Here is a 56781-nt window from a genome sequence, read left to right on the forward strand (position 1 = left end):
TGAATCACTTCAGCCTGTCTCCACAAGATCTTCCTAAGAGCAAAGACGAACGCATTCATCACTTTCTCACCCTGCACGCGGAAGACAAAGCCCGCGTGCAACCAATCGTCGATTGGTTGCTCAGTCTCGGCCCGGAGGATTTATCTATCCTGGCAGGTGACCCGGAATCCACCCATCCCTTTCTCCATCACCCGGATCCATCGGTCTTTGAAACGACCGACAGCCTCATGACCGGGCTGATTGCCTATCTGGCTAACGATCTTCAACGGTTCCGGGAGAAGAAGGCCGGCTGTCGCTTCAAAGCCTCCGACCATGGACTGGCTGTCGAAAGCCTGCATGCCATTGCGATCCAACGCGGGCTCATGCCCACCCCGCCGGCTACCACAGTGTCACCCGCAGCGTAACCCACGTTCAAAGCGGCTCTAGGGTCGCCACGGCTCATGTTTCACTCATTCCCAGGAGGCTCCATCGTGATCTAAGCCAACCATCATCATCTCAGCACACCAACATGCACTCATCACCCATCAAGGAGTTATCATCATGCTCGACAAGAATACTGTTACCCTCATTGGCCGTTTGACCGGAAATCCCGATCTGCGAACGATCACCGTCAATGAAGAGCCAGCCTCCGTCCGCAATTTCAGCGTTGCGGTCAACGGCATTCGGAAGAAAGGCCGTACGGATCAACCCGTGGAATTCATTCCCATCAGTGTCTTCGGGAAACGGGCTGAGGCCTGTGCCGCCAACCTCACCAAGGGGAAAATGGTGTCCATCGAAGGCGCCCTGCATTTCTCCAAACGCAAGGTCGGTGACAAAACCGTTCCGGTGGGAGAAGTCCGGGCCCACCGCGTCGATTGGCTCACAGAGAAACTGCCGGCGCCGGCACTCTCAGCGGCCGCTTAATGCCTCAGGGGAATGAAGGCAAAAAAAGGGAACCAGCGTGTCCCGAATACGATCGACCATCGTCTAATCGTCATTCATGAACAACACGGTTCCCTTTTCCACTGTCAGAGGGATGATCCGGGCCTGACATTCATCAGTAACCCAGATCATCCTCCGACCCTCACGTCACCTTACGCAACAGCCGTCAGTTGCACTGCTGTCCGAAAGGCCGTTTCGCTCACTCCAAACTGACGCGACAATAAACGCACGCCAGCGGATTCTGAACGAAACTTCAAGACACGCTCCCGACACGACCGCATCCAAGACCTGATCTTGATATACACGGGCGGTAAGGAGCTTTCTTCGGTCCCTTCTGGTAAGAATTGGCGAAGTTCCTCATCAGAACTCTGCACCAACCACGACACAAACTCCTGTTGCTGTTGCGTCGACATCCGACCACAGCCTTGAGTTAATGTCGCGGCAACCGTCCATACCAGACCAAGACGTTCACATGACACGGCAGACGTCTCATCCGGCATGGTCGACGGCACCAATTCTCCACGCATTGTGCAATCCAAGAGCAACCGACGCAAATCACGATGCTCATAGGACGACCAGAACTGCACCATTTCTCGAGTCAGCAACGCCTCCAGATCGATCTCCGGATCGTCCAGCTCAGGCGTAGAAGACATGGATTCTGAGTCAGACAATGATTCAGCGCCTTCGCTCATTCCCACCAAAGTCTCCACCAAATCACCTGTCTCACTCTCGACCAATTCCTCTTCTGACCCTTCATGCACAGCCTCAGTCTCAACCACGCCATCCCATGACATCGGCAGAAGACTCTCGTCTTCATCCACTACATCACGGATCGGCGCAGCCAAGAGACTCTGTGTATTCTTCTCAATCATGTCCGGATCCAGCCCCAACAACGTGGTCACGCGTTCCCACCCACATAAACAATGGGCAGTCAGCAGTAACCCATCGCGTTCAAAGCTGAGTGAACTCCCCTGACAATGCGGACAGTGAATCTCAGAGTCACTGTTCGCACGGGAGAGATCTGGTGCCACGGATGAACCAACGTCAGTTTTCGCCGGCAGATGATAGCCATCACACCGCGAACACTGCACCGGTCCTGTAATCCATCGCACGCGACTCACGGCATCCTGCGCACGCTCCATCTCTGACAGGCGGACAGGAACCTGTAGCCCACAGAATGGAATGGCGCGTGCATGATCAATCCGTCGTGCTAATCGACCATCTTCCAATCCCACCACATATCCCCGAACCATTGGAGAGCTCCAAGACAGATTCGGCGAGTCGGGGAGATTGTCAAGGTCGTAGCGATTCTCTTCATAAGTCCGTTCGTTACGCAATTGGCGATTGCCAAATTCCTGTAACGCCATCTGATACGCACGCTCACGTAATCGCAGCCAGTTCGCCGGCGAAATACGAAAGCGCCCAGATTCCAGGAGATGGATAACCTGCTCTAATTGACCGTCATCCAATCGGTCGATTGGTTTCAAGGCAGTCAAACCTCGCTCCAACGGCAACCGATTGGTCCGAGACAGCCGAGCAGGAGCCAACGCAATCCGAAGATCGCGCAGGTTGGAATGATTCTGCGTGGAGTAATGCGTATGGATTGACGTAGTCATAAGACACATCCTTTCTTGGACACCTCAACTGGGTGCCAGTTATGAAATAGGTGAATAGAAATGAACTACCGAGAAGTACACCGACTGCGAGAGCAGTCAGGATGGAGACACAGGAAGATGGGCCAGAAACACAACGCTACTCCCCCTCATAATTCGCCAATGTGCGAGTCATGAGGAGCGAATAGAAGCGATGTTCATCACCAAGCCCGACAGCGCAGAGATCATGGAAGCGTAGCCAATGGCAGTATTGCTCTTCCTTGGACAACGCGGCCCATTCAGCTTCGAGTATCAGCGTATCGTTATCCTCGTCATAACGTTCAGACGCGACACGACTCGCTTCAATTCGCGCGCAGAACAGTAACGCCTCGCCACTGATTGGACCAAGCTTACAAGCCAATGAGACGACTGCATCAGCATAATCGTGCTCCAACTGTTCCGACGACACATTCGAGTCGATCGGAAGTTGTGCCTCAAGCTCATCCAATAATGTACGCACAGACACCTGTCGATCACCATCGGAACAGATCACCGACTCGGCCAGACCATATAGTTCCAGCCCTAGTCGTTCTCCATTTAGAGACACACGACGGATTTCCTCAAGACATGGCACATGTCCTCGGTGTAACCGATCACATGGATGTCTTGAATCCAACAGGGCCATGATAAACGTCGACTGTGATCGTAATTGCGCCTCAAATGTGGTGTTCATAACATTCCTTTCGATAGACGACCGGACAGCATTCCCACCAAAAGCGGGTGCGAGATCCGATCTGACCAGTTAATTCATGGTTGAGTAAGCGGATTTGCGCATCGACGTCCAATTCACGGAACTTCATCTGCGCCAATCGCTCACGATGGGTGAGATAGACAGGCCGGACTCCATCATCATCCGATTCATAGACGACGTAGAGCACCTGCAGATCGACCGGCACAGCAATCAGCGACGCAATGGGGATCTCCACTACTCGCCAACACCGTGCACCATTCATCTCCTGCAGAATCATCTGATCACTGAGATAATGGTCAGCGACAGTTCGATCAGGACAGATCGCTTGAATCAATCCATCCCGATCCGAATGCACCGTTCCATCTATCACAGCATAGACCACGGCCCGTTCGACGATAGACGTCTTCATAACGACACTCCTTGTTATAAATTAAGTGAGAAAACGAGTTGGATAGGACCGCACTAGTCCAACTCCGAAGGCTGTGCTAGAGTAGTGGCAACAACCCGAGAGTCGACATGGTGAATCGGCCTTTATTGAAGGTGCAGCGACAACTCAATCGGTTCATCGACAGTCGCAAAGGCTTCTGGACGACGAACGCAACGTTTGTCGGAACAGATAGGTATTTGATGATTGGAGATCCGGCGAAGAAACTCTCAGCGATGTTGGCCAACTTGAAACGTCAGCATCGGTTCACACCGACACAAACCAAACAAGCTGATCGAATCACAGCCGCAATTGCTTCTTTATCTCGGCAGCCAGTTCGATCGAGGACACATCGCGCTGCGTCTTAACCACGAAATGATCCGCCCGTGATTTAATCCAACACGCCATCCCCGCATCAATCAATTGATCCAGACGAGCAAAGACATCGTCATAGACCAATTGAAACGCACGCGCAGAGACGTTTCCAGCATACAATTCGACCAGCACCACTTCTCGCACTGGTTTGACTGATATTTTAACTTGCTCCATCACACACCTCCCTCTGCCATCGGAACCATACGGTTCGACAGCTTCATGAAATGAATACACCTCACCCACTCCGATTCGAATGAATCGGCCAAATGTTCTAGAGCACCGAGCAACGAGGCGCACGCAACGATTTCCACGAATCACAACGATTCGTCAGAAACCAGCACGCAAACATGTAGAGAACACAACAACGGGGAATGAAAAGAATAGAAGGGTATAACGCTGGAAGGACGTTCGCTCGATTCAGGTCATCGTGAACGCATCAGAATGGTTGGAACTCAAGAAGAGGAGAGACATCCGCAGACAGACGAAACCATTCAGCAGAGATGAATGAGAAAAGGAGAATTCGGCGAGTAAACAGCCTACCAGAAATGAATGACTAACGGCATGATAGCCGGTCCACCACACAAGCGCAAGCTCCTCATCTGCAAAAGCTTAGGTTTGATCTGACAGACGATGTAAGAGCGCACGTATATCGACAGGCAAGTTCCGGCCAAGTGCGGAAGTTCGTCGCCGAGATCGCACCGCTGTAAAGCGGCCCCTTTGTACATCCGAGTTGATCTCGTTGATAGGCCACGCAAGTATTACGAAGCCCATGAGAGTTCACCAAATACTCGAACAGCCGCATAGGCTGGATACCTGCGCCAGAACGAAACACCCTCATCCTTCATAATTTCCAGAAAGAGAAGGTCAACGTCGGCACGGGATAGCGACTTTCTAATCGGGGGAGGAAGGCTCTCGTTTGATAGGGAAACAGGAACGCTTGGCTTGCCAGCATGGGAATACAGATAGTCGTGTACTAATGGTGCGGCCACTGAGAGTTCAAACGGAGCGAGCAACCACCAAAATGCGCGGGGTATGGAGGCGAGGTCGAACCTGAACCCTTCGGGAATGATCAGGGTACCCATTGATGTCGTAATCGGAAAATTCTTGCCGAGAATCCACACGTTCCCAGGCTCGTCACGGGATATGAGGGCTGGGTCAAGATAACGCCGATTACGCGGAACAACTGGAGTTTGACTCAGTGCGAGTGCGCGTTTCGTTCGGGCGAGTGCCCCAGGGACGTACCAGACAACCAATATGACAAGTAAATCGGAAACGACATGGAACGTCAGCACACGGACAAAGGAGTGAGGCTCTCCCTTCGATATGAATTGCCGAAGCACTACCGCTTCGGGCTCCTTGATAAGCCCGGCTCCTAAGTCAGAAGCAACCCTTATGTTTGCCAGTGACGCCAGATTCTCTCGTTGGTCTCGGACGTCAAGTAGAGCGTTCGCGTTTACTGCCGCGAACATGGCGAATGCGACGATCAGAATGATACGAACGCCGCTCGCCGCTGCCGTGGTGAAGGTGGAGGCGACATACGCCAATAGAGCACCAGATACTGAAATGTAGAACGACCATAAGGTGTGAAAGCCTGTAAAGCGATCGTTCAGAAGACCTAATAGAGTCTCGATTGTCATAGCGTGGCCTAACAATGTTTAGGCCTATCCGCATAAGAGCCGGATCTGCCATTTTCTATCCGCGCAACACACCTCCAACGATCGCGAACAATATCCCACAATCGACGGTGGTGCAAATGGCCGCTTTTCAATTCGGTGATCGACCGGTTTGGGGCGCGGACTGTCATCGGCCAAGTGCGGAAGTTCAGCGCCGAGATCGTCTCGCTGTAAAACGGTCCTCAGCTCTGTCGCGTTAACGTTGCGCTGAGGGGCGTAGTCCCCTCGATGCGCTGGTTAGGCATCAGTTGGCGGTGCAAGAAGGGCTCTCACAGTATGAAGTCCTCTTCCGGCGGTGTAACAGCAGGCACCTGTAGCCCCGGTATCGTGGGCACAATTCGTGTGTGAACATCACCCTGCAGCAGCGCACTGTGATCCTGATGTGTAACTCTTGACGTGGCCTTTCTAGTGTTTGCCGTCGAAATGACGCGAGTCATCACTAGCCAGTGAGACGCGAAACCAAAGAATCCAAGCAGTTCAACCGTAATAATGCCCACGTTCGGCAGGGAAAATATTTTCCCGAATACGAGGAAGGCAATATAGATGCCGATGCCCGATAGCATTGTCCCAAGGGAGGTCCACTTCGATACTTCTAATATGCGCAACTCCGAGCTATTCAGCCGACTCTTGAAACTGTTGCCGCCGCAGTACCAAACCGCGTACGCGGCCAGACAGAAGAGCAATGCTGCCGAAGGACCATGAAGTCCAGAAAGCAGTCCCGTTGTGTAATAGCGGTCGGCTGCGTCGTGTAGTTTCGGAAACGCAGCTACGCAAAGGGCGAAGAAGCCCGCGAGGTTGTGTATCCAGTTGTCTCTGTTGTCAAACCCTCTATAGGCAATCATTACACCGCCGACGAGGATTAGGAACCCCGTAAACATCGTACGGATAAGTCCAGGATGCTCCTCAAAGAAGTAGTAATGACTCAAGGTCGGCTGTATTTCTTGGTATTTAAAGAAAGCTAGCAGAATGATTGCCAGAGGCAGGGCAATCAGGGTGTATCCAGCCATTCTCCGAAGCCGCTGGTAGCTTTTTTGGACATGGGTCAATGGATTCATTCCGCTTCTCCGCAAGTGAAACTTCTGATGAACCCAAGCGTCCTACCAATGCGATAGGACTGCGCCATTTCGTCCGATGAGGCCTATGTATCTGATGCCTAACAATGTTTAGACGGATCCGCGCAAGAGCTGGCCCCGACCATTTCTATCCGCATAAGACGCTACTATGGTTCACGAACAATACACCATAATCGACTCTTGTTCAATGAGTTGCGACGGTGCAACCATTTATCACTAGTTCATGTGCGGATCGGCGTAAGATCTCCCCTCTGATAGCCGTCGGTCGTGAACTTCGGCTTTGGGTCGATGAGCGGTGTGGCTGAAGGGGTTTCGGGCCTGTGTCCGAGATGACAGTAGAGGCATGGAGTAGGTGATTTTGAAGAGGTTGCAGGAGGCTTGAGGCGATCTTTCGGTTGGAAGTGCTTCGTACCGCAAACCCGGTTTTCGGTTCCATTGATCCCCATCACCCTAAAACCGCGACTATTTCTGCCAATGGTACGGAGACACTGAGTACTCCGGACCCTTCCTTTAGCCCATTTTGTCCTCTGCTACACTTACTCTTGTGAGCAACCCGTCACGCCTATCGATACGTATTGCTTCTAGTTCCCTACCGAGAGTCGGGGCGGATGTCCCATCCTCTGATCCATGTCGACAAGCCAGGTATAGGATATGACTCCTCACGCTGCCCGATTGGCCTCTCCCAAGGCGAGTCCTCCAGAGGCTGCTCCAGCGGTGTGGGATGCGGATCTCCTCACGAACATCCAAGCACTCTATGACCAGGGCTTGTTCGTCCAAGCTCTAGCTACCGGGACTCCCCTGGGCCCCTTGCACACCTGGCCGGGCCCTGACGCTCGGATTCTCGCTGGGCGGCTGGCTTCGCAACTCTCTGCCGAACGAGTGAGTGCGGCGATCTTCCTCCGCCTGTGGAGAGCTCACCCCTCAAGTGCAGAAGCGGCGTATTTCCTGGCGCCGACCCTGATGGCACGGCGAGGACCCCTCGCGGCACTGGAGCTGTTCGAGCACAGCACTCTCATCGAGGCCGAGTCTTCGGTGCGCTGGGACGCGACGGCGTTCATGGCCTATCTGTACGCGCAGTACCGCGACTTCGAGCGAGCTGAACGTCTCATGGATACGGCCCTGAAGCACAGCGATACGTCTTGGATGTGGACCGAACGCGCCGTCATCTACGAACTCGAAGATCGATATGAAGAGGCGTTGGATGCTGCCCGGCGCGCCTATGCCCTCACACCGCATCTCCCCGCCGCCGTTCTGTGTCTGGCTCACGTCCTGACTCTTGTCGGGCTGGATGAGGATTCGATCGAGACCTTGCGCCGTGCGCTGATGACGATCGAGAGTCCTCGGATCGCGGCGTCCTTAACCGAGCTGCACATAGAACGGGGGCACTATACGAGTGCTCTCGACACACTCAACCGGTTCGAGCAATTGGCCGTGGTGAAGGACAAAGGGACCGTCGCGTGGCTCTCCGGTCGACGCAGTGACGTCTATCAATTACTGGGGGATCGGCGGGCCGCGCTGACGTATGCGCATCTTGCCAAGGTTCCTTTCTATGAAGAGGTCGCCAACAATCTCGATCGGGCGGAGTCGGCGATGAGGCGTGTACTATTGCCGGTCGGCTTCGTCCGTCAGCACCACATGACCTGTGCGCCCGCCACACTCGCCGCCATCAGTCGCTACTGGAAGAAGCCGGCGGATCACCTCACGGTGGCTGAAGCGATCTGTTATGACGGCACTCCGCACCATAGTGAACGCCACTGGGCCGTGACCAATGGATGGGTGGCCCGGGAATTCACGGTGACCTGGGACTCGGCATGTGCCCTAATTGATGCCGGGATTCCCTTTACCCTCACCACACCGTATCCGGGCGGATCCCACTTACAGGCCGTGATCGGCTATGACGCGCCACGCGGCGTGCTCCTTATTCGCGATCCCTATGAGCGCGTCTCCCGCGAGTTTGCGCAGATGTCGTTTTTTCGGACGCACGCGGCCACGGGACCGCGGGGGATGGCCCTGGTGCCCTATGAGGAACGAGAACGTCTTGACCTGCTTCTGCTCCCTGAGGCCGACCTGCATGATCTCCAGCATCAGGTTCAACAGGCACTCAGTCGGCATGATCGCGCCGTAGCCGTCGCGAGCTGCGAAGAACTCCTTCGTCGGGCACCGGAACATCGTATCACCCTTAATGTGCAGCGGAGCCTCGCGAACTATGACGGGCAGCCGGAGGAAGAACTTGAGCTGATTGAGCGGTTGCTCAAGCTCGCTCCCACAGAGATCAACCTGCGACTCTACAAATCGGAGCTTCTCCGGCGCGTCGCCGATCGGTCGACGTATCTGGCTTACCTCGAAGCACAAACTACCGGCTCCTCGCCCCATGCACTATTCACCCTCCGCTACGCCCAAGCGCTGCTCGACGATGGCCGGACCAGAGCCGAAGCCACCAGACTTGTCGAGGCCCTTCTCCGCAAATGGAATAGTGCGGAAGGCCTCAGCACGCTGGCTGATGCGCATTGGTACTCGGGAGGATACCCGAAGGCCGTGAATCTCTACCGATTAGCCGCGACGATGGAATCCACGTATGAGGGTCATGCCACCACGTACTTCCGCGCATCTCGGACCGTCAGAGAGGAAGAAACGGCTCTGACCTTCTTGCGCGATCGTGTTAGCCGTTATGGCACCTTGTCGCCTCAGCCGGCGATCACGCTGTTCCACTGTCTGTCAGATCTCCATCGGACGCAGGAGGCGATGGGCGTGCGAGATCAGGCACTCGACGCTCACCCAGAAGACGGCGCCTTGCTGTTAATGGCGGCTCGTTCAGCCCTCGACACCGGCGATAGCGCACAGGCTGGTTCCTTTCTCCAACGTGCGCGTGCCTGCTGCCGGCAGACAGAGTGGGTGCATACGGCGGCACAGATTCAAGAGCATCAAGGAGATCTTGCCGGCGCCCGCTCGCTCTGGAAAGAGTTGGTTACGAGCGAACCCTTCGATCTCAAGGCGCAACGAGCGCTGGTTCGTCTCACAGCTGACCTCGAAGGCCGTGCTACGGCGATTAGCTACTTACGGGCAGTCGTCAGCTGGTTTCCTCACCATCAGGGCTTGAACGAACTGCTCGCCGAATGGCTCGATGAGGCTCCCCTGAGTGAGCAGGAAGCTGCCCTGTGCCAACTGCTGACCATCAGTCCGACGAATGCCTGGGGACGGCGTCAACTCGCCATGACGCTGGCCCAGCAGGGTCGGTTTGATGAGGCCAGGGCGGAAAGCCAGCAAGCCTATGAACTCGCGCCGGATGTCGTGCCCTGGTACAGCACTCGCGGGTATATCGAACTACTCGCTGGACAACTCGTCGACGCTCAAGCCCATTTTCGCGCGGCGCTTCGTCGGTCTATCGATTCGGACTATGCCCTCACGAAACTGATCGAGGCCTGCAGTACGCGGGATGAGCGCCGTGACGCCTTACGGTTCGTTGTGGAGGAATTCACGCGGCAGGTCATCGTCGGGGACTCTCTCCTGACCTTCCAGCAGGCAGCCAGAGGGACCTTCGAACCCGACGAGCTCACGGAGATGCTCGAAGACGCGCGGCGCGTGCGGCCAGACCTCTGGCAAACCTGGGTGGCCTGTATCCGGCAGCATCTTGATCGGCAGCAGTACGATTCCGCGCACGATCTCTGCCTGCAGGCGATCGCTAAATTTCCTCTTCTTCCGCGAGTGCACGTCGAGCTCGCGGAGGTGGCTAAACGGATGGGTGATCGCCTGGCTGAGCGGACCGCCTTGCACGAGGCCTTGCGGCTCAATCCTGCCTGGGGCGCTGCGACCACGAAACTGGCAGAGTCGTTTGAGGCGGACGGGGATTTCAACGCGTCGCGAGCCTGCTTGGAGCGAGCGATTCGGCACGCGCCGACCGAGGGGGTGTTACATGGCTATCTGGGCTCCACCCTCTGGCGGCTCGAGGCCCGAGAAGAGGCCATCACGCATATCCAGCAGGCGGTCAGACTCTATATTGGATACGACTGGGCTTGGGATCGTTTGGGCGACTATTGCGCCACGGTCGAGCGCCCACACGTGCCGCTCGAGCTGGCGCGCGGTCTCGCCGCGGAACGCCCGGGAGAGCCCCTCGCATGGATGGCGGTGGCCCGGGTCACTGAGGATGTGGAGGAAAAGCTGGCGGCCCTCGAGCGAGCCATTCATCTCGCACCCTTCACGCTGGCGGCCCATCTCGTCAAGGTGGAGACCCTGATCGCGGAGCAACGCTATGAGGATGCACTCATGGCCTTACGCACGACGGCCTGGGGTGCTCGTCCCCCCGTGGCTCTGCGCATCAAGGAGCCGAGTGTGCTGGCGGCACGGGGAGATAAAGAGGCGGCGCTGGCTACACTCCAGGACATCTTGTGTGAAGAACCCGACTATGCGCCGGGCTGGGAAGTATTGGCTGATTGGCAAGCGGAACGGGAAGACTATCCCGCCTACCTCGAAGCGGCTCGCGCTCTGCATCGGCTCGATCCCGACAGTCCCTATGCCTTAGGCTATCTCGCACACGCCCTTCTGAATGCCGAACCGGAGACGGATGTCCGTCCCTATCTCCGGCGCGCGCTTCAGCTCAAGTCCGACTATGTGTACGGCGCGCAGCTGCTCTTCGACCTGGAGCTCCAAGCTAAAGCCTATGAGGCTGCCGACGCTGTATTGACAACGTTGCGGACGCACGTCAATTCCGCGGAAACGCGTCTCCGCGGTCTGCGCTTGGCGCTCGCTTGCGGCCAACGCGAAGAGATTTTCCAGGTGTTCGAGAACCTGTGGTCAACCGAGGACGACATCGAGATCTATCGCGAGGCGCTGGAGCTGTTGGACTCAGCGGGTTGGAGGCATGAAACGACGGCCGCGTTGGAGCGTCTTGTGCTGGAGCCGACGGTCAATCCCGTCGTCGGGACGCTCTGGGTGGAGCGACGCGATCTGATGTTGTTGACCCTGCAGCGGTTCCGTGGCTTTGACCGGGTACTTCACAATGGTGCGGCTGGGCAATTGGCAGCGCAAGCGATGCTGCAACGGTTCGCCGACAGCGACGCCTCGTCAGCGGTCCAGCGTCTGCTGCGGCACCACGGTTCCACACTGGCCCGTGATGAGACGACCCATGGACTGATGGCCTACGCCCTGATCATGACGAACGCGTCGCGTGATGTGGTGCAGTGGTTTGGAGACTGGCGGCAACGATCAGGGTCTCCTGCATGGGCATTCCTGAATCTCGCCTGTGCCTTTCGAGACATGGGACAGTATGAGGACGCCCATAATGTGAGCCGTCATGCCTTGAGCCTCAAGGAAGATCACACCTTTCCCGAGCACCGAACGTGGTTGGCCTATGACGCTGCGCGCGACGGAGACTACGGGCAAGCCCAAGCTCTCTTAGCACTGATCGAAGGGAAGTCGGTCAGTCGCTATTACCAGTTCGTCATCGCCGCCGCCCGCTTTCATCTGGTGGCCGGGACTCAGACGGGAAACGGACACAGGCGGGAGCTCAAGAGTGCCTATCGAGAGGTGCGGCGCGCATGGCGATGGCGCTACATCTCTCTGAAGGCCTTGCTCCAGATCCGATGGCACGCCTGCAAAACCTATCAACGTGTCCGTTTCCGCTAACATTCCCGCTGTCGGTGACCTTTTTGGAAGGAGGGCCCCCACCTCTCGGCGGTTCAATCTCTGCTTTGAACCCAGCCACATGAAGACAGGAAACGCCAAGGGGAAGGTTTACCAAGATTGCATCAGAGCTGATACTAGACTAGGCCTGAAATGCTCTAACATTTCGACAAATGTTTTTCGGATCTATGAATCTCTTCTCTCAGAAAGCCGTAACGGAAAGTTGACTCCATTCCAGCCCAAATCGCGAGAGGTACTTTCGCAGACAGTCAGCATCGTTGATGGCAATCACCCCATCTGCATTGGTCACAGCCTGGACTATCTTCTCGATAATGGAGTCACCAACGTTCACAAACCATTTGTCATACGTCGCAGAAATTTCCGATACCCGAAGATCAAGGATCAACCGATCGACGAAGTCGGAGTCACAATGGGAATAGCTAACGGATACCGTTTTCACATGCACGGTTCCCATGTGTTATCGCATGGAACTTTTCAATCAAACCGCTACATCGCTTTTAAACCGCATCGAACAGAAAATCCACAATAAGATTCCTGGGCCAACGTATCGATGGTATGGCGAATCCCCTTCACAGCCTCTCGCCTAAATCTGCGTCAGATCTGACAGACGAGGTAAGAGTGTCAACATATCCACCGGCAAGTCTCGGCCACAAGCGGAAGCTCAGCGCCTAGATCACACCGCCGTAAAGCGGTCCTCAGCCCTGCTGCATTAACGGTTGAAGTGAGGGGCAGGATCCAAGCGTAGCTTGCAGACGGTCCCCTCGACTGAGTTGTTAGAGCTCACGGTAGTGCCTCAAAGGAACTGACTAACATAAGACTTGACTCGATCTGCTGGATCATATGTCCGTATTTTGAGCATAGCCCCACTAACCGACGGCGTCTCAAAAATCACTTCACTGTAGCCTGGATCAATCGCCTCGACGATAGAGACAAAGGCTCTCTTGTTCGTGGAGGTCGTTTTCGACAACCCGCGTGCAGCTGCATATGCCAACAGGTCTGCTAAGTCCAAGGGTGACGGCTTCAAGCCATGGACGGCTTCAGGGACGAATTCGGCATCGTTGTGCTCTACCGGGAAAAAGCTCCGAAGGCTGTCTGCCTGCCGTTTCTTGTCAAAATGCGGAATCTTAGTCTTGTCTCCATCGACAAATGCCTTGACGTATGAAGGCGGGAGTATGTGCATCAATGGCGCACTGGCCGCTTGATAGCAGAACAACATTCTGTTTTTGAGATCACTTACATCCCACTTATCAACCCCCGTCCCGCCGTTTGATTCGAAGAGCAATACATCCGGCGCCTTTTGTGTGTCTAAGTAGCCAACCCATCCGCGTGCCCCCGCTACATAAGACGCGGTCATCAACTCATTCAAAAAACAAAGCACATGTTCAGTTGAAAACTTCGCAAACGCAGTCTTGGCTCGCGCGTCCTTGTTAAATATACTGCGACAATGAATTCTGACGTCGTCTGGCAGGCCGTAGCGCGTCTTCACTTCTTTAAGAGTTAATTCCACAGACGCAATGTTTTTTACGGGGACGATCACGAATCCATAAGTCACAATCTCGTGCGCATGGCTCTCATCCCCATACAGGAAGACCGTTTCTTCGACCGTGCTCATCTGCGGCCCGACGCTGTGGACTTATGATTGTCAGGAGACATACCGTAGAGCTAACCGGCGATGCGCTACATTATCGTGCAGCGTCCAGCGACCGAAAGGAGCGAGTTTGAGCGCCATGTTATGTTTTCCAGAAAAAGATTCCGTCAATAGGCATGCTTATCAGCACGGATTCAATCATGTGAACCAAGCCGGTGGCTTGATTGGTTAGCATTACCACGTCCTCTTTCTTTAAAAGGACCTTGTTGCCATCTTTGTCGTATCCGGCTCGATGCACACAATGGTGACGAACTAGAACTGCTTGAAAAAGCCATTTGACGTCACCAAAATCAATATTCAATACAGACTGATAAAGAGGCTTGACCTTTGCTATGTCGTGAAAAATTAATCCCTTGAGATATTCGCTTAGGTCGCCCTTTAGTTCTTCTCTCTTCGTGAAAATCTCTTGAACTGTGAATTTACGTTTGGCGAACTCAGGGTCATTTTCGACAAGCCGCCTCATGTGGTTCTCAGAGGAAAGTGCGTAGTGGATAAAAGTTGAGGAGAGGTATGCTTCAACGGTGGCAACTACGTGTCCGAAAAGCATGACTATCAAATTTTTCTCATGCCGTGGCATTACTGACTGTTTGAGGATTTCGAGAGTCGCTTCGATATTTTCATCAAATATTTCGAGACGACTTTTCCCTTCTACACCCCAGTCGTCTTCGTAATGATCGTAGTCGCGCGCTTGATGTTCTCGATCAAACTTCTCTGATAGTACATCCCACCCCTCGGTATCCTCATCTGCTTCTGAGTCATCTAGCCTTTCGCGTATCCACTTAGCCCTTTCTTCCCAGGCTTCATCCTCCATGCGCTCCATCCATCGTTGCTTCGCTAGGCCCACAGAAACCTCCGAGAAACATACCTATGTTTAGGCCGATCCGCGTAAGAGCCGGATCTGCCGCTTTCTGTCCGTATAACACGCCCCTTTTATTCGCGAACAATACGCCTTACCCATTATCGTTTCAATGAGTTGCGGCTACGGAACCATTTTTTACGGGTTCTTATGCGGATCGGCGTAAGCCCCCTCCTTCCAGTAGCGGTCGCTCGTGGACTTCTGCTTTGGGTCGGATGGCGGGGATCACAGAACGGCCAACTGCAGAAGTTTGGTACCGAGATCGCACCGCCGTCGTGCTGGAGCGTGTTGTTCGGATTCTTCTTGTCCCCAAGGGAGCAAAGGGTCAACCCATAATGGTATGCCGAGTTGTCACAGTGCCTCCCATCGAGGCACGGCTGCCTTCCAGCCCGTCGTCACTCTCATTTATGAATAACCGACAGAACATGTTGACGCGAATGACAAGGACAAATCGGCACACCGGGAGCAGTGGCGGTTGCTACAGTGTCTCCCGCAGGTCGATTACGTGGAGATCGAGTGCCCGGAGATCGTCGGCGTTGATGGCAACATCCGTCGGTATGCAGAGGAAAAGACGATCGCGGGCGCGGCTCATGGCGACGTAGGTGAGGCGTTTCTCCTCATCTGCCGGGGCGGTCGAGGGTTGTGTGATATGCCGGACGCGGGCAGCATCCTCGAAATACACAGCGATGTTGTCCCCCTCGCTCCCTTTCGCCTGGTGAATGGTCCGCACATGACGCACCTCTTCTTGCAAACGAACCGATTCTGAGAGGTGTGCATACGGCGTGGCTTCTGCGAACGTCTTGAACTTCCCGGCCTTTGCAACGGTCAGGGTCACCGCCGGATACGCGGACGTGATGCAGGCTCCGCAGCGGACGTACGCCTCAAGCAGCGTACCGGCGAAAATGGTGGCGAAGTTGGACAGGAATTCCTGCAGCACGGTAACGGCGATTCCCTTCCGATGAACGTCGCTCAGGTCCGTGTCACACTTTAGGGGCTTTCTCACCCGCCCTTTCCGTCCGATGATCCGAGCTGCTTCTCGGTGGGCAAGCGCGTACTGGCCGCGTTTCGCAAGTTCCGTCGCGGCAATGACGTGCTCCATGAATCGGGCACGTGCGTCATCGGCATCGTAGAAGGACTCCCACGGCTCCACGGTTCCGGGCGCGAGGGCCGATCGCACGCGATGGGCATCCTTGTTCTTCCGCGTCAGCACGTGGAGGACGGCATCCGGCGGCAGGTCGGCACGAATGGCCGCGAGACTGCGGTCGACGTCGCCGATGCACACCGTCACGGGTTGCCCGTCGAGTTCGCGGAAGCAATGTTGCCGTAGACCGTCCGACCGCAGGTGGTCGAGAATCGAGATGATGCGGCGCGTGCTGCGGCGGTTGTGACACATTGTCACGTCGAGGTAATCGGGCAGCGAGAACGACAGGAACTGCTGCGGGTGGGCGTCGAGGAAACTGTAGATGGATTGTTCAGCATCACCGATGACGCCGACCACCGTCCCTGCGCCGGCGAGCCACTGTACGACATGGGTCTGGATGGGCAGCGTATCCTGGAATTCGTCGATGAACAGGTAGCGGTAGCGCGCACTCAGGCACTGACAGACGAGTGGGTGCTCTTCGAGGATGCGGTGCGCGAAGTAGAGGATGTCCTCGTGATCGACAATGCCCCGGCTCCAGTATCGGCGTTTGTAGTCGATGAGGTTCGAGCTCGTGCAGATGGCGTTGAGTATCTTTCCCATGCGATCGAGCTTTCGCGGCCCAAGCGTCCAGACGCCGTCCACCGAACGCTGCCACACCAACTGCCCCAGCTTGTCATTGAGAATAGCTCGCTGCTCATCGAAGGTCTGCTGTAGGATCTTGGCCTGCCCAATGCTTCTTAGCCATTCGTCGACGATAGTGTAGGACGGGTGGTGTTCATCGTGACCGTCGAGGGATGCGAACGCAACGAGCGGCTGGTCGTCACCATCCCGCAACAGGTGGAGGTACGGCCGGACGATGTTGCGGTAGAGGAAGCTGTGGATTGTCGAGGCATCCACCTGAGTAGCGGCCGAACCGAGTTGAGTGACAATCTCATGCACAGCGACGTTCGTGTACGAGATGCACGCAATGCGGGACGCGGGAGAGAGCCGCTTGGATCTGGCAACGACCTGCTTGATGTGGTTCACAAGCCAGTACGTCTTACCGGCTCCCGGCCCAGCCATGACACGGAAATGACGTTCGATGTCGGTGAGGAATGTGCCGGAATCGATTTCCAGCTTCTCAGGCATGGGGAGTCTCCGGCGTATCGAACACACAGGTCCAGTGAATGGCGTCTTTGATGTAATCCGGACACGCGAACGGCTTGCGGTCTGCTTCCGGCTTCGAGGCGTTCTCGCGGAGTTGCCGTTCCAGCACAAGGGCATGTTCCCCCTTGGCATCCTCGGCACAGAGCAGGTAGCAGGTCGCGAACCGATGCGTCGCTATGTCTGGACAAGCCGCCAGCGCATCAAGGGTATCGGATCCGTCCCCGGCGAGCAGGGATTGGAGGGGGGCCGGCACCGTTGCCGGAGTCTCCGCCAGGGCGCGAAGAGCCGCCTCATGCTCGCAAGACGGTGTGACGAGGAGGGGGAGTTGTGCGTTCGCCAAGGCCAAGTCGTACTCCAGCGTCTTGCTGCCGACGCAGATCTTGATATTCTCAGGCGATCGGTTTCGCATGGTCTGTAAATTCGTGACGACGCCGGACACGTGGAAGTAGTCGTAGCCGGCGCAGTCTCGGTCCAGAGCGTACGGCCAGCATTTCTGACGCCGCGCGTCCTTGTTCTTGACCTTGCGAGCCGGATCGGCGTCCACCATGCACGCAACGCGGCGACGCAGCGCATAGCGACGGAGAGGTTCGTCTTCCCCCGCGCCGAAGAGCGGCAGAAAGTGCTTGAAGGTCACGCCTCCTACAGCAATAACCGCGACATGGTGGGTTTCTATGGGACGGCTGATACATTGGGAAAGACAGGGAACGAGCAGTTGTTCCGCGATCCCTTCCACGAAGATGATGCCCTTCGCGAACAGCATGTTGGATTTTGTCGCATCCAGGTACCGTTCAACGTAGTTGCGGGACGCTTTGCCTCCGGGACTCTCGCCGAAGACGCGGGCGGGATAGGCGACGTGGACGCCCCCATCGGCTTCGGAGAGGCTGAGGCAGATGATGGATTCAAGCCCCGCGGCAGCCGTGATGTGCGTCGAATGGGTCGTAAGGAATACCTGCCGACTGGTCTTCTCAGGGGAGAGCCGCTTCTGGATGTACTTGAGTAGCTTGTACTGGAGCGACGGATGGAGGTGCGCTTCCGGCTCCTCGATGACGAGCATGGGGAAGAGGACCGCATTCTGGCCCCGCCGGGGCACCGACGTTTCGAACTGCAAACTGGCCAAGAGCAGGGAGATGTACACTAGGTTATTGTATCCGAGCCCGTTGTGGGTAGCGGGGACCGTGAACGCTGCACGTTTGATGTGGAGACGAAGAGCGGCAATGAAGTCGTCTTCGTCGATGGCGTCGCGCATGATGGGGGTTCCGCCGTCAGCCGCTCCCGTGTCCTTGACGAGTTGGAACAATGCGTTCAGATTCATGCGCCCCGTGAGGTTGGTACGGGCTTCCTGCGTCAGGGTGCGGAAATGGCGACGACGTTCGAGAGTCTCGGCTTCGTCGGCATCATGGTCGAGCACCTGTCGCAGCATCGTGCGCAGCAAGGGATTCGTGCCTGCGAACAGTTCGGATTCGACGTCACGGATCGCATCGACGGTGTGGCAGTCGAATTTCGCCAGGGCGTCGGGCTCGGCGACGAGCCGGTTCTCCGGAAGCCCAGCGAAGATGCGGGCGACGTACTTGGGGATGAACTGCTCCAGGACGCGGAAGAATTGGTCGCGGTCGGGTGCCACCCCGCACGCCGCGATAAACGCCGGAACCTCTTCGTCTGGGAGGAAGAACTCGTAGGTGAGCTGCGCTTCCCAGGGGGCGTCCAACTTGGTGAGCCAGGTTGCTACGAGAGCTTTGTCGTCGATGGTATCGGCCGGTGACGATCGTAGGGTTGCGGCGACGGAGATCGCGGGGGCTTTCGTGAAGTCGGCGATGCCCTGGTGGAAATCGGGGAGATCGGGACGCAGTCGGCCGGAGCGGTCAAACACGAGCCGAAGAGCACATAGAAGGGCTGTCTTGCCCGCATTGTTCTCCCCAAGGATCACGTTGATCCCCGGTTGGAATTCGATCGTCGTTTTGCAGAAGCAGCGGAGATTGGTGATGGCGAGTTTGGCGATATACATATGTATCCTGCATTGAACGAGGGACTATAACTAGTTGCGGCACTACGTCAGGAGCGATTTATCTGGCTTCTCGCCTGGGTAGTCCCGCGCAAGTAAACATAACCCGTCAGGAAGTCCGAATTTACGGCTTTGCCGCAATAGGCGGAACAGACAGACCTACAGTGGTAATGCTTGTCAATTCGTTGTTCTCCGGCCTTGTTTGTGCCGAAATATGTTTATACCGAGCTGTATAAGAACCGGATTTGCCAATTTTACCCATATAACACGCCACTACTTTGCGTGAAGAATACGCCGTGCTCGTTGTCGTTTCAACGAGTTGCGCCGGTGAGACCATGGATTACGGGCTCTTATGCGGATCGGCGTAAGCCCCCCTCTGATAGCGGTCAGTCGTGTACGTCTGATTAGGGTCGAGACTTGCCGGTCACCGAGCATGTGTTCTGACACTACCTGTCCGATCAAATCCAAATTTTTACACCTCATCACGCCCCTCACTCGCCCCCCCATCTGTCTCTCCAAGACCCGCCCGAGCCATACTACCCCCACAGCCTCCGAGCCAAACCCAGCGCCGCGCCGACTAGGCCTCGCTTCGCTCCGCCTCCTATGACAGGCATCGTCCCGTCTGCAAGGCAGGCCCATCAATCAGGCGCTCGATGCGAGCGCAGGCTCAATGTTCAGTGATAACTGATAGACAGGCCATAAGGAGGCTGCTATGCCGGAGACATTCCAGCGTGGGGTGTCCGTTCCCGCATCCTTGCACGACCTGATTCACTCACTCCGTAACGCCATTCGCGATGAACTCCACTGCCGACAAAGTACCAACCAAGGACGCCCCCTGAGCGTCCCTCTCCTCGACGGCCGGGTCCAAGGCCGATACGGCCGGCACCAACGCGTGACTTTCCGAACCACCACGTTTCCCCTCAGTGGCGCCTTGGATGACACCCAAGGCGAACTGATTATCGACGGGCAACCCCATCCCTGCGTGATCCTCGGCCTGTCGGTCGATCAACTCACCTTATCCTTGATCGCTGATCTTCAACCGGAGATTCCTCAAGCCCGACTCACTATCGATCGCATTCGTCTGTTGCTGGCTCTCGATAAGCGACTGGCAGCCATTCAAGCCCACCCACAGGACTATCTCACCGAACTCGCCTTGAAGTGTTTTACCCCGTCCTCGCGCCCCACCCCCCTGGCCGATCGACTCGATATTGCCCCAGACCCATCCCTCAACCCGGAACAATTCACCGCCCTGGTCCGCGCGCTCACACATGACTTTCTCTATCTCTGGGGACCTCCCGGGACAGGGAAAACCCAGGTGATCGGCGCTGTCACACGCCTGGCCATGGAGCGTGGCGACCGCGTCTTGATTTGTTCCAACACCAATACCGCCGTAGACGAAGCTCTTGAGGCCGTGCTCCGAAGCACGCCCACAACGTCACCAGGTCAAATTGTCCGCTATGGACTGGCCGCCGACGATGCCCCTGCGCCATTACATGCCGTCACGATGGAACACCTCGCGGCTCAGGAGACCGCCGCATTGGCGCACACCTTGGCTCAGCTCCAACAACAGGCTGCCCCGATTCAAGAAGAAACAGCACGACTCGAATCCCTCCGACAGCTCCATGACGACCTTACCGCATCCGAAGAACATGCTCAGACTCTTCACGCCCAACTCGCGGCACTCCAGCATGACATCACCACCCTCCGCCAGACACAGGACGACAGTCACGCCGCGGTTACACGATATACCGACGAACTCCACCAATATTGGACTGCCTCCCGGTGGCGACGGCTCTTTCTCCGACGTCAAAGCACCATTCAAGCCGATCTCTTTGATGCCCAACTCATCGAATCCGACTGTGCCGAAGATCTCCTCCAATTGACGGCCCAATTGGACACCCTCCAACAACGCATCACCGACACCCTCGAAGCCAAACGATTCCTTGCCCAACGCTTGACGTCCCAACTCGGTACCCGTTCCATCGCCGATCTGCCTCAGTTACTGGCCTCCCACCAAGCTCAGGCCATCCGCCTCCATCAGGACATCACCGAACTCCAACATCAAATCGCCACCGTCGAGCGAAGAATCCTCCAACACTGTACGGTGCTTGCCACCACGATCACGCGCACCTACACCGCCCCAGTCCTTGAACACGAACGGTTTGATCTCGTCATCATCGACGAGGGCTCAACGGCCACGCCCCCAGCCCTCTTTGCCTCGCTCTGCCTCGCCCGCCGGCAAGTGTTGATCGTCGGCGATTTCTTTCAACTGTCCCCGATCGCAGAATCTCAGACCCTCACTGCCAAACAATGGCTGGCCACCGACATCTACGGCTTGACAGGCATCAAGAACGACAACGACCCACGAGTCGCCGCGTTAACCACGCAATATCGGATGCACCCCGACATCGCCACCCTGGCTGCCAAGCTGTATCAACGGGCCGGGCTGTCTTATCGCACTGATCGTCACATTCGTACCGCCCGGCAAACGATCGTCGAGCAATCCCCGGCGCCGGGAAAAGCCTTAGTCTTCGTCGATACCAGTGATGCGCAACCCTGGGTCGATAAGGACCATAAAGGATCGCCTTCCAACCACTACCATGCCACCGTGGCCGTAGCCCTGGCGCAGCAAGCCCTCCGTCTTCCATCCAGTACACAGCCGACGGTCAGCATCATTGCCCCGTACCGCAACCAGGTCCGACAGCTTCAGGATCTCATCAGTCAAGCCGACCTCAGCGATCGTGTACACGTCGGCACGATTCACAGTGTACAAGGGCAACAGAGTGACATCGTGATCTTTGATACCACCGTCACAGGGAATCTGACGAAAACCATGCTCGGCCGGTGTGAATCGGACCGTTCTCCCTCCAAACTCATCAACGTCGCGTTCACCCGTGCCAAAAGCAAACTCATCATCATTGGCCATCGGCCCTCCATCACCACACTGAGCAACCACCCCGATAGTTTGCTGTGGGAAGCCTTACAGACCACCGACCTCCAAGGGGGCGTCATGTTGTCACACGGTATTCTGCACCCTGTTCCCGTCGCCTCAGGATGGTCTACCCCACCGGAGCCACGGCCAACGCCCATCACGCCAGGACCTGTCCGCTCACGCGGAAACCGCCTCTACCTCATCCGGCGTAATCCGGGATCCGCGTAAGGACATCAAGGTCACACCTCACTCACCAGTCGGCGAACGTAATAGATGAACATGACCAAGGAATTCCTCGCACTGCTCACTCAAGATCCCCAGGCAGCCCAACGCCAGATCATGGAGGATCCCTCGTCCTCCTACTGGATAAAACAGGCCATCGTCGATCTCTGTCGTCGAGACCCCCTGGATGTCCTCTATGAAATGGACCTCCTCTTGAACCTTTTCGAAGCCATTAACGATCGACTCCTTGGGTTTACCCCCCACCCTCAGTCCCGTATCAGGCAGATCGTCACCGCCCCCGACAGCCAGCCTGACTCCGAGGAGCTCTTCGACCAATATCCCGGCGAAATCGAAATCGGTGGCATCCTCGATCGTCTGTTCCTGCCCGAATTCCTCACCACCCTCCAAGGCGCGTCGGTCTGTCTCGGTTGGAACTCTGACCTCTTTGCGCCCGATTCAGAGCAGCAACTCCTGCAAGCACTGGATCGCTCTCATCACTTGCACTTCTACAACAGTCTTGCACTGGAGGGGGAGTTTGATCTGCTCGAAACCTGGCTGGTCCAACATCAATTGCCATTCCGTCGTACGTCCAAAGGGTCCACCCTCTACCAAGCTGAACGCGTCGAATTCCGAAGAGGTCTCACCACACCTCAGTGCATGACGATCGATGGAAGCGGACAAGACCTGATTGCGCGCGACGAACTCCGAGCCGTCTATCGCTATCTCAAAGAAGGGCGACCGGACGATGCCACTGTACGGCTTGAACAAGTCATGGGCGTGTCCCTTCAACCGTTACCGCCATTCCAGATCGCCAACACCGTCCCTTGCGAACCCGGCACGATGATGCATCTCACCTCATAGCCTCTGACCGAATCCAGGCGGCGGCTGCATGCCGCCGCAGCTCGCTGTGTGAGCGCCTCGTCGATCACGACACCATAGGAGCTCCTTCATGCGTCGATCACAACCTCCCTCACGGTGGACCACCATCTCCACACAACCCATCGGACCGTCCGACAAGCACGAACGCTGGGAGATGGATCGCGGCGCCATCCCGGGCGAACCCCTGTGTTCGCTCGACATTCCCTGTAACGCCTATCAATATGCCTCCGCGACCATCACAGCGCTGGACGACACCGGATCAGACGACACCCGGTATCTTGCGACCGTCCACACTCCACGACCGGGCCTATCCCCTGATCTCCATACCTGTGAGTTTGAGACACTGGTAGCCGCTCAAGCCTGGGCTGAAGCCCACGCCGCCGTACCGGTACATCCGCTCCCCATCACCATTCAATGCGAAGAAGCGATTCGCCGACACTATCGGCCCCAGCTCGGCGAAGTTCTGATCTCAATTCGAGAACCTGGCACCCCACCTCTCGTGCCGGCCTACACCTTTCACGCCATCTTTCATCTCGCAGCGTGGGATATTCCCTATCGTATTCGTGATGCACACAGAGATTTACACCCGCTCAGACACGAGGAGGCAAAGGCCCTTCTGGACTTTATCCTGCAACAGCGCAATGCCATGACCAAACTCACTATCCACTGCCATGTGGGTGTCAGTAGGAGTCCGGCAGTGGCCATCGCTTTGGCTGAATGGCTCGACACCACCCCTCACATCTATGGCCTCATCAGCGCCTACCCACTCTTCAACCGTCAGCTCTACCGCACCCTCTGTCAGGTCGCCATGAATCACGGGCTCATACCGAGCTGAGCCTCATCACCCTAGAACGTAATAGCTAACCATCGGAACCGGCCACGAGAGGAATCTATGCATATGTCACTGACCTTTGCCGAGCGTCAGGCCGCTGAAGCCGCCTACCAAGGACGCCCGCTCGATCCACTCTGGCCCGGCTACGCCCAGCAGATCTATCACGGTATTTGGCAAGCCAAACACGGCATGGAATCTATCCCATCCTTCCCCAATTTCACCGACACATCCACACCACCCAGCACCCATTTTTCACAAGCCAGCGCCTTCGCCCATAAACCACTCCAGGTCTGGTTGATCACGTGCGCCGACCACGCCCGCATCCTACTCATCGTCCCTCATCATGCCGACACCAACTTTGCCCTCCACTTGGCGAAAACTGTTGCTCACGGCCAACCGTTTGTCATGCAACCCATTCAGCATGGGCATTTCCATATCCAATGGCCCGCCGGTACCACATTCCCAACGCTCTATAGCCACGACATCCGAGTGATGGACCAGAACGGTATGGTTCAAATCCCCAGTCGCTTGCCCCATCGTCCACCCAACACGACTGACACCGCGAAATTACCCAATCCGTAATACGCATTGGAGGCACTGTATGGAGCTCGGCAATCTCATCTTTGGACATAGCCGTGGCCAGTTCCCAGTTCCACGTGATGCGGGATGGGAGGAATGTTTTCGAGAACTCTTAGAAGCCATCGATGGTCCTGACTGTGACGGATATGGCACGGAATTCATCTGTGATGTCTTTGAAATCCATCGCTACCACTGGGGGGATTGTCCGTGTGGCTTTCAACAAGCTGAAGACACGTGGCTCGACACGCATCATCATACCGACAGCTGTTACCAACATCGGTTTACGGACGAGGTGACACACCACTCAGCCATCGCACTCCACCCCACGCCGGCAGGGCATCCCATCAGTTCTCCTGAACCCGCCGTCTCAGAGGCAACGACCGCTCATTGTACCTGCGGCTACGATGAGGCCTACGCCCAATGGGCGCACACCCATCACCATCTATCCACCTGTCCGATCGTCCGCCCGAATTTTCAGTATGCGCCAAGCCAGTTTTCCCTGATGTGGTACAAATATCCGTTTCGCGACGCGTACATGTCCCACCCCCTGGCCTTGGATGAATTTCGTTCCCTCATCCACACCTGTATCCAGTGGATTCAGCAACACCAGTCGGTAGGCCTCACCACGGCATCGAACGGATGACCGACCCACGAAGGAGCACGACATCATGGCCAGAATCCTCATTGTTGACGACATGGAATCCATCCGGAAAATCCTCAGCACTGCCCTCGCGTCCGAAGGTCACGACATCACCACGGCCGCCAATGGCGCCGACGCCCTGGTGAAGATCCTTGATGCCCCGTACGATATTGTGCTCACTGACATGGAGATGCCCGTCATCGATGGTCCACAACTGATCGCCGAACTCCAGCAGATCCGGCCGGCCACTGCCATCGTCGGCATGACCGGCGGACTCGCTCCGGATGTACTCGAGCTGGAACAACGCCGTCTGGGTATTGCCGCGTTACTCGCCAAGCCCCCAGATCTCGGCCACCTCCGCGCCACAATCCAAAATGTTGCCCCCAACCCCGCTCTGTCACGCTCGGCGGCGTAACAGGACCTCACGGGCATCAACCAGCTCATAGACTGGAGACTTCCCCCATGAGCGAACGAGGATTTAGCCTAATCATCCGTCCCAACCCCTTAGCTGCTTTCCAAAAGAATGGCCAATTCCTCGTGTCACAAGGCCACGGATGGGCTCGGCAAGACCTCCGCGGCACGATGGATCTTGGACCACGTGCCGCTCGGGAATGGTTGCAGGAGAACATCCTCGAATTTCAGCCCACCAAGAAGCACGCCTGATCCGCATCCCATTCCTTGCATTCAACGACGGCAGGAGCTGAATCGTGAACAAGAAGCAATGGGAGCACCTTGCCACCATACTCTCCGATGTGGCCAATCTGGCCTTGGTAGGACTAGCCCTCAATCAAGTCCTCTCCAACGCCCCATTTCACCCGTGGATCTTCGCCGAAGGCCTCCTCGGTTGTTGCGCACTCCATGCAGGCGCGTTATACTCGTTGAAAAGGTGACCCCATGCCGGCACTCGCCATTTCTCAACTCGATAGCTTCATCGCACTGAACAGTTTCTTTGCCGTCGGTGCCATTCTCTTCGTCGGCGCCTTGCTCTACGACCGGTTTACCCGCCGTCATCGTCAGACCCGACCACACTAATCGTTCACCCAAGGCACCATAGGCCTGTTTCACAGGCAGGGTTCGTTCTCCATCGATCGTAGTAGATTGAAGGAGGACATCCTATGCCCACGCTCAGATTGGCCATTACTGGCCATCGCCCACAGAAACTCGGCGGATTCAATCCCAACAATCCCATTCTTCAACGCATCGCCGACCATTTAACCCGTACGCTCACAGCCCTCAAATCCCGCGGATTAGACGTCCTCGGCCTGACCGGAATGGCTCTTGGTGTCGATCAAGCCTTCGCCGAGGCCTGTCTCACCACTCAGACTCCCTTTGTGGCCTATATTCCGTTTCCCGGCCAGGCCAGCCGATGGCCGAAACAGAGCCAAACCCGCTATGAGGAACTCCTCCGCCTCGCGATGGACCGCCTGATCGTCTGTCACACAGCCAAAACCGACGCGGAAGTTCGAGAAGCCCTGATGGCCCGGAACAGTCGGCTGGTCACTGATGCTCATGCTGCGATCGCAGTATGGGATGGTTCGGCCGGCGGGACGGCCGACGTCGCTCGCTGGATCGACCACCTTGCCCATCACCACGCCGGCCAATTGATCGCCCCCTGAAACGACAAGGCCACGCCGGGTATGCCGGGCCAGAATGCCGATGGTACGTCCATTAGGGGCGGGAAAGCATTTCCTATGAGAGACCGCACTCCAAACCTCACATCACATACCTTCGACGCTCTCCAGATGAATGAGGCTACGCTCATTGCCGAGATCGCCACACATCACCAACGCACCAACCAACTCCGCCAACATATCCACGCCCTATCTCAGGATCAGCTCGCTACTCTCATCCCCCACGGACCCTATTGCTACTCCGTACTCGGTCCACTGCCCCCACCGCAGATCGGGCATCACATCCAGCCCTGTCCATTCTTAATGGGGACACGCCCCGAAACGACCTGTTTCTTCAACCCGGATCCACTCTACGCCATCGACACGTCATACAATCCCGACGCCTGTAAAAGATGTGGAATCAACGACGTCGATGAAATGATCGACACCTCTCAGGATGAGGCCTGATTGGCTCCCTCTAAGCGACCCTGCACGCAGGGTAGCCACTTCCCTCAGCGATCAGCACGTAATAAGACGGAGGAGGGACTATGACTCGACTGCGGCGTGCGCAAATCCGACCAGGAGCGATAGGGATCGATACCACGGTCAAGAGCGCGCAGGGCATCTGGCGGGCCTTTGCCCCGCGCTGGGATATGGTGCTGGGATACAAAAACGGCACGCTGAATTGGCAAGACTACTGCGCACACTACGCGCAGATTCTCGCCCGCGTGCCCATGCAGGTGTGGGATGAGTTAGCCCGGGCTGAGGAACAGACAGTGCTGTGTTATTGCAGGGCCGATTGGAACTGCCACACCCACGAATTGATCCAATTCGCGGTGCAGCAGTTCCCAGACCGATTTATAGATGGGCGGAGCGACTCTAGTCGCCCGCAGGTGATGTCATGCGCCAACCTGTCAACCAAGGAATCCCCATGACACTGGTGCACGAGATCACCGGCGACCTCTGGACGTTCCACACGCAAGGTGAATGGATCGCTATCACCACAAACGGGGTCATCAAAGCTAACGGGGAAGCCGTCATGGGTGCCGGCCTTGCCAAAGCCGCTGCCCAACGGTACCCGGATCTTCCACGCGTTCTTGGCCAAGCGCTCCGTCACTCCGGCAACCACCCATATGCCTTTCTCTCCACACGCATCATTACCTTTCCCACCAAACGCCACTGGCAACATCCAGCCGATCTCGAACTCATCATCGCCAGCATGAAGTCGGTCGCCCACCTGATCGAGCAACACAACATGTCACGGGTGTACCTCCCACGGGTCGGTTGTGGCCTGGGGCAACTGTCCTGGCGGGATGTCCGCACGGCGATCGCTCCGTACGTCACATCACGCTGTGTCTTTGTGACCTCACTCTTGGAGACACCATGAACGTCTTCTCGCTCGGTAGTTGGCCGACCCTCCGTGATTCCCTTAACATTCCAGCCATCCCTGCTGTTTTGCTCCAGGACACATGGAAGCGCTCGCCTTTGAAGCCCCAGTAGGCGCACTCCTCCGGTAACCCAATCCCTTCTTCTTCGAAAAGAGCGGCATCGACCCACTTCGTGGGTAGTGAACTTTGTCTATGACATCTTCCATCACGAAGGGAGAACCTATGACCGCATCCGACATTGCCACTTCGCTGATCCCCGCCCTACGCGGACAAGGATTCAACGCCGTCCGTCACCCTGAACCCACACCAAACGGCTACGGACATAAGATCACGCTATTCGAGCAGGCTGGTCCCGCCCTCGGCACTCTCGTCATCTATGCCGGCAAGAACGGCCCTCGCTATACGACTAACGAACTTCGGAACCTCACCCCCCAGATCCAAGCTCGTCTCGCTCAAGCCTGGACGGACAGTGGATTACTTCTCACAAATGCCACGACGCCTCACCATTCCAGCTCAGTTCCTACGCCCGTATCTCCACCCAATACGGTCGAGCTCTGGGTCGATGGCGCCTGCCTGCAACACCCAGACGGTCTCAAATTCGGCTGGGCCTGCGTGATCCGAGAAAATGAGAATGAAGTGTATCGCCACAGCAGTAGTCAGATCCCCGCCCATGCAGCCGACCACAGAAACGTTGCTGCGGAACTACAAGCGGTCCTCCATGGACTCGAAGAATGCCGGCGCCGTGGCTATCACACCATCACCGTCTACTATGACTACACCGGAATCGAAGCATGGGCCACAGGACAATGGCGGGCCAATACACCAGCTACTCAAGCCTATGCCGCATATACCCACACCTATTCGTCAACCATCAAGTGGCACAAAGTGACGGCACATTCCGGCGTCCTCATGAATGACCTCGTAGACTCGTTAGCAACTGCTGCCGCTCGTTCTGCACCACTCGTCTGGAAAACATTTCCAACTCAATGAGCCCTCAGGAGAGAACGATGGCCACCACCTCTGTCTCTCCTGTTTACGTGGCATTGGGCTCCTCCTCACCAGAAAGAATATCCATGTCACTGTCTAGCGCTCCGCTCAATGTCGACACAGCACTCCCATTTCATGCGCCCAGTAATGAGGAACTCTCCCGTGCAATCGCCCGAATCATTCCAGCAGAGCAATGGCGTGCCGTCATGGAAGGGCATCCGTACACCGAGCTTGAAATCAATGACGAATTTCTTGGATTCATGACGACCTATTGGCACTTGGCGCAACTCATACCCACGCATTGGACAGTTGTCGACCTGGGCTGCGGCTACAATCCCCAGGCATGGCTGTTCCATCTCACGGGGCATCACCGCTTTATCAGCGTCGATTCCTTTCCCAACATCGTCCGCTTTCACACCCCAACCTCCACGCACTACACCATGACGATCGGAGACTTCATCACCCAACACGGCCACACGCTCAATCTCAAAGAAACGTTTGCCATCTGTTCCTACTGCCCGATGTGGGGCGAAGGCTCTACGGCACAACTCCGCGCGTTCTTTCCAAACCTGTACGTGTACTACCCACATCAGACATCACGGCCGGTCACGCTCCCACGCCTGCATCATCAAGTCGACTGACCGCCGATTCGATTCCACTCACTGTACGGAGGAGTATCTATGCGTCTGCCTCTTGTCTGGCTCCTGACCTGTTACTTCATAATCTGGGGCCTCTCTCCAAGCTCCGCTGCCACGCAGGACCCCTTAACCCTCTCAACCACACCTACAGCCTGGACGCATTGTCTCCACCAGCACGCTCAAGAACTGGATCTTCACCCGGCACTTCTCCGCGCCCTCATCTATGCAGAGAGTCGCAATCACCCGTTCGCGATCGGATGGACCGATGAGACAGGATCCCGGCACAGTCAATTTCCACCGACTGAACAAGCTGCACATCGGCTCATGCAGACCCTGAAACAGCGTGGTCAACAGTTTGATGCAGGTCTTGGGCAAATCTCCTCGACCAATCATGGAACCATTGCTGACATACTCGGCATTCAACCGGAGCAACTCTTCGAACCGTGCCGTAATCTCACCGCGGCCAGCCATATTCTGCATGAACAAATCCTCCGTCATGGAAAAACATGGCAAGCTCTTGCTGGCTATAACGGGTCGGTCGGAAGCACGAAGTATATTGCGATTGTCCATGGACATCTTTGTCGACAAACTCCCGACCTCTGCCGTAATTCAAGCCTTCTGTGGTCTCTGCCCTCGCCTGATACGCCCTTACTGTCTGCCACTGCCTTTGAGGCCTCGATTTACGAGAATACGTCCGATGATGCCGGCCCAGATCTGTCCTTCGCAGACCTGACGCCATCACGCATCCCACATCGAGCAGCCACGCTCTCCAACCCGGACCCGATCAATGACATCGTCCATATCGGACACACACTCCCCAGTCCGTCCACGATGATGACGCTCGGAGTCCAGATCCTCCTCCCCTTGCTGTTCCTGATCTCGCTCCTCATCGTATGCACGTATGTCATTCGCACGATACTCTGGTCCTATCAGCTCGTTCGTGACAGTGTCCGGGCCCTCCACCGTCCATCTCCGCTTGCCCTTCGTCGAACATCGTCGGACTACGAACGAGGACGATCCCCGCTCTCAGTCCACCGATCGCAGCATCAGGACGAATCACTCCAGAGACCCGCTGCGCGGGTAGCCTGACAGCTTCATGATCCTGTCGTTGAAAGGAGTGTGCATGAGGCGTCAACCCATTCAGTGTGACACCCCGTTGAGTCTGGCCATCGCCCTTCTCGGCAGCGCTCGTTCGTCCATGATCCACGGAACTCTTGGCGCCTATTCCGCATCCCGTCAAACGATCCACTTTACCAATCTCAACTCCGGAGACATTGCGGACATCGTGATCGCCCGAGCGGCCACGGCCGCTAGTTCATGCACCTTGACGATTCTTTCGGTGACCACGCCACGCATGAGGCGTCGGATCACCACCATTGTGCGAGCCTTCGTGCGCGAGACACAGGCTCCACTCAATATTGATCTCGCGTTACAGGCCGCGTAAGTCACGACCTGTGTTCATCACTGACTCATCACGAGTCACTTTAGGAGGTGTCCCATGTCAGAAGAATCATCCAGCAACCCGCAGTCCAGCTCGAAACCCTGGAACGACAAGAACCAGTTTGTGTGCCGGGCCAGAATCGGGAACAAGCCCGAGATACGGAGCACACGAAAGAAGCCCGTGGTCAGCTGCACGTTGTACATCAAGAGTGAGTACGACGATGACAAGGGCAAACGCGTCACCAAGACGACTCGTGTCCCGCTCACGATGTTCGGAGACAAGGCGATGACGTTCGCCAATGAAGTCAACAAGGGTGATTACGTCGAAGTTGAAGGCCGGCTCCAGGAGAATGCCTGGGAAAGCACCGAAGGTCAGAAACGGACCCGCTTGGAGCTGATCGCGTCCAAGTATCAGGTGGTTCAGCGGAAGGGCGAACAACGCCAGGCCGCGTAACATCTGTCGGCTACGGGGGGCCGTCACGCTCCTCGTAGCCTCCGTTCTCACACGATCGCTGTACCAGGATGATCTCCTGGCCCCCTGAGACGGCAGGTAATATCGAGAATACCGTCCACCCTCTGGTACGCAGGGACGATCGCGTACCACTCACTGAATCGATCACCCAGCTCAACACCGACGAAAGGTAGGCTTAGAAGCAGCCATCCTCTAAGGAGTCGGGCCGATTCGGCGCTGCTGGCTGGTCATTGTAATGGCCAGTGCCCCTGACCAGAACGATCTCACCATGTATGAGCAGGGAAAGAGGAGCGGGGCTGATGATGGAAGCGACTGTGTCGCTGACTGTCACCGAACGAGATCGATCACGCCGTTTAGCGTCACAGCACATCATTGGCGTTGAGCGTTTTTCAGATCTGCAACTCTACCCATTCTCTAACCATTCCTTGAGGAGGTGTTGATGACGTCCTATCCTGCTCTCATCATCCCGGCGATCGGTTTGGGCGCTGTGTTGGTTGTGATCATGACCGTCGTGCTGGTCCCTTGGCTCCAACGGTCCAGAGATCTCCGCACTCGACAGCGGCCGCTCAACCTGGATTTGTCCGCTGCCTCTCATCCCATCAGAGAAAATTACCGACGTCCGACCTCCTCTGCCCGTTAACTCAGCTTCACATAACTCCCCACGTCCCGTTGCCGCACCACCTTATCCCGTGAGAGGCCCGCTCTGCGGGCAGGATGCGTGTGGGGGCAGTCTCACACGTCACAGCCTCGGAGGTTCATCATGCACCTACTATTCATCCTAGCCTTGCTGCTGATTATCAGCCAACCCGTCTTAGCTGAACCGAGCGAGCCATCACATCTCATCCACAGCGACAAGGCGACGACTCCCGTCATTGTCCTGCAAGCAAAAGGATGGTCGATAGGATACTCGGCTCAGGAATCCCTCTCCTGTGATCTCGCCACGACACGAGCCAAACGGCAATTGGCTAATGCCATTGCGTTTGCCAAAGCCGAACAGTTTGTGACAGCCCAGGACTTGATGCTGGCCACGCTACGACCAGCGCAACGCATTTGGGAAAATGGGCAGTGTGTGATTTATCTGGAACTCTCCGTCCCGATTCAACAGAAGCCCCTGTTTTTCCGTGTCGAGCATCATCCCAATTAACGTTCTGGCCAGCCGCGGTTGATCTCGCGGCTTCCTCGATGAGAGTTCAGGCGGCTAGCTGTTGTCGAACAGACCTGAACAGTGATGACCGGAGGGAGGGCAGGCTAGGTGTGCCCCGGCCTCAACACCGGGTTACTGGTGTGAAGGGGAGCCTGCCCTCATCGAGGACCCATTCACTCGGATCGTGTGAGATCATCATGCGTCACTCCCGGAAGCCCACCCCCAATCACAGCCATGCCCGGAAACAACGACGTGGGCGCCGACGTACCGGGATTCTTTGGGAGTACACCGGTGATGGCCAATACCCACTCGATCGAATCAAAGGCCTGACCAAGCGCTATTGGCGGCGATGGAGTCGACGCGCCACTCGCCACCACCTTCAGCAATCTCTTGCCCACTCCTAATCAGGCTCGCGTTGCTCGCAGGGTACGTCGCCAGTGACACTTCATACTCTAATCCATCATGTCTTGGAGGATGCCCCATGCAACGATTCCATATGTCAGCCCACGCACAGGCCAAGCTCCGTGAGTTGTCCCATCACTCGCTCGATGATTTGGCCAAACGCCGATCTGTCCAGCGTGAACGTATCGCCGTACGTGACGCAGAATCCCGAGCCGCCTTACGAACCGCCCTGCAGCAGACATCAGTCCACAGGCTGGCTTAGCTCAACTCCTAGAGCCATCGCCTTGTAAGCGATCGATGACCGTTCAAGTCGGTCAGTCAGCTCCACACCGTCTTGGAAGGATGGCCGCTCCGCCCTCGCATGCTGCGAGGACTCCGCGGCCGGATCACACGCCCGACACCACATATGTCGATTGAAGGGGGCGCCGACTCAGCACCGTCTTCAGAGATTGGAGGAGGTGACTCCTAGCTGGGCCGCCGTTTGCGACGGGCACTCCGCAACAGATCGGGCCTCAGACACACTCTGGCGCCTGATCTGCCCTCGCAATTTGGCATCAGTCGAAATCTTGGTGGTTACTCGCCTGGCTGATGTGATCACCGACGTAGAGGGAGACGCCGCTTCACCCACACGATGCGTGGGTTCGCGGCGGGACTCAAAGCAGTAGCGCCTTCATCAGACTGTCTGATGTCAGATAATGCCGTGCTTCTGAGATTATGAGGAGGATGGTCGTTAGCGTGGATGCCTCTATCGTCGCTGGATCGTTCACCAGTCCGTGACAGAGTGGCGGCTTCGTGCTCACTCTGTTCGCACTTCGCCGCCAGAAGGGACTCGCTGGATAAATCGAAATGGCCAAGGCCCTACCAACACTCCTTCCATTCCCAATTCTGCCTTCCACGATTCCACTTTTGTTCCATCTCGTGAGATTGGACCATAGAACACCATCTCCTCCCCTTCAGATTCATACCGATGTCCAATCTCAAACCGTCGCCCATCACACACCCCGACCCCCATCACCTGCGTCAACAAGGCTGGCCGTAAATGCAGTTTACCTGCCTCCTCTTCCGGCAGCACACCCGACACAATGACCCCAACTGCCACTCCACCCAGTCGCTGAGCTTCTTGTATATAATGCTCCAATAACCCCGTCCACTTTTCTCTCTGGACAGTCAGGGTTTCACAATTTTCCCCCAGAAAGAGAATAACCTCGACTTCACGACCCTGACCAACCAACACTCCCCCTTCGCCAGACACACACATCGCAATTTGCCGTTGATGTTGGACACGGGCTCGGTAACACACGGCCGACCATCGATGTTCGACATTCATACATCCACTCCTACTCGACAACTTCTTACCAGTTACCCAGGCAACCGCATACCTGCCACTTCCGTCTGAATCCGCATCAGGATTCCCGCCACCGCACAGACCAATCCCAGTCCCATCAGGAGCTGGTCTAACCGTCCATAGACCGGATATCGACCCAACACCCATCGGACTTTCGACGGCCACCACAAGAACACTCCCCCACTTAATCCATCTAACACCACATGCGTGCCAACCCCCACCAAGATTGCCACAATCATCATCGGTGCCATCTCACAGACTAACCCAACCACCCCAGCCAGGGGAATTAACATCAATGAGTGACTGAGCGTCCGATGTCCCACGAGGTACTTAATCCACCACGACAGAAACCAGAACCGTTGTCCGATCACTGACCAAGGTTCATCAATATCCGGCGCTAATCCAGCCAATGCAGCCGTGAGAGTCAGAAGGGGATCGCCCTGGAAGAGGAGGGCGGACAGACCCGCTGGCACCATGGCATGGGTACGGCCTGACATCTCAGCAGTCCTCCATCATGTCGGCTAACTCTGCTCGTTCGTGTCGTTTCTGTATGCGCCGCTTCACGATTTGCGCCCGTTTCCACACGTAATTATATTTCTCATCCGGAATCCGTTTATAATGCGCGACTTCGTTGGCCGCTCGTCGTGGACTCGCGGCCGGTTCCCGTTGGAAGATATGCTCCAAGGCGGCGTCGATCTTCTGCACATGCCACTGCGGATTCACCAGGCTGATCACGGTCGTTTCCACCCACGGCAGTAGGCTCGGCATCGTGGTCTGGATCTTCGCCAGCAACGCCTGCACCTCCTTCTGATACTCGATCTTCTGTAACGTCGCTAAACTAGGTGGTGTCACACCCGCCGTATGCAGGTGTTCTTCCGTCCGACCGGCTGCATACCGATCTGCCGCCAGTCCCTGATCCAGACTCGGTTCAGCCGTCACGGGCTGAGTATCCATACCCACTACCTCCGTTCTGTAGTAGTGATGTTTTCTATCAAGTAATCTTTATTGATTATGGTTCGACATCACGGCGACAGCCCAACCCCACTCATGCCCAGAAACCCTCTCGCCCGACGACCTATTCACCTATTACGCTCCCCAGGGCGCCAATCTTCGCACCCGACCAGCTCCCCCAATCTGTCCCCCAGCCTTCAGAACGCGGAATGACAAGAATCCCTAGCTATAGCGCGGACTTCCACAATGGCTCAGGGGAGGAGTGCACCACTTTTCGCACCACTCTACGAGCGAATCCCCGCATGAATAGCGGGGATATAGCCAGTCACTCCATGCCAGAACGGCTCAATGAGGAAGAATCTGCATCCAGCAGATCGGGACACACGGGGAGCCTCTTGATGCCGAAGACGTAATAGGGTGGTAGCAGTCAGCAGACACACACCACGAAGGAGGAAAGTATGGGAGTGAAAAAATCGTCACGACGTCGGGAGCCACGATCCACGGACGGCTCCTCGAAACCACGGGGCCCGGTCGTCGGGATTGACCTCGGGTACGGATTTACCAAAATCGTGCGGGAGGATGGCCAACGGTTGATGTTCCCCTCGGTGGCAGCCGCCGTGGCCCCCACCATCATGATGCAACTCCATCCGATGCAAGACAGCGATGAAGTGCTGGTGGACGACATCCGGTATATCGTCGGCGAACGGGCGATCGGGCACGCCGAACGGTTCTCCAACCTGCACAATATGTGGTGGACGCTCCCCCACTATCGGGCCCTCATCGCGCAGGCCAAGAAATTCATCCCGGACGGCGCCTGCATCGTGACCGGCTTGCCGTTGGATAAATACATGGCCCAACAAGGCATGGGGCATGTCGCGCAGACGATTAAGAGCGGGCTCCGCGCGCAGCATGTGACGGTGATCCCACAAGGCGTCGGCGCCTACTTTAGCGAACCGACGTTGGAGCACCCACGCAATAAGGTCGCGCTCGTCGATATCGGCACGTGGACCACGGAATTCGTGGCCATGACCGGCCAGGATCTCATCAGCCAAGCCTCGGTCGGCATCCGGCTCGGCATCAACGACATCTTTGCCACCGTGGCGACCGAACTGCAGGCGAAACTCAGCCGCCCCGTCGATCCACACGAAGTTGAGCGGGCCCATCGCGGCGAAGAGGAATTACGCACCCAAGGCCGACCCGTCGCGCACGATTACATCACCGATCGCGTTACCCAGCTCGCTAAGGAGTCCGCCGGCCAGGTCCTGGCGAAAATGACCGACTTGTGGGGGCCACATGCCGCCGCCTATGAAGCGGTGATCCTCTGTGGGGGTGGCGCGAAACTCCTCTACCCCTTTCTCAAGGGGTTCCGAGAAGGCATCCTCGTCGTCTCCGATGCCCAATTTGCCAATGCGCGCGGCTATCTCAATGTGGGACTGCGAATCTACGGGCCCCCGCCCCAACTCGCCTACGTAGACCACGTGCCTGCAAAGCCGGCGCTCGATCCGGATGAAGCCATGGTCTAAGCACGATGCCGAGCATCCGTCGTCTCACCTTGTACCTACGGCAGCGGCCGGACGAGCAAGCGCTCTATCAGTATCTGATGCGCAAAAGCCCAGCGGAGCGGACCGCACTCCATCGCGCAATGCTGCTGGCTGAATTCAGTCGGCGCATGAAGAAAGAACCTCAGCGGAACCGCTCCGCCACCCCGAAAGCCTCACGCCGGCGAGTCGCCGTCGCTGAACCGCCGCCCACGACAGGAGGCATGGCGAGTTGGAATCAGCGCGTCGTGTTCTAACCCAAATTCCGATATGACGAGGATTGCCCCCCACCTCACACAGCGGGCATTGAGATGTCGAATCCGACGAATGACGACTGCGTTGATCGGCACACCTGATGGTCGACCAACCCAGCCCCACCACTACAAACGGAGTCTCCTGCCTGTCTCCGTCGTTCAGCGCGTCGCGCGCGCATCACGACGCCACTCCCAAGGCGGCACGGGTGCGCGCTCACCCCACAGCCCTTTCTTCGACTGGCGCGCCTGCTCTTCTAACGTCTTGAGCTCGATATCCTTGGGGGCATACTTCCGATACCACCAGCACCAGCCGTCTTTGACCAGTTCGTGATTGACGTTGGTGCCATCGGGAAGAAACACATCAGCCAGGGTGCGCTTGTACATATCCTTGCCGTAGGTCTGGAGCGTGACTTCTTTGCCAAAGACCAGGGCTGCGGTCGCCTGCTTCGCCTTATTGCCGAACGCTTGGCCTTTCTCCGGGCAGTCGATGCCGTGGAGCCGGATGCGTTCAGGGTGTTGGTTGTGCAGAACCTCGATGGTGTCGCCGTCAAGGACGGAAGTAACGGGACCTGAAATCTCGGCTGCTGCGCATACAATTGAACCAAGCGCAAGAACAGTAAGACCAAATGTGGCTCTGCAAGCGAAGAACAGAGCCACAGCTCGATAATTTCTGGCAGACATTAGGTTAGGGCTTTGGCCATATACCATCCAAGGCGGCATTCAGCACTGCTTCCATTTGCTCCGATAAATCCCTCAAGGTCGCAATATATTCGCTTTGCCGAGTGGGGGGGGATTCGCTCGAAAAGATTCCAAGTTTTTGCGAGACTCTGGGCAAACTCGCGATGAATAATGCTCTCTCGGGGAAATGATGAAGGGTCAGAGGTCCTAGGATGATGATAGCGATCGAGGTAGTGAGCGTATGTCGGTTTTGTGTTCTCAAGGTTTAGGCTGAATATTGCTTTCTCAAGATGGTAGAGGATCGGACCTTCTGGACTTGTCCGGTGAGGCCACTTATATAACAGCACTGCGGCCAGAGCAGCTCCATATGGAATCAGCTCATACCTGGTTTCTCTGGCCAGTTCCTCTGTCATTGGCCGTCCACGAAAGAATCCGTCCCCCACATGCATCCTAATATACAATTTGCCCAGTTCATTAGATGACGACTTGAGAATGTCCCCCAGAACTGTTCCAAGCGCGAAGGCAACTCTCTTTTCATACTCGGAACTATCTTCCTCTGGTCCCATGACAGTTTCCTCTAGAGTCAACGGCCCTAGAACATTCTTACTTCTGCTTCGCCACCACCTGATCTTTGACCTTGTAATAGGTCGCAGAACTACGAACGAGTCTGTTGCACCACGTTCGGGCGACAGTTTATCAAGGAAGACTAGCGGGAGGCCAAAGCTCGTAGTGCCTTCCGTCGTGCCTGTACTGCCCGCTGAAATGCCCCCTGTTCGCCGTACCGCGTAATCGAAAACTTTCTAGTCTTGGCCTTGCCGCCCCCAATCGGCCATTGTGCAAGCCAATACTGTCGGTGACGAGGTCGCCCCCGGCCTGTCTCCATAGCGTCAATTCTTGTGACCCCTGAGATCCCGGACCGGTTGTTCTTCTTCTTGATCCGGCAGATTTCTCGCCGGGTCATTGGTCGCAGGCGGGCAATCAGCCAGTTTCGATACCTCTCTGCTACGGCAAGGGCCTTCCGCTTCCCGCCGTACACGTTGTCGGCAAAATGCCGATGGTAGACCCGGCCCCGCCGTTGGACAGTCACAAACCACGAATGTGTCCATGATGGTTCATGATCAATGCGGTAGATCTGCTTCATGGCTATTAATACCAGGAGTATGCAATCCGCTGCCCCATCCCGTTGGCCAATGGGTTACTTCTGCTTCGCCACAACGTGCTCCTTGATCTTGTCATACGTCGCTTGTGGGACAACTTTCTTCTGCACCAGTTCATCCTTCCGCTTGTACGGTCGGCCCTTGATGATCTTCTCGGAATAGGCATCACCAATCCCGGGCAGCGCCTTGAGTTGGTCTGCCGTGGCCATGTTGAGGTCGATGGGTTCAGCGGCGTGAAGGATCGAGGGTGTCGTTTCAGTCAAGGGGAAGACAGGAACCACACCGAATAGCAATGTGATCACCACGAACCCAATCGCCCATTTCTTTACCACTGAGAGCATGAAAGCCTCCTTGCTAATGTGTGGTCCCTTTCGCCAACCGCTGGCCCATTTCAATAATCCGCCCCAGCCGTTCCAGCAGGTTCGTGGCCTGGTGCGACGTAAGCCCATGCTGATTGAGCACGGCGAGCAGGTCGTCAATGATCTGCTCTTCGGTTTGGGAAAGCACATACGGCTCAGGAAACGCGGTTTCGGGGATCGTGGCGCGGGGATTCTTCTTCCGAAAGTCAGCGATGATGTCGAACAAGTCTTGCTTGCTACAGAGCCCTTTCCGTTCTAACAGTTCCACAATTGCCGCAATCTCCCACATATTGGAGATCGTCGCTTCCTCGATCGACATGGACTCGCGTTTGGGGCGGTGCTGATCGCTCATGCCGATTAGGCCTTCACTATGGGAAGGTCATCCCAGCTCGTGGTGTAGGCCGGTGAGCTGTGACGAAACTGCGTCCGCCACGCCTTCGTGATTCCGTTGGAGGCATAGTGCAGCGTGCCAGACCCAAACCGGTTATTGATCGAATCCAGCGCCGTCATCAACTTCTTCGATCGCGCCCGATCGTGTTGGTCGAAAAGGTCTGTCTGCACCTGGCTCGCTGGAACCAGTCCCGTCAACATGATCCCGACCTTCTTGTAGAGGAACCCCTTGCGGTAGATCGTCCGTATGCCCTCTATCGCAGACCGAATCAGTTCAGGTGTGCTGTCCGTGGCCACCGGGAGCTTGCGCGTCAGGGCATTGTAATACTGCGGAGTATCCTGGAATGGATTCGTGTGCAGAAACACGGTCAGCACGGTGGCGGCCAGGTGCTCCGCCCGCAGCTTCTCCGCCGCGCGCGTCGTGTAGCTCGACCCCGCTTCCTCCATCTCCGCCAGCGTGCCCACCATCGTTCCGAAGGCCCGCGAGCAGGTGATCCCTTGCTTGGGCACTGGGCACTGCTCCACGTCCAGGCAGGACATCCCGCGCAGTTCCATCACCAGGCGCAGTCCGACAACGCCCATGTGCGTGCGGATAAACTGGTCATCCGCCTGGCGCAGCTGAAGGGCCGTGGTAATGCCGTGCTGGGTAAGGAACCGAGCATAGTTGGGACCAATGCCCCAGACATCTTCAACGGCAATCCGACTGAGCAGGGCGTCTCGATCTGGACAGGCGCGCAGATCAACCACGCTGCCGGCATCGGGAGTGCGCTTCGCGATTCTGGTGGCGATCTTCGCCAGGACTTTCGTCTCCGCAATCCCCACCGATACCGGGATGCCGGTCCAGCGTTTCACTGTGGCGCGGATGACACGTCCATAGTCCGTGAGGTTTCGCGAGGCGAAACCGGAGAACCCCAGAAACGCTTCGTCGATTGAGTACCTCTCCAGATCCGGACAGAATTGTTCGAGGCACGCCATCACGCGCTGTGACATATCCCCGTAGAGCGCGTAGTTCGATGAGAAGACCTGGACGTCGTGCGCGTCAAGAAGCGGGCGAATCTGAAACTCCGGCACCCCCATCCCGATGCCCAGGGCCTTCGCTTCGTTCGAGCGAGCCACGACACAGCCGTCATTGTTGGACAGGACGACAACCGGCTGACGCTCGAGCTTGGGGTTAAACACTCGTTCGCAGGATGCGTAGAAGTTGTTGCAATCGACGAGGGCCAAGACTGGAGACATCGGACCCTACAGCGCGTGAATGACGTTGGTGACGACGCCCCAGATTTCAAACTCTTGCTGCGGTTGAACCTCGATCGGCTGGTAGTTTCGGTTCTCCGGGAGCAGGCGCACTGCGGTGCCCCGTTTGGAGAGACGTTTCACGGTGAGTTCGCCATCCAGCGCCGCGACGATCACATTGCCGTCGACCGCTTCAAGGGACCGATCCACAACCAATAAGTCCCCCGTATGAATGCCGGCACCGAGCATCGAGTCTCCGGACACGCGCACAAAGAAAGTCGCGGCGGGGTGCTTAATCAGGTGCCGGTTGAGATCCAGTTTGCCTTCGAGATAATCATCGGCCGGCGACGGGAAGCCAGCCGGCAGGCGGCCCAGGAACACGGGGAGCTTGTAGCGGGTGGAGAGATCAGGCGCGTAGACGGCATCGATGTGCATGACAGTTCCTCAGAGCCAGGAAGGGCTGTAGTCTACTCCCTAGGCCTGGGCTGGCTCAAGACAGGCGGGAGCGTTGTGCCGCGGGTTGTTGACCAGGGTACTGACTGGATAGGCCTGAAGTTCGGTACTGGGATACGGACGCAGCAAGGCCTTCAGCGAATCGGCGGGTGTGGTGTGATCGAGCCATGGGATATACGAGGCAGGCGCAAGGATCACTGGCATCCGATTGTGAATTGGCGCCATCAGGTCATTGGGCTCCGTGGTAATAATTGCGCAGGTCTCGATCGGCTCGCCTTCAGCGGGTTTCCAATGTTCCCATAGCCCCGCAAAGGCAAACGGCCGCTTGTCCTTTCGACCAATCCAGATGGGCTGTTTTCGCTCACCCAACCTTTGCCACTCATAGAACCCGTCGGCAATGACCAGGCATCGCCGCTTCTTGAATGCAGATCGAAAGGCGGGTTTCTCGGCCACGGTCTCACCCTTGGCGTTGATACACTGGTTGCCGATCTTGGCATCCTTGGCCCAAGAAGGAATCAGGCCCCAGCGAAGCAAGACGCAATCACGTTTCACAGACTCAGGATTGAGACGAACGACCGCCACACGTTGCGTTGGGGAGATGTTGTAGTTGGGCTTGAACAGCGGGGGATCGTCAACCTGAAACTGTTCCGCGATGACTTCCGGGGTAGCCGTCTGGGTGAAGCGTCCACACATCAGTAGCCTCGCAGGGAGGCTATTCTATGAAAACCAGACATCGAAGTCCAAAGCTGCTTCTGGGCAATGACCGACTGGTTATTGTACAGAACGTCTGACTCTCCACTTTGCGACCGTCGGCATTCGGCCAAGAGCGGACATTCGGCGCCGAGATTGCACCACCCCAAAGCGGTCCTCAGCCCTGTCGCATGAACCTGCCCGGTAACCGCCGAGCGTAGCGGAGGAGGAGTGCCTGACGGGAAACAGCCGAAAGATTTGACAAGTAGGAACAACGTTCGAACAACAGCTCGGCGCTGAAGCGGGAGTTCTCACGAAATCCCTCCGCGAAGTGTCGCAGGCACCGTCACTGTCCGCGCAGACGGGACACATAATGTTCGATTCCAAGACTTGAACCCATTTGAGTTTGGCTATCTGAGCCAGTTTCTTCCCATGTGGTATTGCACTTATTGTAAGGGCCCGCGACCATTCCCGTCATCTCAGATTTACACCTAATGCATCGGCTTGCTATAAATACTACTCTTGCACGGTGAAGCTAAAGGCAAGTCATCGCGTGCGAATCAGGATGACTCTAACAAGTCAGCCTTTCTTTTTCTCGTTTCAAGTATCACAACTGCATGATTGCCATACCGTCGTTCGAACATGTAGCAATCGTTGGCGATGACGCCTGGCTTGCGGCAGAGATTTCATCGCTGTTTACCCGTCCTCGGCGTTATCTCACCGTCATGGATGGGCCTCGTCTGACTCGACCTGACTACACAAACGAAGTGATTAGACGGACCAATGCCCTCTCGCTGGCTCAAACTCGTCGAGTAGTATTCGCTAATTTGCCAGCCGATCAAAGTTGTGCACTATCTGAGCGCCAGCCGGCCGGCATGTTCATTTCCGCCAACACTCGAGAAGAGGCGCGATCTGCTCTCAGAGGTTGGACGAAAGGCCCAGCTGAAAAGCTGGCTTGGGGCCGAGACCACCTCGGCGTTGGTCTTCTGTTGGCCCGTCGCTCGAAGAAGTTCCTGGACACGGCTGAGGAGACATCGCCGCCAATCAATTTTGTCTCAGGTGGAACTCACCTGTTGATCGTCTGCGAGGCAGGGGAGGATCTCGCGGAAGTGACCGGGAGCAACTTGGCCTTCGCTACTGATGCATCTTTTTTAACTGTCCCTCAGCTTCCAGATCGTGATCAAGATCAATGGCTGGAGGAAATCTATGCCCTCGGATCAGGGGAGAATGTCACAACGCGATTTGCCTGCATACGCGATCGCGTTCGCACAAGACTCCCTGCCTTTGACTTTCGAGAATACAAGCAGGTTTTGTTCATCACCAACGGCTTCCCTTGGGGAATGGCCATGCCAGAGCGTCCCACAACACATCTCTTCGCATATCCGGATTTGGGACGCATGATAGTGGAAGGGATATGGGCGGCTTCCCGTACTGGCAAGAGCGCAAGGACAGCGCTGCTGATCCAATCGGATCACATCGCAGGATCGGAAATCGAGGCAATACGGGAATCATTGAAACAGAATCAAACTCTAGTTCGTATTCAGGCAGGACCCCGCGCGACAGTGCACAATGTCCGAATGTTGCTCGAGACTGTACCATTCGACATTGTCGTCATTTCGACGCATGCAGGTGATGTTTCAGGCAAACGGGTGACCTATAAATTCACGGACAGCGAAGGTATTGCTCGATGCCTTGTAGTCGATGAGGCTGTTGGGTTTGGATACGACCCCACAACCGAGAAAGTGTGCGTCCAAACATTCTGTCGTTTTCACGAATTAGACGGAGTTGATTGGTCGGATTCGGTCGCGAAATCTTCCCTGTATGTAGGCTCAGCGATCTCCACCTGGTCAGCAATGGGCGATGTCCAGGAGCGCGCAAAATACCGAGTAGCAAGCGAAGAGATCATTCGCGTTAACGGCTCCATGGGACTTCGGATGAGCGATGACGTGTGGCTTCCCATGATGCACGGTTTCGCACCTGGCTGTACGCCGATCGTTTTTAACAACGCATGCTCATCGTGGCATGAATTAAGTAAGCGATTTATGTTTCCTGGGGCCAGCGCCTATATCGGAACCTTGTTTCCTGTGACAGAGGCAGAGGCCCAGGCAGTCGGCACGTCTTTTTTCCAGAGGGAACTCGGAAAATCATTACCAGTAGCGCTCTGGGCCTCACAGAATCACGTCTATGAACGACAAGATCGACGCCCATATGCGATGTGTGGCCTTCCCTTTTCCTCGATCCAACGGAATACAATAGACTCCATCGCCTTCCTCTCCCAATATTACCCAAGAGCGATTGCCACCCTAAGCCGTAAGGCGAATACGACCGCTATTGAGGAATTACGGGAGAACTTCATCCAGCAGAAAGACTTTCTATCAAAGGAAGCGGAGATCCTCGCGGACTGGATTCGTTCCTGACTCCACAATAAAGCGAAGACACTATCAGAGATCTTATCTGCGAACGAGTGAATCGTTTGCTCACTCCTCGTTTAGCTAAGGGGTGTTGTCTCGTGGGAGATTGAGGTCTGATCGAGAATTGCGGAGATTGAGGTTATCGGAATCGACGAACTGTACCGTTCATGACGCCGAGATTGCACCACCCCAAAGCGGTCCTCACCCCTGTCGCCGTAACGCTGCGCGTGAGCCGAGGCCGAGCGCAGCGAGAGAACCCAAAGCGTACTCGCTTCGCTCGTACTGCTTTGGGCCGTCGGCTCGACGCGCGGGTTAGGCCGCAACTAGCCTCCCTGCGCTTGGCCTCGTTGCTGCAGGGCTGTACGCAACTTTTGAACCTCAGCGACGATCTTTTCGATCGTCTCCTCAAGTTCCTTTCGAGTCTTCTTGAGATCCTCTCGGGTAGCCAGCCCCTTGGCCTGCTGGCTTGCACTGGAAAGTGACTGCTCAAGCGAGGCCAGACGCTTGTCAATCTCTGCATTCGTACCCGGAGGCCTGTCGTTCTCCAGCTTTGTCACCCGCGCGGCGAGATCGGTGAACTCTTTCTTCGATGCAGGTTCGTTCATAGCTGAGTCCCTTATATTCCAGATTGAGAACAGTGCCGTAAGTAGCAAGAAAACCGAAGCCGCGATCTTGTCTCGTCGTGACTTTGCGTCGATGCGATCATTGAGCGAAATGGAATCCTTATTTCGATGAAACAACCTAGGTGAGAATATAAGCGTCCAGGCTGCTTGAAACAAGCCAACCACCAGTAAGCCAAGGGCGGTCAGAACAACTGTGCTCCAAGACACAATGCGCTCCGTTACGGCCTAACAATGTTTAGGCGGATCCATCATAAGAACCGGATCTGCCATGTTCTATCCGCGTAACACACCTTCAATGATCGTGAACAATATCCCAACATCGACGGTGGTGCAATGAGTTGCGGCCCATCGACCATTGATCACGGGTTCTTATGCGGATCGGCGTAAGACCTTCCCTTCTGGTAGCGGTCGGTCGTGTACTCCGGCTAAGGGTCGGATACCGATGGTCGAAGAACGGCCAAGTACGGAAATTCGGCGCCAGGATCGCCCCGCCATAATGCGGTCATACACCCTTCTGTTGGGCGCAAGTGGGTTTGGCTGCGTATTCCGGTCAAAATGAGCCACGTATTCCAGAGGAAACCAGTCAGTCATTCCGATCCAAATCAGCCACTCATTCTGGTGCTATATGCCAACTGCTCCACTTGAAACCAGCCACCTGCTCGACTTATCTCATGCTCTCCTACGTTCGCATTGACGCACATGTAATTTGATCCGGATACTAAGGAAGGTCTGATTACTGATCCAGTCATGAGCAAGTGCGTATTTTGCTCTGACATAATCGCTAAAAGACCCTATTTATAGGCCTTCCAAGAAAAACACGCACTATTTAGCGTTCGGCTCAGGAATTCGTGATTTTGAGCGGTACAGTTGAGCATCTGCAGTCTCTTATATCCGGAGAGATCGCGAGCTACTCTTAGGGATTGGTGGACGAAAACATCTGGCCGATGCGTTCCCATCGTGCGTCTTGCTGAATGCCATCCCAGGACCAATAGATCACAGCAACCCTTCCATTAATGTGGTTCATGGCAATAGGTCCAAATTCACGACTATCAAACGTAGTAGCGAGGTTATCCGCTAGCACAAACACTGTCCCGTCTGGGACGACGATTGGCCCAAAGGCTTGAGCTTCGCCACGGGAGAGCTGTGAGATCGGAGATATTGTTGGCCGCATCGAGATGCGTTCGTTGAGCAGTGTTCCATTGATCCATATCCCATCGTGATTGATCGCGAGAGTCTCGCCTGGTAAACCGACAACCCGCCGAAAATAGGGTACGTCTACGTTTGGAATTCGGATCGAGATGATGTCTCCGCGTTGCGGTGTACGGGAAGCTGTGTATGCGCGGAGATCCACTAGAAATATGTCATCGCCTATCAAGGTGGGATCCATGGCAGAACTTTGAATGTGATGCTGGGCAGCGTAGAAATTATAGATTGCGGTCCTGATAAGCGGCCTCGCAGTAAAATTTACCAGAAAGACGACTGCCAGGATGATGAACCATCTTAAGGGGTGCGAACTGCGTGCCCTTGGATCGTTCCTCAGCCGGCGTGCGGTCACCAGGGCTTCTGCCATGATGCCAACATAAATGATGCCTGCTGCTGTTACTGCTGCGATGACATTGTAGGGCGGCTTAAAATGAACATGCAGGAGGATAAAGAACTTCACTAATGTGGCTCCTCCAATCCACACGAGATAACACACCCCTGCCTTGATGTACTCACCGTTATATAACTGTCCTAATCCTGGGAGTAGGCTGAGCGAGAACGAGACCCAAGGACGCGGAGACTGGATGTAGTGGCTGTCTGCAGGCTGGAGATGACACTCCTGTTCCCTGTCGTTGAGGGCAAGCGGTATGCTTTGTCCATCTGGATACCCGAGCAACCAATACATGATCGAGCCAGTCATCATGCCTAGCGTGAGAAGGAGGACTAACATAGTCACGTCCACAATGGGGAAAAAGTCGATGCCTGTTGTCAATGGTTCATGATTCACATTGGCGCCGACAAAGAGCGCTATAAACGGCCAGCAAAGTCCGATAAGGAGGAAAACAGAAAGAGGCTTGTTGAAGAGATATCGAGCAATGGCAACCCAGACACACAGTGAAGGAAATACAAAAACCAGGATCAATCGTGCGATATCGGGTGCTTCAAGATAGCCCAACCATTCAATAAACCCTCGGCCTGTTAGATAGGAAAAGTAGATCGTGCCTAATGCCAGGCCAGAGACCGTCGCGGCCGCAACGATTTTCAACCAAGTACTAGCTTTCATGCCTTCCGAGATGTCGAGAGAGATAGAAAACTGGGCGTTACACTAAGGATAGCATAGCATCTTAGCCTGACAAGGTATGGCACTTAATAGAATGCTGGTAGGAAACACGAAGATTTGGAGGCGTTCGGTCTGGATGGAGGAGAGGCAACTCTAATCCAGCGGGAAGTCCCTTCCTGAAAAGGAGGGGTTCTTCATAGTATAAACTGCGAAATGCGCATCAACGCTGAAGGTGCTGAATCGTCCTCAAATCAAATCCCGGCCTCGGCGTTAACTTAAGACGCAAGTGTGGGATCCCGATGGGGCCGTCATTCAGCGAACCACCTGATAACGGTCGGTCGTGGACGTCGGATTTGGGTCGGATGGCGGCGGCTGGAGATCGACTGTGAACGGAAGTTCGGCGCCGAGATCGCACCGTAATAAAGCGGTCCTCAGTCCTATCGCATTAACGTTTGAGCTCAGCCGCGTGCGGAGGCCGCAGGCCGTAGCACGTCGGCTGGAGCGACGGGGGTTGGGCGTCGGCACGCATCGGGGATTTTAGCCGCTATTGAATAGACAAGCCTGTCGGCGTGGACGGTGGCATTGAATCACCTTTTTCCGCAGTCGAAACAATTATTTTCGCTTTGTGGATGGCGGTTGAGAAAACGTCCAGTCCCAATGCTGCTTTGTTCACAATACGCCGGGCTGAGGCTAAATTATTCCCGTTCAAGAGTTGCTCAATCTCGCCCCTGTTGTTTGACAAGTACGCGGCCAATATCTTGGCTGCCACTTCCGGCTTGCTTACCTCGTCAGGATTCTCGACAATATCGACGCTCACTTTGTCCTTGATCTGCTTCTGCATCTGCTCGTAGTTGTACCTGCCAGTGAGTTGGACAAAACCGCGACCACGGAAAAGAATTCCGTCTTCACACTCAGTCCGGGGTAACATTCCGTGGCGAGAGCGCATCAGCTCTTCATCAATACCGGTGTAGTAGCAATTGCCCAAGTGCAAGTTGATGATCGGTGTTCCGTCTTTGCGAAATGTCAGGGTCGAATCGTACTTGCCAAATGGGCGTTCGGTTCCCGGGGCTTGGATGCCGGCATAGCTTGGCTGATCGATCGTCTTCGAATAGGTACTCGGTCGCTCAGGGTCCGGCGAGAAGTTTGATGTTTCGACACGAATGGTGGCAAGCGCATAGACGACGACTTCCTTACTGTCACCGAGACCAAACTGCCGGAGTTCCGTCTGCACAAGAGGCCAGTTTGTATGCACATTTTCTTTGGCTGCGCTTGGGAATAAGGTAGCAACCTGTTCTTTCGTGATGCGTTCGACCAACTCGGTCTTCAAGTCCTCGGCACCCGCAGAAAGTAATGGCAACAAGATCGCTGACGCGACAAGAGCCAACAGAAGCACATGGCATCGCCATTCGGAAATCGTGTTTATGCTTCGCATTCTGTACGACGTCTAACAATGTTTAGGCCGATCCGCATAAGAGCCGGACCTGCCATTTTCTATCCGAGTAACACACCTTCAATGATCGTGAACAATATCCTATCTCACCGGTGGTGCAAACGGCTGCTTTTCAATTCGGTGATCGACTGGTTTGGGTCGAGGATCGCCATCGGCCACTTCGCGACAGTCGCTACGGCACGCTCCGCGCCGGAAAGCTGCCGTTCATTAAAGATGGTGCCCACTTTGCGCGACGCTTGGCTGGATTGGGGATGAGTTTGCTGGTGTGGGAGGAGGATCGTAGAACAGATCCTTCGCACGCGTGTCCGTGCACACGACACCTGCCCACAAGTCTTTCTGTATGTTCTCGAACTCATGTGACCAAGACCTCGCCACCGTCCAGCAATCAGATGGTTCTGGAACAGACTTGCCCGTACAACCCGTGGTTTAGGAAAGCGCCTTCGACATCCACCTCCAGCCTACTCAGACCCACTCAGGCCAACTGGAACTCACTGGAGCCAATGAGAGCCAAGAGTTGGAGAAAAAACGCACTTTGGCTTGAGTAGGCTGGAATGAGTTGGAGTGAGATGGGGTTGAGCACAAAATGAGCACAATCGACTCTCCGGGAAGGGCTTGATCAGTCGCGTGCACGTAGCTCGCGTACGCCGCGGCCGATCTTACGACGAATGAGTGTGCGCAGCGTCACTCCGTCTGCGTAGCCAACCTGAGCGGCAATCTGATCAACACTGGCCGTACTCGTTTGTAGCAGATGCACCGCGCGCTCGACGCGAAGATCCTGAAAATAAGCAAGCGGGGACTTACCCAGCACGGATTGCAGGCGACGCGCCAAGGTGCGTTCACTTGTCACGGCTGCGTGAGCCGCTTTGCTGAGCGAGAAACCATCAGCGAGCTGTCTCCGTGCCCATCGCTCGAACCGTTCGACGAGCGGGTCTGAGTGCGCAAGGTGGTCGGGAATCATGAACGCCGCCTGCGAGGGCCGTGGGTCAACCAGCAGGTAGCGAGCAGTCAGCGCCGCCAGCGCGGGACTGCGTCGACGCACCAGCCATAATGCCAGATCGAGGTGTGCCAGCGCTGCGCCGCCGGTGACGAACCGAGATGAACTCATGATCATTCGCGAGTCGTCGAGTATGACATGCGGGTACCGTTCACGAAAGAATGGGGCGAGCCACCATGATGTCGTCGCACGATGGCCGTTGAGCAGCGACGTGCCAGCAAGGACAAATGTTCCCGTGCAGGCAGCACCCACCAGCGCGCCGCTGCCAGACCAGCGACGAAGGAGTGTTTGCGCGTCCGTGATGTCTCGCCGTTCAAGCGCAATTCGCAATGTGTCCGGCATCTTCGCCCCGAGCGCCGGCACAAGCGCGACATCCGGGCGCGCAAGTCGTGCCGCCGACCGTACAGGCACAGACAGCCCGTGACTGGTGTATACGCGGGAACGGACACCCACGACCGTCACATCGAAACGTGTCGAAGGTGTTCCAGCGGATTCCGCCAAGTCGTTCGCCGTTCCGAACGTGTCGAGCAGCGTAGTTAAGCCGGTGTCGAAGACTTCATTCAGAGCGAGCACATAAATTCGCATGGCGAGAACTGTACCATAATTGTCACTTCTGCCACTAGAATAGATCGTCACTCATCCCTACAATTTCACTCACGCGGTTTAACCTCAAATAGGAGTGACTACCATGGTGCAAGTTGCTTTGTTCGTGCGATTGAAAGCCAAACCAGGAAAAGAAGCGGATGTCGCCCGCTTTCTTGAAAACGGGCTCACCTTGGCGAATCAGGAAACCACGACGCCGATCTGGTTTGCCCTGCGATTGGGACCGGCGACGTTTGGCATCTTCGATGCCTTTGCTGATGATGCAGGCCGCAAGGCACATTTGGCTGGCCCAATCGCGGCAGCACTGATGGCCAAGGCGTCCGAGTTGCTTGCCGAACCGCCACAGATCGAGCACGTCGACGTGCTTGGCGCGAAGATCCCGCACTGAGGTCTGGCTCGGTCGGTGTGAGGAGATTGCTTGCCGATTTACCATGAGCGGCAACCAGCGATTTGCCGGAGGCTGCCGCTCGACTGATGACAAGATAGTGGTAGACAAGACTGGCTGTCTGGAAGCCCGTCAAAAACGTTGTGAAGAACGAGACGCCATTCTATGGATATAGTTGAAGCTAAATAGTAGCTATCAAAGGGGTCTAAAAGAACTGTTTATGGATCATAGGGGGTTGCAAGTAAGGATTGAATTAATCACGTATGTCGGTGCGTTTCTCACTAAGGTTCGAGATCGAGGATCGGCGTATTGAGCGCCTTGGCCGCACGCGTAGGATCGAAATATTCGCGTAGGAACGCAATTATTTCTCCTCTAGCACGCAGGAACAGCACATAATCCTGGTGATAGACTCGTCCTGTCGGCTTGATGAGCCCCTCCGCCTTGACTTCGGCGACTGCCCCTTCCAGATCCGCGAAGGGATACACCTTGAGGTCGAAGAAACGGAAATTTTCCACCGCTCTCAGGAACCAGGTGACATGACGCACCACCTCCTCCCTTCCCGATAGTCGCGCTGGATGGCCGATGGCAGGCGCGTAGGCAAGTTCCCACAAAATATCATCGGCGATCAGCGTCTGCCATTGCATGTTGTCTTCGACGAGTGTCTGGAAGTGTCGTTGCAAGAGGTCAGCGGCGATCGTCATTTCAGTCTCCCAGTTCACTACCAGTTGCGGTCCTGACCGCACGCTGTGGGAAATTTTGATCCTTTGCTTGGTGTCTATCATTCACACTTTCGCCCAGTCGACCGTCTTACTCCACTCTACAAATGTGGTGAGCGGCATCCCGAACTGCTGTTTCAACGCAGGCATATTGATCGCGTAGCCAACCTCGTTGAACCACCGAAACATCGTGGCGAGGTCATGACCCATCGCCGCCTCGGCCTGCTCCATCTGGAACTCCTGAAAGCGGATTGGTCGACCTATCGCCTTTGTCAACAGTGCGGCAGCTTCAGGCATCGTGAGGTCATCTCCTGCCAAATCAATGGCCTGTCCAAGAAAATCGTTCGGACGCAGGAACGCGGCCGCACCGAACGCGCCGATATCCTTGAGCGCGACCATCGCCAGCTTCCTAGCCGGTTTCATGGGCAGCAACAAGACCCCTTGCACAGACGGTTTCGCAAAGGTGGTGAAATTCTCCATAAACCATACGGGCCGCAGAATCGTGGCCGGCAATCCAATCTGCCGGATGTGCTGCTCCACCTTCCACTTACTCTCAAAGTGTGGAATGCCCGTGTTGCGGTGCGCACTCCCGACGGACGTATAGACATAATGGGTGATGCCAGCCTGCTTCGCGGCATCCGCCAGCATTACCCCCTGGCGCACCTCCGCCTCCATCCCTGCCTCGAAAGGGGTAGACATGGCAAACACCCCGTGCACGCCTCGGAGCACCGCCTGCAAATCTGAGGGATTGGTCAAATTCCCTTTGACCACTTCCGCACCAGCTTTAGCAAGTGCGGAGGCCTTCTCAGGGGTTCTACTCATCACACGAACTTTCTGCCCTTTCGCCAACAGCGCGGTCGCGACGGCTCCCCCCTGTTGTCCCGTGGCACCCGTCACCAGAATGAGCTTCGACTGCGTTGCCATCTCACACCTCCATTATGTGCACGCCAACCACGATGTGCGGCGTGTCTGGTTCTGGCTCAACTCCTTTGTCCGGCTGAAGGACGGACTATTACAATCAGAATCATTTCTTTTTGGAACAGCGTCAGCATAAGTCAAATTCCTTGAGAAATCGACCAACGTTGGGCTGGCATTTCAGATGGGGATTTTGACAGGGGGTGTAGTGGGGATGTTCGGGAAGTTAACACCCCTGGGATCCCGATGGTGCCATCATACGATTGGACCACCTGATAGCGGTCGGTCGTGGACGTCGGCTTTGGGTCGAGGCTGTGTGAAAACGCGAAAAGAATTGGCGTCAAAGAAAATCGACCTCTCAGAATGACCTGTATTCGATTATTTCGAGCCGGGTAATGGTCTGAGGACCCCTGAAATCATGCAAAATCGAACTGCGTAAGAGTTTTCACACAGCCTCGGTCGAAAGCGGTCGTTTGACGCACATACCAGAGATACTCATCACAGCGCCTTACACAGGGGAAACCACGATAAGAGCGAAACGAGAGGGGCATGGGGACCTCGCAGGGAGGCGTATTCTAGGAAAGCTTGGAAGCTAAGTCCATCGCCGCTTGACGTGCAATGACCGGACAGTTATTGCATGCAACATCGAAGCATCACGTATTTTCAGGAGGCAAATTTATGATTCACCCGTAGCACTCCCACACATTGTGGCGGTGCAATAATGACGTCCGGCGCCGCAGTTTGCGGTATACCGTCCACACATGACGGAGAAGTGTATCGAAGACAAAGAAGCGGCGCAATGAACCGCTATGCTATAGCCACAGGTGTTATTCGTCTCGATTCCTGACAGCGGCTGCTTCACGATCGATGAAAGCCGCCAGTGTCTCGACCGATTCATCATCGATCACGAGATACTCAACCCCATGGTTTGTTCCATCCGTCCAACACACGCAAGCGGCCGCCACATAAACCCGTTCCGATGTCGACAGACTAAGCGTGAACGAGAAGAATGTCCCTTCCCGTAAGGAGAGGTTGCCGGTGAATTGGCATCCACACCGGGAGAGGTTCCATGCGGTTCCCTCCCCTTCCTCGTTCCCCACCTGATAGGTGATGGGTGCACACACCGACACCCGCCGGTGAGAACGCATCATAGGTTGATCGGCCATGTTAGAAAGCGCCACGCCTCCCGCTGAAGTGGGTCTCAGCATATTTCCCATCCACTTTAGATCGCGTCATATTGCCGGCGCATTTCATCTTCACGATGGGCCCGTCGCGAGCCAAGCAGGAAGGATATCCCGGGAAGAGTGAGACACACCATCGTACTGATCACAATGAAAATGCCGGACTTAAACAGCAGATTGCGAAAGTCGACCAGGAAGTAGAACAGATGATCCCATTGTTCCACGGTGAAAATCCCATGAACCACAAAATAGGTTGATGTCAGCACGTTGGAAATGATGTCCGGGGTAATCCGCCAATAGAGGAAATGAAACACCACGAAGATCAAGAGCATCTTGAGAATACTGCCAGTGACAAACCCGCCGTACAATTGCCAGATCGCATTGCGGCACACTTTGCCGAAATAGCACGCGCCTAAGTTAAACGCCAACAGAATATTGATGCCCAGGGTGTAGCTCAATCCAATGAGAAGAGAAAAGACCTGATCGGTCACCGTAGGATCATGCGTGCCGAAGATCGGAATCACGCGATCGATCACCCCCACACTGATCGGGGTGAAAATGATGTTGACCAACATGTCGGCCCAGGCCCCTTTCAACCCGACGTCGAAATACCCAAACTTCTCGTTCAGCAGGAGAAAATGGGGCGGGATCTCCATCCCCGTCCGTTCGACCGCCGACAGCTTCTCAATGTCAGAGATCGCCTCGAGGAGGCTTTTCGGTTTGGCCCGTGGGGTGGTGCTAGGGAACAGCGGCCCTGGATTCCCTTTCCCTGCAATCCCTCCCCCTCCACCTTCCATCGGTTATTCTCCCAATAGTCCAAACGTGCGAGCCACCGACCCAAAATACGCAAAGCAGGTCGTAAAGACGAGGAACAACACCGCGAGTCCAAACTTCTGCTTGTAGGTCCCGTACCAGAACGAATAGAACAGACACAGCGCGGCGCCGATCCGGGCCAAAGTGCCGTGAAACATCAAGTTAAAGAAGTTCATCCACATGTGGCGATACGCCTCTTCGCTCATGTAATTCAGCGGGTCCAAATACTCGAACAAACTCGCTGAGACCGGCTGAATCAGGTGGAAACTGATATTCATGAGCAAGGGCCCCATCCCTTAGTGAACGATGTCCTCGATCAACTTAAAAAACCCTGTCTTCCGCTGTTCCAGGTTTGAGGGCGTCGTCGCAAAGGCCGATTCCAGAATGGGTACGGCATAAATCGGCAGTTCTTTCTTGGTCTTCAGGCGGAGCTTATACCGTCGTCCGGAAAACCCTTCTCCGATCGACTCTGCCAACACGCCAGCCATCCCTAACACGACCGCCAGTTGATTCAAGACTTGATCACGGTCGGACATCCGCAATAAATGAATGTCCACGATTTTCTTCTGTCGCGCGAGTTCCTTCACGACACCGTACAACGCCCGCGTCTGACAGTACACGATCCCGCCACTCGCCACCGCCGCCCATTCCCCTTTCTTCGTACTGTCCGTCCCGCCCATGTTGATCAGCGGCTCAAGCAGGGCGAGAAACTCTGGCGTCGTAAACCAATCGTCCCAGCGTTTGATCTCCAGGGTCTTCGTCACATACGCCACTTCTTCTTCGCGAGCACGGCCGTCTGCCACTTTCAGTAACGTGGCAAACGCATCCTTCACCAAGCGATGATGCCCTTGAATGGCCTCACAGACCTCGTCGATCCAGAAGATTTCAACCTTCTCGCAATATTCACGGATCTTCATGACGCTGATCGCCGGATGATCGCGCATGGAGTAAATACCAGAGGCTCGAAAGACCGGAATCTTTCCCAGATCATGCCCAAGACATGACATCAGCATCTTGGGAATCAGCGGCTCGGGATCTTTGTAATGGCTCATCAATTCGGCCAGTCCGTGTTTCGTCACACGCTGCGTGTGATCCCGCAAATTCACTTGCGCGAGCGTATCCCGAATCGAATAGAGATCCGCGACCTCTTCATCTTGCGTTTTGGCCTCCAACACCACCGACGGGCAATCTCCATATTCTTCCAACACGTCAATCATCGTCACCAACGGCCCCAGAACTTGCTGCCGCTCAAGGAGACCCTGATACGGCAGGATAAAGTCCCGCAATAAGATGGATGCGGCCGCGCGTTTCGTGATGGGCGTCCTTGGCGCTACCACCGCTGGCACTGCACTCACCACAACCGGTTCCTTTCCAGGCGATGCCACCTCCTCACGTCCACGAAGGATCGCCGAGACCACGGTCGCCCCTGCCGGCGCCAGGGCTTCCTCCATCGTGACCGCCGGTGTCCCAATAGGACGCAAGCCACTCCCATGAGCTGATCGAAAGTCTTGATTATGCCGTAACCAGACGGGGGCCAAATCCTCTAACGCAATCACGAGTGGAGAAGGTTTGACGAGCGGCATCCATTTCACCGACGTCGCCATCTTTTGCGGCAGGCGGACCAGTAGGGATTGCCGGATCCGATCGAGTACCGTATGCACCCAGCGGCTCATCGCCACGCCTCCGGCAATTCCACGGCCTGGACTTGCTCCTGAGCCACCACCATTTTGGTCGGCCGGCCAAACAAGGCTGTGACAATAGTGGCTTTCCCATCGCTAATCTGATCTATCCGCCCCACGACATGCATCGCTCCGCACGGCACACGGACCGTTTCCCCAATCTCAGGGCACGACGGCATGACACGCTCCATTTGCAATCCTGCAACCTCCTCCATGCTCAGGGGCAGCACCTGCCGCACCCCGGCACAGGTCCGTATCATTGGGATCCATTCTTCTTGTCCGTGCCAGACCACATACTC

Annotated in this window: 62 protein-coding genes and 1 tRNA gene (2 of these 63 only partly in view); 29 read left to right on the forward strand and 34 right to left on the reverse strand. The window is 55.9% G+C overall.

Going from position 1 to position 56781, the window contains the following annotated elements:
* Both H8K03_22580 and H8K03_22585 read left to right on the forward strand, forming a co-directional pair.
* Positions 1-404 carry the 3' portion of a hypothetical protein gene (locus tag H8K03_22580; protein ID UVT22607.1) on the forward strand. Its footprint begins 1210 nt before the window's first position, so only the last 404 of its 1614 coding nucleotides appear in the window; its start codon lies off the left edge, out of view; it ends in the stop codon at positions 402-404.
* Between the two features lie 136 nt (positions 405-540).
* Positions 541-903 (forward strand): single-stranded DNA-binding protein, encoded by a 363-nt coding sequence (locus H8K03_22585; GenBank protein ID UVT22608.1) that lies wholly within the window; start codon positions 541-543, stop codon positions 901-903.
* A 170-nt stretch (positions 904-1073) separates the two neighbouring features.
* Here the strand turns inward: H8K03_22585 and H8K03_22590 are convergent, their stop codons facing one another.
* The 6 genes from H8K03_22590 to H8K03_22615 all read right to left on the reverse strand — a co-directional run bounded on the left by H8K03_22590 (position 1074) and on the right by H8K03_22615 (position 6791).
* The gene (locus H8K03_22590) at positions 1074-2537 is read right to left on the reverse strand and encodes a hypothetical protein (GenBank protein UVT22609.1); all 1464 of its coding nucleotides are present in this window, start codon (positions 2535-2537) and stop codon (positions 1074-1076) included.
* Positions 2538-2673: 136 nt separating this feature from the next.
* The gene (locus tag H8K03_22595) at positions 2674-3120 is read right to left on the reverse strand and encodes a hypothetical protein (protein ID UVT22610.1); all 447 of its coding nucleotides are present in this window, start codon (positions 3118-3120) and stop codon (positions 2674-2676) included.
* A gap of 109 nt (positions 3121-3229) precedes the next feature.
* Positions 3230-3673, reverse strand: coding sequence for a hypothetical protein (locus H8K03_22600; GenBank protein ID UVT22611.1), 444 nt, complete (start codon positions 3671-3673; stop codon positions 3230-3232).
* A gap of 315 nt (positions 3674-3988) precedes the next feature.
* The gene (locus tag H8K03_22605; protein ID UVT22612.1) at positions 3989-4237 is read right to left on the reverse strand and encodes a hypothetical protein; all 249 of its coding nucleotides are present in this window, start codon (positions 4235-4237) and stop codon (positions 3989-3991) included.
* Between the two features lie 584 nt (positions 4238-4821).
* Complete coding sequence (locus tag H8K03_22610) at positions 4822-5700, reverse strand: DUF1353 domain-containing protein (GenBank protein ID UVT22613.1); 879 nt, start codon at positions 5698-5700, stop codon at positions 4822-4824.
* A gap of 305 nt (positions 5701-6005) precedes the next feature.
* Positions 6006-6791 carry a hypothetical protein gene (locus H8K03_22615; GenBank protein ID UVT22614.1) on the reverse strand — a complete coding sequence of 262 codons (786 nt, stop codon included), beginning with the start codon at positions 6789-6791 and terminating at the stop codon, positions 6006-6008.
* A gap of 669 nt (positions 6792-7460) precedes the next feature.
* Between H8K03_22615 and H8K03_22620 the strand changes: the two genes are divergently transcribed.
* Entirely contained in the window at positions 7461-12428 is a 4968-nt protein-coding gene (locus H8K03_22620) for a tetratricopeptide repeat protein (protein ID UVT22615.1), read from the forward strand.
* 199 nt (positions 12429-12627) lie between these two features.
* Here the strand turns inward: H8K03_22620 and H8K03_22625 are convergent, their stop codons facing one another.
* The 5 genes from H8K03_22625 to H8K03_22645 form a co-directional block, all read right to left on the reverse strand.
* Positions 12628-12900, reverse strand: coding sequence for a TIR domain-containing protein (locus H8K03_22625; protein ID UVT22616.1), 273 nt, complete (start codon positions 12898-12900; stop codon positions 12628-12630).
* A gap of 339 nt (positions 12901-13239) precedes the next feature.
* Positions 13240-14058: a hypothetical protein gene (locus H8K03_22630; protein UVT22617.1), complete on the reverse strand. Its 819-nt coding sequence runs from the start codon at positions 14056-14058 to the stop codon at positions 13240-13242.
* A 118-nt stretch (positions 14059-14176) separates the two neighbouring features.
* A complete protein-coding gene (locus H8K03_22635; GenBank protein UVT22618.1) occupies positions 14177-14905 on the reverse strand; it encodes a hypothetical protein in 729 nt (242 codons plus the stop codon).
* Between the two features lie 523 nt (positions 14906-15428).
* On the reverse strand, positions 15429-17219 hold the full coding sequence (locus H8K03_22640) for an ATP-dependent helicase (GenBank protein UVT22619.1): 1791 nt from the start codon (positions 17217-17219) through the stop codon (positions 15429-15431).
* Positions 17212-19239 (reverse strand): AAA family ATPase, encoded by a 2028-nt coding sequence (locus H8K03_22645; GenBank protein ID UVT22620.1) that lies wholly within the window; start codon positions 19237-19239, stop codon positions 17212-17214. Before H8K03_22645 ends, H8K03_22640 begins: the two co-directional genes overlap by 8 nt.
* Before the next feature lie 709 nt (positions 19240-19948).
* On the opposite strand from H8K03_22645, the gene H8K03_22650 reads away from it, so the two are divergent.
* From H8K03_22650 to H8K03_22745, 20 genes are all read left to right on the forward strand, one after another.
* On the forward strand, positions 19949-22396 hold the full coding sequence (locus H8K03_22650) for an AAA family ATPase (protein ID UVT22621.1): 2448 nt from the start codon (positions 19949-19951) through the stop codon (positions 22394-22396).
* Between the two features lie 51 nt (positions 22397-22447).
* On the forward strand, positions 22448-23251 hold the full coding sequence (locus H8K03_22655; protein UVT22622.1) for a hypothetical protein: 804 nt from the start codon (positions 22448-22450) through the stop codon (positions 23249-23251).
* Positions 23252-23339: 88 nt separating this feature from the next.
* The gene (locus tag H8K03_22660; protein ID UVT22623.1) at positions 23340-24104 is read left to right on the forward strand and encodes a hypothetical protein; all 765 of its coding nucleotides are present in this window, start codon (positions 23340-23342) and stop codon (positions 24102-24104) included.
* Between the two features lie 57 nt (positions 24105-24161).
* Positions 24162-24683, forward strand: a complete 522-nt coding sequence (locus H8K03_22665) for a hypothetical protein (GenBank protein ID UVT22624.1) — start codon at positions 24162-24164, stop codon at positions 24681-24683.
* A gap of 19 nt (positions 24684-24702) precedes the next feature.
* Entirely contained in the window at positions 24703-25323 is a 621-nt protein-coding gene (locus tag H8K03_22670; GenBank protein UVT22625.1) for a hypothetical protein, read from the forward strand.
* 25 nt (positions 25324-25348) lie between these two features.
* Positions 25349-25735, forward strand: coding sequence for a response regulator (locus H8K03_22675; GenBank protein ID UVT22626.1), 387 nt, complete (start codon positions 25349-25351; stop codon positions 25733-25735).
* Positions 25736-25782: 47 nt separating this feature from the next.
* The gene (locus tag H8K03_22680; GenBank protein UVT22627.1) at positions 25783-25983 is read left to right on the forward strand and encodes a hypothetical protein; all 201 of its coding nucleotides are present in this window, start codon (positions 25783-25785) and stop codon (positions 25981-25983) included.
* A gap of 44 nt (positions 25984-26027) precedes the next feature.
* Positions 26028-26210, forward strand: coding sequence for a hypothetical protein (locus H8K03_22685; GenBank protein UVT22628.1), 183 nt, complete (start codon positions 26028-26030; stop codon positions 26208-26210).
* A 4-nt stretch (positions 26211-26214) separates the two neighbouring features.
* Positions 26215-26352, forward strand: coding sequence for a hypothetical protein (locus tag H8K03_22690; protein UVT22629.1), 138 nt, complete (start codon positions 26215-26217; stop codon positions 26350-26352).
* A gap of 83 nt (positions 26353-26435) precedes the next feature.
* The gene (locus H8K03_22695; protein ID UVT22630.1) at positions 26436-26936 is read left to right on the forward strand and encodes a DUF1273 family protein; all 501 of its coding nucleotides are present in this window, start codon (positions 26436-26438) and stop codon (positions 26934-26936) included.
* A 75-nt stretch (positions 26937-27011) separates the two neighbouring features.
* A complete protein-coding gene (locus tag H8K03_22700; GenBank protein UVT22631.1) occupies positions 27012-27398 on the forward strand; it encodes a hypothetical protein in 387 nt (128 codons plus the stop codon).
* Between the two features lie 80 nt (positions 27399-27478).
* Positions 27479-27865, forward strand: coding sequence for a hypothetical protein (locus tag H8K03_22705; protein ID UVT22632.1), 387 nt, complete (start codon positions 27479-27481; stop codon positions 27863-27865).
* Complete coding sequence (locus H8K03_22710; protein ID UVT22633.1) at positions 27862-28317, forward strand: macro domain-containing protein; 456 nt, start codon at positions 27862-27864, stop codon at positions 28315-28317. The genes H8K03_22705 and H8K03_22710 overlap by 4 nt, the downstream gene beginning before the upstream one ends.
* A 223-nt stretch (positions 28318-28540) precedes the next feature.
* Positions 28541-29308: a reverse transcriptase-like protein gene (locus H8K03_22715; protein ID UVT22634.1), complete on the forward strand. Its 768-nt coding sequence runs from the start codon at positions 28541-28543 to the stop codon at positions 29306-29308.
* 83 nt (positions 29309-29391) lie between these two features.
* On the forward strand, positions 29392-29946 hold the full coding sequence (locus H8K03_22720) for a hypothetical protein (protein ID UVT22635.1): 555 nt from the start codon (positions 29392-29394) through the stop codon (positions 29944-29946).
* A gap of 39 nt (positions 29947-29985) precedes the next feature.
* Positions 29986-31032 (forward strand): transglycosylase SLT domain-containing protein, encoded by a 1047-nt coding sequence (locus tag H8K03_22725; GenBank protein ID UVT22636.1) that lies wholly within the window; start codon positions 29986-29988, stop codon positions 31030-31032.
* 34 nt (positions 31033-31066) lie between these two features.
* Positions 31067-31387, forward strand: coding sequence for a hypothetical protein (locus H8K03_22730; GenBank protein ID UVT22637.1), 321 nt, complete (start codon positions 31067-31069; stop codon positions 31385-31387).
* A gap of 54 nt (positions 31388-31441) precedes the next feature.
* The gene (locus H8K03_22735; GenBank protein UVT22638.1) at positions 31442-31837 is read left to right on the forward strand and encodes a single-stranded DNA-binding protein; all 396 of its coding nucleotides are present in this window, start codon (positions 31442-31444) and stop codon (positions 31835-31837) included.
* A gap of 457 nt (positions 31838-32294) precedes the next feature.
* Positions 32295-32495 (forward strand): hypothetical protein, encoded by a 201-nt coding sequence (locus H8K03_22740; protein UVT22639.1) that lies wholly within the window; start codon positions 32295-32297, stop codon positions 32493-32495.
* A gap of 120 nt (positions 32496-32615) precedes the next feature.
* Positions 32616-32999 (forward strand): hypothetical protein, encoded by a 384-nt coding sequence (locus H8K03_22745; protein UVT22640.1) that lies wholly within the window; start codon positions 32616-32618, stop codon positions 32997-32999.
* Between the two features lie 173 nt (positions 33000-33172).
* Here H8K03_22745 and H8K03_22750 read toward each other — a convergent pair whose 3' ends face one another.
* A complete protein-coding gene (locus tag H8K03_22750; GenBank protein UVT22641.1) occupies positions 33173-33397 on the reverse strand; it encodes a hypothetical protein in 225 nt (74 codons plus the stop codon).
* Positions 33398-33480: 83 nt separating this feature from the next.
* On the opposite strand from H8K03_22750, the gene H8K03_22755 reads away from it, so the two are divergent.
* Both H8K03_22755 and H8K03_22760 read left to right on the forward strand, forming a co-directional pair.
* A complete protein-coding gene (locus tag H8K03_22755; protein ID UVT22642.1) occupies positions 33481-33663 on the forward strand; it encodes a hypothetical protein in 183 nt (60 codons plus the stop codon).
* Positions 33654-33728, forward strand: a tRNA-Thr gene (locus H8K03_22760). The genes H8K03_22755 and H8K03_22760 overlap by 10 nt, the downstream gene beginning before the upstream one ends.
* A gap of 469 nt (positions 33729-34197) precedes the next feature.
* On the opposite strand, the gene H8K03_22765 is transcribed toward H8K03_22760, so the two are convergent.
* From H8K03_22765 to H8K03_22775, 3 genes are read right to left on the reverse strand one after another with little or no spacing between them, the layout of a single operon-like run.
* Positions 34198-34728, reverse strand: coding sequence for a hypothetical protein (locus H8K03_22765; GenBank protein ID UVT22643.1), 531 nt, complete (start codon positions 34726-34728; stop codon positions 34198-34200).
* Positions 34729-34760: 32 nt separating this feature from the next.
* Entirely contained in the window at positions 34761-35243 is a 483-nt protein-coding gene (locus tag H8K03_22770; GenBank protein UVT22644.1) for a metal-dependent hydrolase, read from the reverse strand.
* A 1-nt stretch (position 35244) separates the two neighbouring features.
* Positions 35245-35700, reverse strand: coding sequence for a hypothetical protein (locus tag H8K03_22775; protein ID UVT22645.1), 456 nt, complete (start codon positions 35698-35700; stop codon positions 35245-35247).
* 455 nt (positions 35701-36155) lie between these two features.
* On the opposite strand from H8K03_22775, the gene H8K03_22780 reads away from it, so the two are divergent.
* A complete protein-coding gene (locus tag H8K03_22780; GenBank protein UVT22646.1) occupies positions 36156-37220 on the forward strand; it encodes a ParM/StbA family protein in 1065 nt (354 codons plus the stop codon).
* Between the two features lie 5 nt (positions 37221-37225).
* Positions 37226-37492: a hypothetical protein gene (locus H8K03_22785; GenBank protein UVT22647.1), complete on the forward strand. Its 267-nt coding sequence runs from the start codon at positions 37226-37228 to the stop codon at positions 37490-37492.
* A gap of 156 nt (positions 37493-37648) precedes the next feature.
* On the opposite strand, the gene H8K03_22790 is transcribed toward H8K03_22785, so the two are convergent.
* From H8K03_22790 to H8K03_22825, 8 genes are all read right to left on the reverse strand, one after another.
* Positions 37649-38146: a thermonuclease family protein gene (locus H8K03_22790; GenBank protein UVT22648.1), complete on the reverse strand. Its 498-nt coding sequence runs from the start codon at positions 38144-38146 to the stop codon at positions 37649-37651.
* A gap of 23 nt (positions 38147-38169) precedes the next feature.
* Positions 38170-38733, reverse strand: coding sequence for a hypothetical protein (locus tag H8K03_22795; protein ID UVT22649.1), 564 nt, complete (start codon positions 38731-38733; stop codon positions 38170-38172).
* 140 nt (positions 38734-38873) lie between these two features.
* Positions 38874-39308 carry an AP2 domain-containing protein gene (locus tag H8K03_22800; protein UVT22650.1) on the reverse strand — a complete coding sequence of 145 codons (435 nt, stop codon included), beginning with the start codon at positions 39306-39308 and terminating at the stop codon, positions 38874-38876.
* Between the two features lie 54 nt (positions 39309-39362).
* A complete protein-coding gene (locus tag H8K03_22805) occupies positions 39363-39665 on the reverse strand; it encodes a helix-hairpin-helix domain-containing protein (GenBank protein UVT22651.1) in 303 nt (100 codons plus the stop codon).
* A gap of 13 nt (positions 39666-39678) precedes the next feature.
* Complete coding sequence (locus tag H8K03_22810; protein UVT22652.1) at positions 39679-40035, reverse strand: hypothetical protein; 357 nt, start codon at positions 40033-40035, stop codon at positions 39679-39681.
* A gap of 5 nt (positions 40036-40040) precedes the next feature.
* On the reverse strand, positions 40041-41309 hold the full coding sequence (locus H8K03_22815) for a Y-family DNA polymerase (GenBank protein UVT22653.1): 1269 nt from the start codon (positions 41307-41309) through the stop codon (positions 40041-40043).
* 6 nt (positions 41310-41315) lie between these two features.
* Positions 41316-41741 carry a translesion error-prone DNA polymerase V autoproteolytic subunit gene (umuD, locus tag H8K03_22820; protein UVT22654.1) on the reverse strand — a complete coding sequence of 142 codons (426 nt, stop codon included), beginning with the start codon at positions 41739-41741 and terminating at the stop codon, positions 41316-41318.
* 39 nt (positions 41742-41780) lie between these two features.
* Entirely contained in the window at positions 41781-42452 is a 672-nt protein-coding gene (locus H8K03_22825; GenBank protein UVT22655.1) for an SOS response-associated peptidase, read from the reverse strand.
* A gap of 614 nt (positions 42453-43066) precedes the next feature.
* On the opposite strand from H8K03_22825, the gene H8K03_22830 reads away from it, so the two are divergent.
* Positions 43067-44866 (forward strand): hypothetical protein, encoded by a 1800-nt coding sequence (locus H8K03_22830; protein ID UVT22656.1) that lies wholly within the window; start codon positions 43067-43069, stop codon positions 44864-44866.
* Between the two features lie 317 nt (positions 44867-45183).
* On the opposite strand, the gene H8K03_22835 is transcribed toward H8K03_22830, so the two are convergent.
* From H8K03_22835 to H8K03_22850, 4 genes are all read right to left on the reverse strand, one after another.
* Positions 45184-45465 carry a hypothetical protein gene (locus H8K03_22835; protein UVT22657.1) on the reverse strand — a complete coding sequence of 94 codons (282 nt, stop codon included), beginning with the start codon at positions 45463-45465 and terminating at the stop codon, positions 45184-45186.
* A gap of 931 nt (positions 45466-46396) precedes the next feature.
* A complete protein-coding gene (gene lepB / locus H8K03_22840) occupies positions 46397-47749 on the reverse strand; it encodes a signal peptidase I (protein ID UVT22658.1) in 1353 nt (450 codons plus the stop codon).
* Positions 47750-48290: 541 nt separating this feature from the next.
* Positions 48291-49061 carry a hypothetical protein gene (locus tag H8K03_22845; protein ID UVT22659.1) on the reverse strand — a complete coding sequence of 257 codons (771 nt, stop codon included), beginning with the start codon at positions 49059-49061 and terminating at the stop codon, positions 48291-48293.
* A 751-nt stretch (positions 49062-49812) separates the two neighbouring features.
* Entirely contained in the window at positions 49813-50775 is a 963-nt protein-coding gene (locus H8K03_22850) for a helix-turn-helix domain-containing protein (protein UVT22660.1), read from the reverse strand.
* 103 nt (positions 50776-50878) lie between these two features.
* On the opposite strand from H8K03_22850, the gene H8K03_22855 reads away from it, so the two are divergent.
* Positions 50879-51181 carry an antibiotic biosynthesis monooxygenase gene (locus H8K03_22855; protein UVT22661.1) on the forward strand — a complete coding sequence of 101 codons (303 nt, stop codon included), beginning with the start codon at positions 50879-50881 and terminating at the stop codon, positions 51179-51181.
* Positions 51182-51459: 278 nt separating this feature from the next.
* Here the strand turns inward: H8K03_22855 and H8K03_22860 are convergent, their stop codons facing one another.
* The 7 genes from H8K03_22860 to H8K03_22890 all read right to left on the reverse strand — a co-directional run.
* Complete coding sequence (locus H8K03_22860) at positions 51460-51879, reverse strand: nuclear transport factor 2 family protein (protein ID UVT22662.1); 420 nt, start codon at positions 51877-51879, stop codon at positions 51460-51462.
* Positions 51880-51960: 81 nt separating this feature from the next.
* Positions 51961-52818: an NmrA/HSCARG family protein gene (locus H8K03_22865; protein UVT22663.1), complete on the reverse strand. Its 858-nt coding sequence runs from the start codon at positions 52816-52818 to the stop codon at positions 51961-51963.
* A gap of 818 nt (positions 52819-53636) precedes the next feature.
* The gene (locus tag H8K03_22870; GenBank protein UVT22664.1) at positions 53637-54017 is read right to left on the reverse strand and encodes a PilZ domain-containing protein; all 381 of its coding nucleotides are present in this window, start codon (positions 54015-54017) and stop codon (positions 53637-53639) included.
* 14 nt (positions 54018-54031) lie between these two features.
* Complete coding sequence (locus H8K03_22875) at positions 54032-54787, reverse strand: hypothetical protein (GenBank protein UVT22665.1); 756 nt, start codon at positions 54785-54787, stop codon at positions 54032-54034.
* 3 nt (positions 54788-54790) lie between these two features.
* The gene (locus H8K03_22880; protein ID UVT22666.1) at positions 54791-55081 is read right to left on the reverse strand and encodes a hypothetical protein; all 291 of its coding nucleotides are present in this window, start codon (positions 55079-55081) and stop codon (positions 54791-54793) included.
* Positions 55082-55099: 18 nt separating this feature from the next.
* Complete coding sequence (locus tag H8K03_22885) at positions 55100-56476, reverse strand: HD domain-containing protein (protein UVT22667.1); 1377 nt, start codon at positions 56474-56476, stop codon at positions 55100-55102.
* Positions 56473-56781: the 3' portion of a hypothetical protein gene (locus H8K03_22890; GenBank protein ID UVT22668.1), read on the reverse strand. Its footprint extends 108 nt past the window's final position; only the last 309 of its 417 coding nucleotides appear in the window; its start codon lies beyond the right edge, outside the window; it ends in the stop codon at positions 56473-56475. Before H8K03_22890 ends, H8K03_22885 begins: the two co-directional genes overlap by 4 nt.

It is taken from the genome of Nitrospira sp. (genome assembly GCA_024760545.1).
Classification (GTDB): domain Bacteria; phylum Nitrospirota; class Nitrospiria; order Nitrospirales; family Nitrospiraceae; genus Nitrospira_D.

What these genes read in the sequence shown, in the direction of transcription:
- H8K03_22765 (UVT22643.1), bottom strand. Translation starts at nt 34,728, where the DNA reads ATGAATGTCGAACATCGATGGTCGGCCGTGTGTTACCGAGCCCGTGTC.
- H8K03_22625 (UVT22616.1), bottom strand. Translation starts at nt 12,900, where the DNA reads ATGGGAACCGTGCATGTGAAAACGGTATCCGTTAGCTATTCCCATTGT.
- H8K03_22870 (UVT22664.1), bottom strand. Translation starts at nt 54,017, where the DNA reads ATGCTGAGACCCACTTCAGCGGGAGGCGTGGCGCTTTCTAACATGGCC.
- H8K03_22660 (UVT22623.1), top strand. Translation starts at nt 23,340, where the DNA reads ATGCGTCGATCACAACCTCCCTCACGGTGGACCACCATCTCCACACAA.
- H8K03_22740 (UVT22639.1), top strand. Translation starts at nt 32,295, where the DNA reads ATGACGTCCTATCCTGCTCTCATCATCCCGGCGATCGGTTTGGGCGCT.
- H8K03_22670 (UVT22625.1), top strand. Translation starts at nt 24,703, where the DNA reads ATGGAGCTCGGCAATCTCATCTTTGGACATAGCCGTGGCCAGTTCCCA.
- H8K03_22835 (UVT22657.1), bottom strand. Translation starts at nt 45,465, where the DNA reads ATGAACGAACCTGCATCGAAGAAAGAGTTCACCGATCTCGCCGCGCGG.
- H8K03_22630 (UVT22617.1), bottom strand. Translation starts at nt 14,058, where the DNA reads ATGAGCACGGTCGAAGAAACGGTCTTCCTGTATGGGGATGAGAGCCAT.
- H8K03_22745 (UVT22640.1), top strand. Translation starts at nt 32,616, where the DNA reads ATGCACCTACTATTCATCCTAGCCTTGCTGCTGATTATCAGCCAACCC.
- H8K03_22855 (UVT22661.1), top strand. Translation starts at nt 50,879, where the DNA reads ATGGTGCAAGTTGCTTTGTTCGTGCGATTGAAAGCCAAACCAGGAAAA.
- H8K03_22680 (UVT22627.1), top strand. Translation starts at nt 25,783, where the DNA reads ATGAGCGAACGAGGATTTAGCCTAATCATCCGTCCCAACCCCTTAGCT.
- H8K03_22875 (UVT22665.1), bottom strand. Translation starts at nt 54,787, where the DNA reads ATGGAAGGTGGAGGGGGAGGGATTGCAGGGAAAGGGAATCCAGGGCCG.
- H8K03_22590 (UVT22609.1), bottom strand. Translation starts at nt 2,537, where the DNA reads ATGACTACGTCAATCCATACGCATTACTCCACGCAGAATCATTCCAAC.
- H8K03_22860 (UVT22662.1), bottom strand. Translation starts at nt 51,879, where the DNA reads ATGACGATCGCCGCTGACCTCTTGCAACGACACTTCCAGACACTCGTC.
- H8K03_22815 (UVT22653.1), bottom strand. Translation starts at nt 41,309, where the DNA reads ATGTCTCCAGTCTTGGCCCTCGTCGATTGCAACAACTTCTACGCATCC.
- lepB (UVT22658.1), bottom strand. Translation starts at nt 47,749, where the DNA reads ATGAAAGCTAGTACTTGGTTGAAAATCGTTGCGGCCGCGACGGTCTCT.
- H8K03_22785 (UVT22647.1), top strand. Translation starts at nt 37,226, where the DNA reads ATGCCGAGCATCCGTCGTCTCACCTTGTACCTACGGCAGCGGCCGGAC.
- H8K03_22780 (UVT22646.1), top strand. Translation starts at nt 36,156, where the DNA reads ATGGGAGTGAAAAAATCGTCACGACGTCGGGAGCCACGATCCACGGAC.
- H8K03_22645 (UVT22620.1), bottom strand. Translation starts at nt 19,239, where the DNA reads ATGTATATCGCCAAACTCGCCATCACCAATCTCCGCTGCTTCTGCAAA.
- H8K03_22665 (UVT22624.1), top strand. Translation starts at nt 24,162, where the DNA reads ATGCATATGTCACTGACCTTTGCCGAGCGTCAGGCCGCTGAAGCCGCC.
- umuD (UVT22654.1), bottom strand. Translation starts at nt 41,741, where the DNA reads ATGCACATCGATGCCGTCTACGCGCCTGATCTCTCCACCCGCTACAAG.
- H8K03_22830 (UVT22656.1), top strand. Translation starts at nt 43,067, where the DNA reads ATGATTGCCATACCGTCGTTCGAACATGTAGCAATCGTTGGCGATGAC.
- H8K03_22880 (UVT22666.1), bottom strand. Translation starts at nt 55,081, where the DNA reads ATGAATATCAGTTTCCACCTGATTCAGCCGGTCTCAGCGAGTTTGTTC.
- H8K03_22755 (UVT22642.1), top strand. Translation starts at nt 33,481, where the DNA reads ATGCAACGATTCCATATGTCAGCCCACGCACAGGCCAAGCTCCGTGAG.
- H8K03_22675 (UVT22626.1), top strand. Translation starts at nt 25,349, where the DNA reads ATGGCCAGAATCCTCATTGTTGACGACATGGAATCCATCCGGAAAATC.
- H8K03_22715 (UVT22634.1), top strand. Translation starts at nt 28,541, where the DNA reads ATGACCGCATCCGACATTGCCACTTCGCTGATCCCCGCCCTACGCGGA.
- H8K03_22690 (UVT22629.1), top strand. Translation starts at nt 26,215, where the DNA reads ATGCCGGCACTCGCCATTTCTCAACTCGATAGCTTCATCGCACTGAAC.
- H8K03_22615 (UVT22614.1), bottom strand. Translation starts at nt 6,791, where the DNA reads ATGAATCCATTGACCCATGTCCAAAAAAGCTACCAGCGGCTTCGGAGA.
- H8K03_22770 (UVT22644.1), bottom strand. Translation starts at nt 35,243, where the DNA reads ATGTCAGGCCGTACCCATGCCATGGTGCCAGCGGGTCTGTCCGCCCTC.
- H8K03_22805 (UVT22651.1), bottom strand. Translation starts at nt 39,665, where the DNA reads ATGCTCTCAGTGGTAAAGAAATGGGCGATTGGGTTCGTGGTGATCACA.
- H8K03_22795 (UVT22649.1), bottom strand. Translation starts at nt 38,733, where the DNA reads ATGGGACCAGAGGAAGATAGTTCCGAGTATGAAAAGAGAGTTGCCTTC.
- H8K03_22775 (UVT22645.1), bottom strand. Translation starts at nt 35,700, where the DNA reads ATGGATACTCAGCCCGTGACGGCTGAACCGAGTCTGGATCAGGGACTG.
- H8K03_22640 (UVT22619.1), bottom strand. Translation starts at nt 17,219, where the DNA reads ATGCCTGAGAAGCTGGAAATCGATTCCGGCACATTCCTCACCGACATC.
- H8K03_22850 (UVT22660.1), bottom strand. Translation starts at nt 50,775, where the DNA reads ATGCGAATTTATGTGCTCGCTCTGAATGAAGTCTTCGACACCGGCTTA.
- H8K03_22600 (UVT22611.1), bottom strand. Translation starts at nt 3,673, where the DNA reads ATGAAGACGTCTATCGTCGAACGGGCCGTGGTCTATGCTGTGATAGAT.
- H8K03_22800 (UVT22650.1), bottom strand. Translation starts at nt 39,308, where the DNA reads ATGAAGCAGATCTACCGCATTGATCATGAACCATCATGGACACATTCG.
- H8K03_22635 (UVT22618.1), bottom strand. Translation starts at nt 14,905, where the DNA reads ATGGAGGATGAAGCCTGGGAAGAAAGGGCTAAGTGGATACGCGAAAGG.
- H8K03_22705 (UVT22632.1), top strand. Translation starts at nt 27,479, where the DNA reads ATGACTCGACTGCGGCGTGCGCAAATCCGACCAGGAGCGATAGGGATC.
- H8K03_22605 (UVT22612.1), bottom strand. Translation starts at nt 4,237, where the DNA reads ATGGAGCAAGTTAAAATATCAGTCAAACCAGTGCGAGAAGTGGTGCTG.
- H8K03_22730 (UVT22637.1), top strand. Translation starts at nt 31,067, where the DNA reads ATGAGGCGTCAACCCATTCAGTGTGACACCCCGTTGAGTCTGGCCATC.
- H8K03_22585 (UVT22608.1), top strand. Translation starts at nt 541, where the DNA reads ATGCTCGACAAGAATACTGTTACCCTCATTGGCCGTTTGACCGGAAAT.
- H8K03_22700 (UVT22631.1), top strand. Translation starts at nt 27,012, where the DNA reads ATGAGAGACCGCACTCCAAACCTCACATCACATACCTTCGACGCTCTC.
- H8K03_22720 (UVT22635.1), top strand. Translation starts at nt 29,392, where the DNA reads ATGTCACTGTCTAGCGCTCCGCTCAATGTCGACACAGCACTCCCATTT.
- H8K03_22695 (UVT22630.1), top strand. Translation starts at nt 26,436, where the DNA reads ATGCCCACGCTCAGATTGGCCATTACTGGCCATCGCCCACAGAAACTC.
- H8K03_22710 (UVT22633.1), top strand. Translation starts at nt 27,862, where the DNA reads ATGACACTGGTGCACGAGATCACCGGCGACCTCTGGACGTTCCACACG.
- H8K03_22735 (UVT22638.1), top strand. Translation starts at nt 31,442, where the DNA reads ATGTCAGAAGAATCATCCAGCAACCCGCAGTCCAGCTCGAAACCCTGG.
- H8K03_22650 (UVT22621.1), top strand. Translation starts at nt 19,949, where the DNA reads ATGCCGGAGACATTCCAGCGTGGGGTGTCCGTTCCCGCATCCTTGCAC.
- H8K03_22655 (UVT22622.1), top strand. Translation starts at nt 22,448, where the DNA reads ATGACCAAGGAATTCCTCGCACTGCTCACTCAAGATCCCCAGGCAGCC.
- H8K03_22825 (UVT22655.1), bottom strand. Translation starts at nt 42,452, where the DNA reads ATGTGTGGACGCTTCACCCAGACGGCTACCCCGGAAGTCATCGCGGAA.
- H8K03_22865 (UVT22663.1), bottom strand. Translation starts at nt 52,818, where the DNA reads ATGGCAACGCAGTCGAAGCTCATTCTGGTGACGGGTGCCACGGGACAA.
- H8K03_22885 (UVT22667.1), bottom strand. Translation starts at nt 56,476, where the DNA reads ATGAGCCGCTGGGTGCATACGGTACTCGATCGGATCCGGCAATCCCTA.
- H8K03_22610 (UVT22613.1), bottom strand. Translation starts at nt 5,700, where the DNA reads ATGACAATCGAGACTCTATTAGGTCTTCTGAACGATCGCTTTACAGGC.
- H8K03_22620 (UVT22615.1), top strand. Translation starts at nt 7,461, where the DNA reads ATGACTCCTCACGCTGCCCGATTGGCCTCTCCCAAGGCGAGTCCTCCA.
- H8K03_22810 (UVT22652.1), bottom strand. Translation starts at nt 40,035, where the DNA reads ATGAGCGATCAGCACCGCCCCAAACGCGAGTCCATGTCGATCGAGGAA.
- H8K03_22725 (UVT22636.1), top strand. Translation starts at nt 29,986, where the DNA reads ATGCGTCTGCCTCTTGTCTGGCTCCTGACCTGTTACTTCATAATCTGG.